Source organism: Methanobacterium sp. BRmetb2, from assembly GCA_003491285.1.
In the GTDB taxonomy this organism is placed as follows: Archaea; Methanobacteriota; Methanobacteria; order Methanobacteriales; family Methanobacteriaceae; genus UBA117.
Genome location: CP022705.1, coordinates 1,194,214 through 1,251,884 on the forward strand (window position 1 = coordinate 1,194,214; position 57,671 = coordinate 1,251,884).

45 protein-coding genes, 1 tRNA gene and 5 pseudogenes (2 of these 51 only partly in view) are annotated in these 57,671 nt (G+C 34.7%); 31 read left to right on the forward strand and 20 right to left on the reverse strand.

The window, feature by feature from the left end:
- Nucleotides 1-1,265, forward strand: partial view of an ATPase gene (locus CIT01_05985; GenBank protein ID AXV37779.1) — the 3' end only. It extends 1,474 nt beyond the left edge of the window; 1,265 of the gene's 2,739 nt are visible here — the last part of the coding sequence; the start codon falls outside the window, past its left edge; it ends in the stop codon at nt 1,263-1,265.
- Between the two features lie 4 nt (nt 1,266-1,269).
- Here CIT01_05985 and sfsA read toward each other — a convergent pair whose 3' ends face one another.
- Together sfsA and CIT01_05995 are read right to left on the reverse strand one after the other, a co-directional pair.
- Nucleotides 1,270-1,980, reverse strand: a complete 711-nt coding sequence (gene sfsA / locus CIT01_05990) for a DNA/RNA nuclease SfsA (protein AXV37780.1) — start codon at nt 1,978-1,980, stop codon at nt 1,270-1,272.
- Nucleotides 1,981-2,063: 83 nt separating this feature from the next.
- Nucleotides 2,064-2,789 (reverse strand): hypothetical protein, encoded by a 726-nt coding sequence (locus tag CIT01_05995; GenBank protein ID AXV37781.1) that lies wholly within the window; start codon nt 2,787-2,789, stop codon nt 2,064-2,066.
- Between the two features lie 131 nt (nt 2,790-2,920).
- Between CIT01_05995 and CIT01_06000 the strand changes: the two genes are divergently transcribed.
- From CIT01_06000 to CIT01_06045, 10 genes are all read left to right on the forward strand, one after another.
- Nucleotides 2,921-4,003 (forward strand): Ni-sirohydrochlorin a,c-diamide reductive cyclase catalytic subunit, encoded by a 1,083-nt coding sequence (locus tag CIT01_06000; GenBank protein AXV37782.1) that lies wholly within the window; start codon nt 2,921-2,923, stop codon nt 4,001-4,003.
- A gap of 96 nt (nt 4,004-4,099) precedes the next feature.
- Nucleotides 4,100-5,104: a glucose-1-phosphate adenylyltransferase gene (locus tag CIT01_06005; protein AXV37783.1), complete on the forward strand. Its 1,005-nt coding sequence runs from the start codon at nt 4,100-4,102 to the stop codon at nt 5,102-5,104.
- A gap of 114 nt (nt 5,105-5,218) precedes the next feature.
- Nucleotides 5,219-5,815, forward strand: a complete 597-nt coding sequence (gene hisH / locus CIT01_06010; GenBank protein AXV37784.1) for an imidazole glycerol phosphate synthase subunit HisH — start codon at nt 5,219-5,221, stop codon at nt 5,813-5,815.
- 137 nt (nt 5,816-5,952) lie between these two features.
- On the forward strand, nt 5,953-7,317 hold the full coding sequence (locus tag CIT01_06015) for a hypothetical protein (protein AXV37785.1): 1,365 nt from the start codon (nt 5,953-5,955) through the stop codon (nt 7,315-7,317).
- Between the two features lie 69 nt (nt 7,318-7,386).
- Nucleotides 7,387-7,830, forward strand: coding sequence for a hypothetical protein (locus CIT01_06020; GenBank protein AXV37786.1), 444 nt, complete (start codon nt 7,387-7,389; stop codon nt 7,828-7,830).
- Nucleotides 7,831-7,871: 41 nt separating this feature from the next.
- Nucleotides 7,872-8,474, forward strand: a complete 603-nt coding sequence (locus tag CIT01_06025) for a phosphoesterase PA-phosphatase (GenBank protein ID AXV37787.1) — start codon at nt 7,872-7,874, stop codon at nt 8,472-8,474.
- A 215-nt stretch (nt 8,475-8,689) separates the two neighbouring features.
- Nucleotides 8,690-8,761: transfer RNA gene (locus CIT01_06030), tRNA-Arg, on the forward strand.
- A 212-nt stretch (nt 8,762-8,973) separates the two neighbouring features.
- Nucleotides 8,974-10,323: a coenzyme F390 synthetase gene (gene ftsA, locus CIT01_06035; GenBank protein ID AXV37788.1), complete on the forward strand. Its 1,350-nt coding sequence runs from the start codon at nt 8,974-8,976 to the stop codon at nt 10,321-10,323.
- A gap of 43 nt (nt 10,324-10,366) precedes the next feature.
- Nucleotides 10,367-11,620, forward strand: a complete 1,254-nt coding sequence (locus CIT01_06040; GenBank protein AXV37789.1) for a tRNA pseudouridine(13) synthase TruD — start codon at nt 10,367-10,369, stop codon at nt 11,618-11,620.
- 55 nt (nt 11,621-11,675) lie between these two features.
- Entirely contained in the window at nt 11,676-12,092 is a 417-nt protein-coding gene (locus CIT01_06045) for a hypothetical protein (GenBank protein AXV37790.1), read from the forward strand.
- Here CIT01_06045 and CIT01_06050 read toward each other — a convergent pair.
- The 4 genes from CIT01_06050 to CIT01_06065 all read right to left on the reverse strand — a co-directional run bounded on the left by CIT01_06050 (nt 12,089) and on the right by CIT01_06065 (nt 13,891).
- Nucleotides 12,089-12,484, reverse strand: coding sequence for a hypothetical protein (locus CIT01_06050; protein AXV37791.1), 396 nt, complete (start codon nt 12,482-12,484; stop codon nt 12,089-12,091). The two genes, CIT01_06045 and CIT01_06050, sit on opposite strands and share 4 nt — an antisense overlap.
- 133 nt (nt 12,485-12,617) lie before the next feature.
- Entirely contained in the window at nt 12,618-12,974 is a 357-nt protein-coding gene (locus tag CIT01_06055; protein AXV37792.1) for a hypothetical protein, read from the reverse strand.
- Nucleotides 12,975-13,160: 186 nt separating this feature from the next.
- The gene (locus tag CIT01_06060; protein AXV38742.1) at nt 13,161-13,523 is read right to left on the reverse strand and encodes a hypothetical protein; all 363 of its coding nucleotides are present in this window, start codon (nt 13,521-13,523) and stop codon (nt 13,161-13,163) included.
- A gap of 59 nt (nt 13,524-13,582) precedes the next feature.
- Nucleotides 13,583-13,891: a hypothetical protein gene (locus tag CIT01_06065; GenBank protein ID AXV37793.1), complete on the reverse strand. Its 309-nt coding sequence runs from the start codon at nt 13,889-13,891 to the stop codon at nt 13,583-13,585.
- 227 nt (nt 13,892-14,118) lie between these two features.
- On the opposite strand from CIT01_06065, the gene CIT01_06070 reads away from it, so the two are divergent.
- Nucleotides 14,119-14,631 (forward strand): hypothetical protein, encoded by a 513-nt coding sequence (locus CIT01_06070; protein ID AXV37794.1) that lies wholly within the window; start codon nt 14,119-14,121, stop codon nt 14,629-14,631.
- 40 nt (nt 14,632-14,671) lie between these two features.
- Here CIT01_06070 and CIT01_06075 read toward each other — a convergent pair whose 3' ends face one another.
- Complete coding sequence (locus CIT01_06075; GenBank protein ID AXV37795.1) at nt 14,672-14,887, reverse strand: class III signal peptide-containing protein; 216 nt, start codon at nt 14,885-14,887, stop codon at nt 14,672-14,674.
- Between the two features lie 158 nt (nt 14,888-15,045).
- On the opposite strand from CIT01_06075, the gene CIT01_06080 reads away from it, so the two are divergent.
- From CIT01_06080 to CIT01_06100, 5 genes are all read left to right on the forward strand, one after another.
- Nucleotides 15,046-16,284 carry an aryldialkylphosphatase gene (locus CIT01_06080; GenBank protein ID AXV37796.1) on the forward strand — a complete coding sequence of 413 codons (1,239 nt, stop codon included), beginning with the start codon at nt 15,046-15,048 and terminating at the stop codon, nt 16,282-16,284.
- A 78-nt stretch (nt 16,285-16,362) separates the two neighbouring features.
- Nucleotides 16,363-18,816, forward strand: coding sequence for a copper-translocating P-type ATPase (locus CIT01_06085; GenBank protein ID AXV37797.1), 2,454 nt, complete (start codon nt 16,363-16,365; stop codon nt 18,814-18,816).
- Nucleotides 18,817-19,509: 693 nt separating this feature from the next.
- Nucleotides 19,510-23,490 carry a hypothetical protein gene (locus CIT01_06090; GenBank protein AXV37798.1) on the forward strand — a complete coding sequence of 1,327 codons (3,981 nt, stop codon included), beginning with the start codon at nt 19,510-19,512 and terminating at the stop codon, nt 23,488-23,490.
- A 50-nt stretch (nt 23,491-23,540) separates the two neighbouring features.
- On the forward strand, nt 23,541-24,497 hold the full coding sequence (locus tag CIT01_06095; GenBank protein ID AXV37799.1) for a hypothetical protein: 957 nt from the start codon (nt 23,541-23,543) through the stop codon (nt 24,495-24,497).
- Between the two features lie 148 nt (nt 24,498-24,645).
- The gene (locus CIT01_06100) at nt 24,646-24,792 is read left to right on the forward strand and encodes a YHS domain-containing protein (protein ID AXV37800.1); all 147 of its coding nucleotides are present in this window, start codon (nt 24,646-24,648) and stop codon (nt 24,790-24,792) included.
- Nucleotides 24,793-24,914: 122 nt separating this feature from the next.
- Here CIT01_06100 and CIT01_06105 read toward each other — a convergent pair whose 3' ends face one another.
- From CIT01_06105 to CIT01_06115, 3 genes are all read right to left on the reverse strand, one after another.
- Nucleotides 24,915-25,838: a hypothetical protein gene (locus tag CIT01_06105; protein ID AXV37801.1), complete on the reverse strand. Its 924-nt coding sequence runs from the start codon at nt 25,836-25,838 to the stop codon at nt 24,915-24,917.
- A gap of 334 nt (nt 25,839-26,172) precedes the next feature.
- The gene (locus tag CIT01_06110) at nt 26,173-27,522 is read right to left on the reverse strand and encodes an adenylosuccinate lyase (GenBank protein AXV37802.1); all 1,350 of its coding nucleotides are present in this window, start codon (nt 27,520-27,522) and stop codon (nt 26,173-26,175) included.
- 12 nt (nt 27,523-27,534) lie between these two features.
- Complete coding sequence (locus CIT01_06115; GenBank protein AXV37803.1) at nt 27,535-27,690, reverse strand: preprotein translocase subunit Sec61beta; 156 nt, start codon at nt 27,688-27,690, stop codon at nt 27,535-27,537.
- Between the two features lie 523 nt (nt 27,691-28,213).
- Here CIT01_06115 and polC point away from each other — a divergent pair.
- From polC to CIT01_06135, 4 genes are all read left to right on the forward strand, one after another.
- A complete protein-coding gene (gene polC, locus CIT01_06120) occupies nt 28,214-31,504 on the forward strand; it encodes a DNA polymerase II large subunit (GenBank protein ID AXV37804.1) in 3,291 nt (1,096 codons plus the stop codon).
- A gap of 40 nt (nt 31,505-31,544) precedes the next feature.
- A complete protein-coding gene (gene nrdD, locus CIT01_06125; protein ID AXV37805.1) occupies nt 31,545-33,851 on the forward strand; it encodes an anaerobic ribonucleoside-triphosphate reductase in 2,307 nt (768 codons plus the stop codon).
- A gap of 174 nt (nt 33,852-34,025) precedes the next feature.
- Complete coding sequence (locus CIT01_06130; protein AXV37806.1) at nt 34,026-35,513, forward strand: hypothetical protein; 1,488 nt, start codon at nt 34,026-34,028, stop codon at nt 35,511-35,513.
- 59 nt (nt 35,514-35,572) lie between these two features.
- The gene (locus CIT01_06135) at nt 35,573-36,025 is read left to right on the forward strand and encodes a tRNA-specific adenosine deaminase (GenBank protein ID AXV37807.1); all 453 of its coding nucleotides are present in this window, start codon (nt 35,573-35,575) and stop codon (nt 36,023-36,025) included.
- Nucleotides 36,026-36,079: 54 nt separating this feature from the next.
- On the opposite strand, the gene CIT01_06140 is transcribed toward CIT01_06135, so the two are convergent.
- The 6 genes from CIT01_06140 to CIT01_06165 form a co-directional block, all read right to left on the reverse strand.
- Nucleotides 36,080-37,258, reverse strand: coding sequence for a hypothetical protein (locus CIT01_06140; protein ID AXV37808.1), 1,179 nt, complete (start codon nt 37,256-37,258; stop codon nt 36,080-36,082).
- A 26-nt stretch (nt 37,259-37,284) separates the two neighbouring features.
- Nucleotides 37,285-37,803 (reverse strand): hypothetical protein, encoded by a 519-nt coding sequence (locus CIT01_06145; protein AXV37809.1) that lies wholly within the window; start codon nt 37,801-37,803, stop codon nt 37,285-37,287.
- 130 nt (nt 37,804-37,933) lie between these two features.
- The gene (locus CIT01_06150; GenBank protein AXV37810.1) at nt 37,934-39,511 is read right to left on the reverse strand and encodes a lysine--tRNA ligase; all 1,578 of its coding nucleotides are present in this window, start codon (nt 39,509-39,511) and stop codon (nt 37,934-37,936) included.
- Nucleotides 39,512-39,618: 107 nt separating this feature from the next.
- Nucleotides 39,619-40,917 (reverse strand): phosphomethylpyrimidine synthase, encoded by a 1,299-nt coding sequence (gene thiC, locus CIT01_06155; GenBank protein ID AXV37811.1) that lies wholly within the window; start codon nt 40,915-40,917, stop codon nt 39,619-39,621.
- 295 nt (nt 40,918-41,212) lie between these two features.
- Nucleotides 41,213-42,130: a sugar kinase gene (locus CIT01_06160; protein ID AXV38743.1), complete on the reverse strand. Its 918-nt coding sequence runs from the start codon at nt 42,128-42,130 to the stop codon at nt 41,213-41,215.
- 159 nt (nt 42,131-42,289) lie between these two features.
- Nucleotides 42,290-43,165 (reverse strand): LysR family transcriptional regulator, encoded by an 876-nt coding sequence (locus tag CIT01_06165; protein AXV37812.1) that lies wholly within the window; start codon nt 43,163-43,165, stop codon nt 42,290-42,292.
- Nucleotides 43,166-43,807: 642 nt separating this feature from the next.
- On the opposite strand from CIT01_06165, the pseudogene CIT01_06170 reads away from it, so the two are divergent.
- The 6 genes and pseudogenes from CIT01_06170 (at nt 43,808) to hxlB (ending at nt 50,328) form a co-directional block, all read left to right on the forward strand.
- A pseudogene (locus CIT01_06170) lies at nt 43,808-44,098 on the forward strand (hypothetical protein).
- 201 nt (nt 44,099-44,299) lie between these two features.
- Nucleotides 44,300-45,433: pseudogene (locus CIT01_06175) on the forward strand (hypothetical protein).
- A gap of 366 nt (nt 45,434-45,799) precedes the next feature.
- Nucleotides 45,800-46,147 (forward strand): annotated as a pseudogene (locus tag CIT01_06180) (hypothetical protein).
- Nucleotides 46,148-46,288: 141 nt separating this feature from the next.
- Nucleotides 46,289-47,173: pseudogene (locus CIT01_06185) on the forward strand (hypothetical protein).
- A 405-nt stretch (nt 47,174-47,578) separates the two neighbouring features.
- A pseudogene (locus CIT01_06190) lies at nt 47,579-48,670 on the forward strand (hypothetical protein).
- A 1,073-nt stretch (nt 48,671-49,743) separates the two neighbouring features.
- Nucleotides 49,744-50,328: a 6-phospho-3-hexuloisomerase gene (gene hxlB / locus CIT01_06195; protein ID AXV37813.1), complete on the forward strand. Its 585-nt coding sequence runs from the start codon at nt 49,744-49,746 to the stop codon at nt 50,326-50,328.
- A gap of 75 nt (nt 50,329-50,403) precedes the next feature.
- Here the strand turns inward: hxlB and CIT01_06200 are convergent, their stop codons facing one another.
- A complete protein-coding gene (locus tag CIT01_06200) occupies nt 50,404-51,156 on the reverse strand; it encodes a formate dehydrogenase family accessory protein FdhD (protein ID AXV37814.1) in 753 nt (250 codons plus the stop codon).
- 123 nt (nt 51,157-51,279) lie between these two features.
- The gene (locus CIT01_06205) at nt 51,280-51,603 is read right to left on the reverse strand and encodes an alkylhydroperoxidase (protein AXV37815.1); all 324 of its coding nucleotides are present in this window, start codon (nt 51,601-51,603) and stop codon (nt 51,280-51,282) included.
- Between the two features lie 352 nt (nt 51,604-51,955).
- On the opposite strand from CIT01_06205, the gene CIT01_06210 reads away from it, so the two are divergent.
- Nucleotides 51,956-52,426 carry an NADH-quinone oxidoreductase subunit E gene (locus CIT01_06210; protein ID AXV37816.1) on the forward strand — a complete coding sequence of 157 codons (471 nt, stop codon included), beginning with the start codon at nt 51,956-51,958 and terminating at the stop codon, nt 52,424-52,426.
- A 44-nt stretch (nt 52,427-52,470) separates the two neighbouring features.
- Nucleotides 52,471-54,327: an NADH-quinone oxidoreductase subunit F gene (locus tag CIT01_06215; GenBank protein ID AXV37817.1), complete on the forward strand. Its 1,857-nt coding sequence runs from the start codon at nt 52,471-52,473 to the stop codon at nt 54,325-54,327.
- A 9-nt stretch (nt 54,328-54,336) separates the two neighbouring features.
- On the opposite strand, the gene CIT01_06220 is transcribed toward CIT01_06215, so the two are convergent.
- Both CIT01_06220 and CIT01_06225 read right to left on the reverse strand, forming a co-directional pair.
- The gene (locus CIT01_06220; GenBank protein AXV37818.1) at nt 54,337-54,657 is read right to left on the reverse strand and encodes a hypothetical protein; all 321 of its coding nucleotides are present in this window, start codon (nt 54,655-54,657) and stop codon (nt 54,337-54,339) included.
- A 149-nt stretch (nt 54,658-54,806) separates the two neighbouring features.
- Nucleotides 54,807-55,238, reverse strand: coding sequence for a polyketide cyclase (locus tag CIT01_06225; protein AXV37819.1), 432 nt, complete (start codon nt 55,236-55,238; stop codon nt 54,807-54,809).
- A 371-nt stretch (nt 55,239-55,609) separates the two neighbouring features.
- Between CIT01_06225 and CIT01_06230 the strand changes: the two genes are divergently transcribed.
- Both CIT01_06230 and CIT01_06235 read left to right on the forward strand, forming a co-directional pair.
- Complete coding sequence (locus CIT01_06230; protein ID AXV37820.1) at nt 55,610-57,610, forward strand: hypothetical protein; 2,001 nt, start codon at nt 55,610-55,612, stop codon at nt 57,608-57,610.
- Nucleotides 57,611-57,671, forward strand: the start of a protein-coding gene (locus CIT01_06235; protein ID AXV37821.1) for a hypothetical protein. It continues 1,709 nt past the right edge of the window; only the first 61 of its 1,770 coding nucleotides appear in the window; it begins with the start codon at nt 57,611-57,613; its stop codon lies off the right edge, out of view.

Here is a 57,671-nt window from a genome sequence, read left to right on the forward strand (position 1 = left end):
TACATGATGAAATGGCTTCCGATGGTTTACGAATTCTTGCAATGGCATATAAAGAGTTATCAAATGATTTTAAAGATTATGATCCATATGTTGTAGAGAAAGATATGATATTCACGGGAATGATGGCTATGCATGATCCTCCAAGACCTGAAATCAGGCAAGCTGTTGAAAAATGCCATCAAGCAGGTATTAGAATAATTATGATAACTGGAGATTATGGGCTCACTGCCAGGGCTATTGCAAAGGAAGTGGGAATAATATCAGGGGATTGTACCATAATCAAAGGTAAAAAATTGGATGAAATGACAGATTCTGAAGTGGTTGGGATTATTAAATCTAAAGGTAATGTTATATTTGCTCGGGCAGTTCCAGAGCATAAGATGCGTATAGCATCTATCTTAGAAGAGGAAGAAGAGATTGTGGCCATGACGGGAGACGGTGTAAATGATGCGCCTGCCCTTAGAAAAGCAGATATCGGAGTTGCAATGGGCATCACAGGAACTGATGTTGCTAAAGAAGCATCAGACATGGTTTTAACTGATGATAATTTTGCGACCATTGTTTCTGCTATAAAAGAAGGACGTACCATCTATGAAAATATTAGGAAATTTATAACCTACATATTTGCTCACGAAACAGCAGAAATTCTGCCCTTTGTTTTGATGGTAGTGTTAAAAATTCCCCTGCCTATAACCGTGATGCAGATTTTAGCTATTGATCTTGGAACTGATACTCTTCCTGCTCTGGCTTTAGGTATGGGTCCTTCTGAATCAGATGTGATGAAAAGACCTCCCCGAAGTCATGAAGAACGCCTTTTAAATCTACCAGTTATATTTCGTGGTTACGTATATCTGGGATCAATCGAGGCTTTACTGGTGATTTCAGGATATTTTTGGGTTTTATTCAGTGGAGGATGGCAATGGGGTGATAATCTCTTGTTTACAGATCCTCTCTACCTTAAAGCTACGACTATGGTCTTTGTAGGTATAGTATGTGCTCAGATTGGTAATTTGTTAGCATGCCAGACAACCAGAATGTCCAGTTTTAAACTAGGATTATTTAAAAACAAGTGGATTTTAAGAGGAATATTATTTGAAATTGTGGTGATACTGGCAATTGTTTACATCCCATATTTGCAGGATATATTTGGAACAACATCTTTGGGTATTAATGATTGGCTTTACGTAATTACCTTTGTACCAATAATGCTTTTTGCAGATGAATTAAGAAAATACTGGATAAAAAGGAAAAATATACTTAGTTAGTTTTTCAATCTTTAAATAATTCAATTTTCACATTTTTAAATGGTTTAATCTCTAATTCACCATTTTTTAAAATATTTTTAAAGGAATAAGCCAGTATTTGAACCCCTTTTTCATCAGCAATTTTAAGGGCATTGGAGAATTCAGGGTCCATCTTGTAATTAGGTGAGAATTTTTCTGCATCTTCTCGCATTATTAAAAATAGAACAGCGCAGTTAAAAGATTTTTCCCTGGCATGGGTAAGTTCTTCAACATGTTTTCTCCCCCGTTGGGTAGGTGCATCTGGAAACAGGGCCAGGCCATCCTCTACCAGGGTACAGCCTTTGACTTCCAGCAACATCTTATCTTTTCCACTTGAAAGTAAAAAATCAATACGGCTTTTACCGTAGGTGTACTCTCTTTTCTCTACAGTATATCCTTTCAATTCCTTGAAAATATCAGATTCAATTATATTTGCAGCTATATTACTGTGGATGCCTGAGTTAATAATAACCCATCTATCCTGGTGAAGCACCCCAAGTACATCAAACTTGGTCTTTCTATGGGCGGTATTACTGGCGGCTTTAAGCAGTAATTTTACATTAGGGATTAAAAGTTCCTTGAGCCGACCTGGATCTTTTAAGTGCGCTTCAAACTTTTTATTATTTGATTCAAATAATATGAGAAACCTGTTGGGTCTCTCAATGAATTTTCCGGTAATTAAATTCTTTATTATCATAACAACACTGCAATTCTCTTATTTAAAGAATAAATATCAAATTATTTTTTTTAGTTGATTCATAAAATCAAGTTCGTCCTTTTTTAGATGTATAAATCCATTTTATCCACGGTTTTGACAAATTCATGGGCGTAATTTAAAATCTGGGAATAAGAATCATATGTATAAACTTCATATATTATGGCCGGAGTTCCGGATTTTATTAATGGAATACTTACATAAGGTCCGCTGGTAGGTTCTGGCAGTAGAGGAGGCACGTAATAAGCTAACCAGGGAAGTTTATCTTTAATTTGCCAGGCGATTCTTTCAGATTTAGTGGATTTTAAAGGTGAAAAAACAAATAGTTTCTCACTATAATTTCCTCGATTAGAATGCACATCCACCACCAGGTCAAAATTATTTCCTTTTATATCTGGAACTGCGAATGAATAGGCTAAAATCTGGCCGTTTATTCTTCCTTTAGTATAATCCTCTTGATCCTTGGTAACCATAACTCGATAAATATAATAACAATGTTTTAACGCTTTATCATTTGTTTTTATTGTGTCTAGTACAGCTGCATGTGATTTTGATTCAAGGGGGTGGACTCCTATAATATAAGCAATTTTAACTGGAGAACTGATATTGCCGTAGGGACCGTCTTTTAAAACTGCACCATAATTCATATGGTTCGGTACATATTTAAAAGTAAAAATTTCATTATTAGAATCATGATTAAAGCAATTAGAATAATATACAGTAGATAAAACCAGTATTAAGACTATGATAATCAGTGTTATGTAAAAGTTTTTTTTACCAGTTTTCTGCATCTTATCACACAATTTTTTATCTTATAATAATAAATCAAGTAAATTAATTAGTATGTTTCACTCATTAAATTGTAACTTGTAACATATATTTTAACATATATTTTATTTCATTAATGATTCGAGGTGAAAAATTGCATCCCAGACCAAGCCCAATTGCCGCGTCTTTATACACGTTAAGAGACTTAAATGCAGATGTCATTGTATTACACGGACCACATGGTTGTTGTTTCAGAACTGGCCGATTGTTAGAAAATGATGGTGTTAGGGTGGTAACTACTGCCATGTCTGAAAATGACTTTATATTTGGAGCATCATCCAAGTTAGAAGAAGTACTAGAAAAAGTTGATTCAATGTTTTCTCCAAAGTTGGTGGGAGTAGTGGGGACCTGTGCCAGCATGATAATCGGTGAAGATTTGAAAGAGGCAGTTCAGAAGGCCGGAATTAATGCCAAGGTAATTAGTGTCGAATCTCACGGAGGATTTGGTGAGGGGGATAATACTGAAGGCGCTATTGCAGTTCTTAAAGCAGCAGAAAGAGAAGGAATAATATCTCACGAAGAAACTGAAAGACAATCTAAAATGCTTAGATTAGCTACTAGAATTGAAAAAACAAGGGGAATGGCCAAAGGCGAGTATATTGCTCCATCTTTTGGTGATGATAAGGAAAAAATTGCCCAGATACTAATTGAAAAATTTGAAAATAATGAAAAGATTGTCTTGGTATTGAATTCCAAGAAAGAAACATCTTACCTGTTTGCAGATATACTAAAAATCCCATTTACTCAACTATATCCTGAAAATAAACCCACCATAATTGCTAATCTAGACGAAAAAATTGGACTTCCACGAATAAGACAGCACGCCGTCAACATTAAATCGGAATTATCAGAAAATGGTGTTGAAATTGATTTTATAACCGGAGGTCTGGATGAATATCCCGTTACTGGAGAAAAAGCTGCAGATATTATTAATGAGATAGGCGCGGATTTTGTAGTAGTGGCTGGTGTGCCACATGCCGTTCCCATCGAAAGGATTAATTCAAATTTACTGGCTATAACTGACGGCCCACGTTTGGTAGAACCATTAAAAGAGATAGGATATAATTATGTGGTAACTGAACTGGATGCACATTCTAAGACTTTAGGTACAAATAAAATAGTGAAATCTGATTTTGGAGAGGTTTTAAGAAAACAACTCCCTCAGAATAAAAAGTAAAAAAACTTATTTAGTATTACTAGAATATAGAAATGTAATAAATAGTATGATTTACCATCATCACAGAATAATATTTAAGGGTGCAAGGTGATTAAAATGAGTAAAACTGTGGGTATGATTCTCTGTGGAGGGTTTGGGAAGCGTTTACGGCCGCTTACTGAGTCTATTCCTAAACCATTAATTGAAATGAAGGAAGGTTACACTATTCTTGATAAACAGCTTTTTGATTTCAAAAATGCAGGGGTGGAACGTGTTATTCTTTTAACTGGTTTTTTAAGTGATAAAATAAGGGAAAGATATGGAAAAAATTACGGGGGTTTGCAGATTGAATATGTGGAAGAAGATGAACCTCTTGGTACTTTGAACGCTATAAGAATGGGAATGGATCACATTGATGATGAAAAACAGTGTGTAATAAGAAATGGAGATGTTGTAGCTGATTTAAACCTTAAAAAGATGATTTATTTAGGCGAACGTTCTAATTATCCTTTATCTATTTTTGTAACTAAAATGCAATCTCCTTATGGTATTGTCGAAATAAGTGGGGATAGATTAACATCTTTTAAAGAAAAACCTATTCTAGATTACTACATTAATGGGGGAGTCTATTTTTCTAAAGGAGAACTAAATTTCGGTGATTTTGACGTGGGAGATATTGAAAAAACGGTATTTCCAGTAATGGCTAAAGAAAATCAGTTAAGTTATTACAAAGAAGATGGACTATTTTGGATGGCCATAGATACATCTAAAGAACTTGAAGAGATAAGAAAAGAATATAAAAACAGGGAAGATAAACCCTGGGGCTATGAGAAAGTTTTAATCAACACTGAAAAATATATGACTAAGGAACTTTTCATAAGGGAAGGATATCAAACTTCTTTTCATTATCATGAAGAAAAGGATGAAACCATGTACATAGTAAGTGGTGCTGGTTACATTGAGTTTGAAGATAAGAAAGAATACTTCGGTAAAAATGAAACAATTAGAATAGAGCCTAAAAAACCACACTCTATTGTGGCCATGGAGAACACGGTTTTACATGAGGTTTCAACACCACACCTGGAAGATACAGTTCGAGTGAAAGATTTTTACGCACGATAACTTTTGGAAGTACTTTTAGGGTTTAATCTCAGAATAAACAAAGTAAACTTATAAAATTATGATTTAATCAGTAATAATGTGCTTAAATTATATAAACAGGATATTCGGGATAAAATGATAACTATAATAGATTATGGTACAGGAAATCTAAAAAGCATAAGAAATGGTTTTTTAAAGGTTGGAGAAGAGGTTAAAATAACCAATAATATAAGTGAAATTGAAAAAGCAGAAGCTTTAGTTTTACCTGGTGTAGGGGCCTTTGGTCTTGCAATGAAAAATTTAGAAGGATATGAGGCTGTTATTCATCAGCACATAAATGATGGAAAACCTTTTTTGGGTGTTTGTTTAGGTTTACAATTATTATTCACTGAAAGCCAGGAAAGTGAAGGAATAAAAGGATTAGATGTTTTTAGAGGGGAAGTGGCCCGATTACCAAAAGGATTGAAAATTCCCCACATGGGATGGAACGACTTGAATATACGTGGAACTTGTCCTATTTTTGAGGGAATAGATAATGATTACGTTTATTTTGTACATTCTTATTATGTCAAACCGGAAGATCCAGATATTATAGCTGCAACCGTGGATTACGGGATTGAAGTAACTGCAGCAGTTTGCCACGATAATGTATTTGCCACCCAATTTCATCCGGAAAAAAGTGGAGAGGTCGGATTAGAAATTTTAAGGAACTTTGTCAAGCATGCGGATTGATTTATCAAATTTAGTATATTTTAACTGTAGCAGGTCATAACTGGACCACACTTAAGAGTACCAAATAATTGAATTGTAATGGGATTCAAATTGTAAAAAACCATGGAATTTAATGAAAACATAATAATGGTGATTTTATGGATATAGAGGGCTTTGTAAGGCGAAATATTAAAAAATACAGCGAAAAATCAGTAAAACAGAATTTAACAGAAAAAATACTTGAATATAAGAGTATAAGCCCGGAAAATGCTCAAAAAATGGCCGAAGCTGTGATTGAAGAAGTTCAAAATACTCTTACTATTTCTGATCATGATGACGCATTTTTAAGAGAACTTATAGGTTATCCCCATTCTGAAATTGGGATGGGAGAAATAGGAGTAGGTTCTCGGGGTGAAGGAGATTTTTTTGTTCACAGAAAAATTGCAGATATAGTGTCCAGTACAAAAATAAATTCATTTATTAATCCCACAGCACAAGATGACGGAGGAGTAGTTCAAACACAGGTTGACTCTAAAGAAGTTTATGTAACCACAGCAGTTGATGGAATACATTCCCGTTTAAGTGAATATCCATTTTTAGGAGGTTTTCATGTTGCAAGGGCGGCTTTAAGGGATGTATGTGTAATGGGTTCCGATCCAGTGGCAGTTATTAGTGATCTGCACTTGGCAGATGATGGGGATGTGGGAAAACTTTTTGACTTTACTGCAGGAGTTTGTGCCGTATCAGAACTAGTGGATGTTCCACTGGTTGCGGGCAGCACCCTTCGGATAGGAGGAGATATGGTCCTGGGTGATCGATTGGTGAGTGCAGTGGGGGCAATTGGAGTTTCCGAGTATCCGCCAACTGCAAGAAAAAGAGCAGAAGTCGGTGATGTAATACTTTTAACTGAAGGTTCTGGTGGAGGTACCATTACCACCACAGCACTGTATCATGGAATGTTTGACGTGGTATGGGAAACCCTGGACATTAACTTTATAAAGGCTTCTGAAGCTATTTTTGGATCAGGATTACTTCCAGAGGTACATGCCATGACGGATGTTACCAACGGAGGACTCAGGGGAGATGCTCACGAAATTTCAAGAACTACGGGCCTGGGGTTAACATTTTATCATGACAAAATCCGTAAAATGATAAACCCTAGAGTACTTCAAATGCTGGAAAAACTGGACATAGATCCATTAGGCGTTTCTGTAGATTCTTTAATGATAATTGTACCTGGAGAAGTATCTGATGATGTTAAAAAGGTAATAAATGATGTGGGTGTACCTATATCTGAAATAGGGTTTGTGGATGAAACTGGAATATCTAAACTAGTTAAGGATGATGTTGAAGAAGAGTTAAAACCCTTGTTTAGAGAAGCAGCTTACACAAAGATAAAAAAGATAGTAGGGGATACGCAACCTGATGATTTCGAGTTAATGAAACAAAAAGTTGAAGAATCTGCCCTAGCTGCAATTAAAAAGAAGGATAAAATTGTTGAAGCCATAAAAAAGCAGTATTAATTGAATTACAGAGTTTTAAAATGTATTACAAGTAGTTATCTAATTTATTCTAACTAGAAGGTATATCATATGGATAATAAAGGATTAATAGTCTCTTCAGATGCTATACTTGCTTTGATTGTGGTTTTCATTCTTTTGGCTACAGTTACCAATATCAGTGGTGATAAATCTGGTTCCTTTATACAGCAAGTGGTAATGGCTAAAAATGCCCAGGACGCCATGGAGTTAATGGCCACTTATAAAAATATTTCCACTAATAAGACAGTACTGGAACTTATGGCTGACCAGCTTATAAAAAATGGTAATCAAAGGTCGGGAATGGATGATGCTGGCCAGATAGCCAGTGAATTTTTAGATAAAACATTATCTGGAAGCAATTACAATTTAATTGAAATAAATAAATTAAATGGTACCCCACTTGCTTCAAATGCAGATATGAATAATGCAGATAATATTTCTTCAGCCAGCAGAACTTGTGGTGAATATATATTTAAACTGTATATATGGGATTAGATCATAATATAAGATAAAACAGCTATTTTAAGGTTTTGAATATGGAATATTTAATTAGAAAGGAGTATAAAGATTATTTTGCCGAACTGGTTTCTTTGGTTGCCAGCGCACCATTGGTAGCCATTCCCATATTTATTTTGATTAATTATGTTCTATTGGATTGGAATGACTTCATTTTTTACTCTATTTTGAGCGTATTTTTTGCAGCAATACTGCCCAGTATAATCTCAATTATATGGATATATCATAAAAAAGTGGAAATGGATATGCCAAATAAATCTGACAGAATTTATCCCCTTTTAATGGTTATATTATCTTATATGGTGGGAACTGTTGTCTTGTATGCTTTTAAAGCACCATCTATCATAACGGTTCTAATGTTTTGCTACCTCTTTAACACAGTAGTTGTACTATTAATCAACTTTTACTGGAAGATCAGTATTCATGTCATGGGAATCTCAGGACCAGCACCTGCTTTGATATATGTATTTGGTTATTGGGGGATCATATTTAGTTTAATAATTCCTTTAATAATGTGGAGCAGATACCACCTGAAAAGACACACATTTTATCAAGTGCTGGCTGGTGCAGGTCTTGGATTTTCATTAACAACATTACAAATATATTTGCTATTGTTCAACTAGGTTTAATGGTTTGTAATATTAAGAAAATGATAAAGACTTTATGAAACCTTTATTTTTTTACTAATTAAATTTAAATAGAAAGAAATTTTTATTAGTTATACCATACGAAAAAGTATAGTACAATTGAACTTACATCCATATCCTTTTATAGAGTCCTTTTTCGATTGTTAATGTTCTTAATTATGGTTGTATATTCTATTTTCTCAGATGAGATAGCCCTGATAGTGTAGCGGATAACACGTAGGATTGCGGATCCTATTCCCCGGGTTCAAGTCCCGGTCAGGGCATTAATCATATAATAAACTTAATTTAAAGGCTGTAGGCATCTGCTAGTTTTTTTTATAATAACTTAAATCAATAAGATTGCTATTAAGAGTTTTTATAAATTTTTAAGGATAACTTAATATTTTAATAGATAAATTCTAAAGCCAACTTTTTATTGAATGTTTAATAAAAATAATAACATAGGAATTATTTAAAAATTAGAAGGGGGATAATTATGAATTCCTATTTTAAAGAGGAAATAGAAACCATGGGTCGTGACCAACTTGACGCATTGGTAGAAGAAAGGATAAAATACACGGTAAAGTATGCCTATGAAAATTCACCATTTTATCGGAAGTGGTTTGAAAAGAATAAAATTAAACTATCAGATATTAGAACCCACGATGATCTAAGAGAACTACCCATAATAACTGGTAACACTATAAGAGAAAGACAGCCCCCTGAAGCCCAAGAATTTGAATTTAAATGCACGGACTGGGAGAATATATTCACTATTCACGAGACCAGTGGAACCAGTGGAATGCCCAAATCATTTTTCTTAACCTGGGAAGACTGGAATCGGTATGCTGAAAAGTACGCTCGATCCTTTGTTTCCCAGAATTTCACAAGAGGGGATAGGGTGGTAGTATGTGCATCCTATGGAATGAATGTGGGGGCTAACACCATGACCTTAGCTGCCCAGAAAATTGGGATGGCCATAATCCCCGAAGGTCGATGCACATTTCCGGTGCGTATAATGGAAAACTATGAGCCCACGGGAATAGTAGCCAGCGTATTTAAACTAATAAGGTTGGCACGAAGAATGAAAAAAGAAGGATTAAATCCAGAGGAATCCAGTATAAAACGCCTCATAGCAGGGGGAGAAAGTTTTGCCCAAGAATCTCGGGCATACGTGGAAGAATTATGGGATGTGGATGTTTATAATACCTATGGGAGTACCGAAGGAACTATGTGTGGAGAATGCCACAAAAAGGTAGGTTTACATGTCCCTGAAGATCTGGTCCATCTTGATGTGTACGATCCACAGCTTAAAGATTTTGTGGGTGATGATGAATGTGGAAGACTGGTTTTAACCACTTTACTGCCGGTGGGGGGTAGATCTGGAACACTTCTATTGAATTATGATACTGAAGATACCACTGTGGTTGTATCTCGTGAGAAGTGTCCATGTGGCAGAACCCACATGAGGATTATGAATCCACAAAGAGAAGCAGAGACATACTGGATTGCAGGTTCACCTTTTAACCGAGTAGATGTGGAAGCTGCAGTATTTCAGCGTGAAAACATGGAATACGTGACTGGAGAATACGAAACATTTCTCTATGGGGATGAAGATGAGGGCGAAGTTACCATGAGAGTGAGTATGGAATGCCAGGATATAGACCACTGCGAAGAGGAACTGGTAAAAGAAAATTTCATTAAATCATTCTTTAAATATAAACCAATTCTGGCCGAGGCCTACTTTGAGGACATACTGAACCTCATATTTAATTTCACCAAGCCTGGAGAACTGGAGTTCTACAAGATTAAAGGAAGACCGAAACGCATAGTTGACCGCAGATAATAAATCAAAAACTGAACAATTTTTAAATTAACGGAGAAGATAAATGTTAAACGCTGAAACATATATTACTGATGATGAAGGAATTGGGGGAAAGATAAGAACTACTTACGAAGATTTTTACGTTGAAGAAATACCGGAAACACTTCCCAGTGGAAAAGGGCCAAATACATGGCTTTTCATAGAGAAAGTGGGAAGAAATACCCTTGATGTTGTACTGGACATCGCCCACATTTTACATATTAGTCGTAAACGGATGGGCTTTGCCGGAATGAAAGATAAAAAAGCAGTTACTCGCCAATGGATATGTGTTAGTAACATTGATCCAGAGGAAATATTGGAACTAGAAGAAAAGCTTCACAAGGTTAAAATAATCTCCATAATGCCTAACGAAAAAAAATTAAGGATTGGACAGCTTATAGGCAACAAATTCCGTATTTTAATACGTGATATAAATGATACTGGAACAGCAACTGAAACTGCTAATAATGTTTTTTCCCAGCTCCTGGAAACCGGCGTACCCAACTATTATGGATGGCAGAGATTTGGTTTTCCCCGGACCAACACCCATCTGGTGGGAAGGGCACTTATTGAAAATGATTTAAAAAAAACCGTGGATTCATACATTGGAAATCCATACAATAGTGAACCAGACTACATCCAAAATGCACGAATGTTATATGACCATGGAGATTTGGAGGGGTCTTACGAAGAGATGCCCTCAAATATGCGCTATGAACGTATGATGCTCCGCACCTTATTAAAAGAAATTAAAAAGAAAACAGAATTAGATGAAACCTCCTATAAAAGAGCTATAGAGAGTTTACCCAAGCCACTTAAGAGAATGTTTGTACATGCTTACCAATCTTACCTATTTAACCAGGCAGTAAGTGAAAGAGCCAAGCTGAACATCAATAAATATGTCGAAGGTGACATACTAATAGATAATGAGGAACACCTGGTTCATGAGTTTAAAAAAGAAGAAGTAAACGAAATGATCAAAAATTTCCAGGTACATCCAACTGCTCCCCTTTTTGGAAGCAAAGTTCCTTTCGCAGGTGGAAAGATTGGAAAGATCGAGGAAAGAATTTTAAATTCAGAAAATATATCAAAAAATGATTTTGAAGTTCCTAAAATGCCAAAATTGGGGAGTCATGGACTTAGAAGATCCATCCGATTTAAAATTTGGGATGCATCTGCTATTCCAACCGAGGAAGGTGTGTTAACAGAGTTTTCCATTCCTAAAGGGTGCTATGCCACAGCAGTGCTGCGTGAAATAATGAAAAATGAGGTAATATAATACCATCTTCAAAATTATGATTTAATACTATTTGAAAGTTATATGAGGTAATTTGATGAAAGAGTCTTTTAAAACTGTTAAATGTAAAAAAATTTCTAAAGGCCAGGCCAAGGGTGAAGTTGTTGTTACTAAAGATTCAATAAGTTTTTTAGGGGGAGTGAATCCTAAAACTGGGATTGTTATAGATTCTGGGCACGAACTCTATGGTGAAAGCATAACAGACAAGATACTGGTCATACCATCTGGTAAAGGTTCCACTGTGGGATCCTATGTGATATTCCAGATGGCTAAAAATAAAACAGCCCCATTAGCTATTATCTCCATTAAAGCCGAACCCATAATTGCAACCGGCGCTATAATGGCGGGAATACCTATGGTTCACCAGCCGGCTGCAGATATTTTAAATATGCTGAAAAATGGAGATACGATTGAGGTTAATGCTGATGAGTGCTTTATAAAATTATTGAATTAAAATTCCTCATTTTTTTTGGCTGATTCTCCTATTGCTCCACCAACAGCTCCCAGAACTCCACAGATCAGTACAGCTATTATAGTTATAACTACACCAATTATAAGTCCTATAGTTCCAACTACTATTCCTACTTGAGCTAAGAATAGGGATATTATGGCACTTATGGCTCCAAAACCTATAAATGATATGAAACCTATTATTAATCCGCCAATTACTCCTGCAAGGGCTCCATTTTTGATTCCTTCGAGTTCTCCTTCCTTTATAAAGTAGATGGTTATGAATCCCCCGGCCAGAGGTCCCAGGAAAAATAATGGGAAAAAGGCTAAAACAAGGATAATTGTAAATACAGCAGTTATTATTGCTCCAATTCCAATAGCTTTCCAGTCAGTCATTTAATCACCTTATTTAATATTGGTCAACCTTTTAAAATCATTATTTCAGTATTCTTTAATTAAGTTAAAATAATTTTCTGATTTTTTAAAAATAAAAAAAGTAAAAAAAATAAAAAAATTGTAATAGGGCTTATTAGGCTTCTCCTTTTATTAAGACTCCTATAGCTCCACCTATGGCTCCAATAATTGCAGAAATTATTATACTTATGATAATAGCCACTAAACCGAGAGCAGCACCCGCAGCTCCCATGAGAGCTCCAAGTCCAATAATTAGGATTATTCCACCAATTATTCCACCAATTATTCCCACAAGAGCTCCGTGGATAGCACCATTCATATAGTCTCCGCCAACACTGTAACCAACATAGATAGTCGCTAACAGGTATCCTATATATGATCCCCAACTTCCAGCGATTGCTCCTAAAATAATTCCTAATATAATTGCTAATATGAAGCCTATAATGACCGGTTTCCATTGTACTTCTACCATGCTTTTCACCTCCCTTCAAGTTTTAACATATTATATATTAGTGTATATCCCTAATATTTTTTTCTTTTTTTCTCTCGAAAAAGATAAACCTTAAATGGAAAGAAGCCTATTTTTAACTTCGTAATATTAAAAAATAAATTATTAAATTAAATAAATTAATTAATAAAATTTGATGTATTCTTTGAATCAGGCTTTTCCTTTCACCATAGCACCAATTGCTCCACCAACTGCCATAACAATGACAACACCAATGGTGCTTATCAGCAGTACTAAGGCGGTTAAGCTGGCTACAGCAAATCCAATAATACCTAGAAGCAGAGTTCCGAATATTAATAATAATATTCCTATTATTATGGCACCAATTGCTCCGGCTAGTGCTCCGTTAGTTGCGCCGTTCATAGCATCTTCATTTACCATGTAACCAACAATCATACCGGCAATGAAAATTCCCAGAAGTCCGCCGAATGGTCCGCCGAATGCTCCAAATATGGCACCTAGTATTATTGACAAAAAGAATCCAACAATCACTGCTCCCCAGTTAATAATAATAATCACCCCTTTATTGAAATTTTTACTAATAATATAAAAAATAAAAAATTAAGTTTTTTTTATTCCAGTTCCAGTTTGATTCCGCCGATTCGTGGAGCAAGTAAGTTGTATACAAGTGCAACGATTGCATACATTATAAATCCACCTATAAATGCCATTATAGGCCACACAATGATGAAGAAAACTGCTGAAAATGCTCCGCTGAAACCAGCAACATTGGCTGTATCTGCGGGGATCATGGCTAATATAGAAGCAGTGAATATGGTCATTATAACACCCATTATTAAGGTGATTACTGCTAATACAGCCCCTGTGATCAATGCAAAAGATACGACTGGGACAGATTTAATTTCTTTAATATCACCCATTTTTGTCACCTCCCTATATTTTTACAGTTTTTATTATGATTTTTGAATATTATATTTTTTCTTCTTAAATCTCTAAACATAACATAAATATTTTAGAATAGGAAATGAATTTTTAAAAGTAACATCATAAACTAAGAAGAGGGATTGCTATTAAATTAAATAATAAAAAAGTCATTTACTTACTACTTTTCCTACTTTTCTTTGTTCTAATGTTTTTATCTTTCTATTTGGACTTCCTCTCTTTAAAGCTTATTTTAGGATTTAGTGTAGTTTTATTAATTTTAAGTTATAATCTGGAAAAAAAACTTGATAATAGGCAATATAAAATCTTTATTTTTGTAATATTCTTTTTTCCAATTATTGAGACGAGTTTAAAAATTTTCAACAAATATTATATTCCTCAAGAATTCAATACATTAAATTATATTGCTTGTTGTAATGGATTTGAACATTTACTGGCAGGTATTGCAATAGGGGTTATATTACTGCCTTTTATAGTTGATATTCTGCGAAAATTAAATAAAAAAGAACAGATAATTTCATTTGTGCCTTTGGTAAGCTTTTTTTGTCTTTCTTACGAATTAATAGGATATTACTTTTTTTATACTAATAAACCATATCTAGCTTTATTATATCAAGATACTATGCAGGATCTTACCATGAATATAATAGGTGCATTAATTGCTTTTATTTTATTAATGGGATTTAAAAAAGGTAATAAAAATAAAATAGATAAATAAAATTTAAAAAAAGACTTTTTTAAGAAAAAAGTTAAAAAATTTAAGGTATTGATGGTGTAGTTCCATTATTTGGAGTGGAACCTCCGCCAGTGCTATTATTTCTAATAATTTTAATATCTTCTTTAGAACTAATATTTGTAGAAGTGAAATAAGAGCTGTATATTATAAGGGCCGCTATAGCAATCACAATTAATGCCCCAAAAAGAAGTATATATTCTGCTGATCCCTGTCCTTTAGCATCTTCTAATAATTTCATACTCATCCCCCATTTAATTCTTTTAATATATATCTCCAAGGTAATTATTTAAATTTTATTTTTTTGTCTATGACATTCATAACAGTAATCTTAATGATGTTGAATATTGAAATTATAAATGAAGTTTATATTATATTATAGAAAGGATGGGGAACAAAATGGCATATTCACTCATTTATAACGGAACAATTCTGGATGGTAACAGCAGCAAACCTTTAAAAGAAGCCGCTATTTTATTAAAAGATAATAGAATAATTCAAATTGATAAAGAAGATTCAATTAAACTGCCAGATGATGATATTAATAAAATAGATGCTAAAAAAGGTTTTATACTCCCTGGGTTTATTGATGTCCATGTCCATTTAATGTTAGACGGCTTCGATATCAACAAGATAATGAAAACTCCCCTTTCACTCTATTTTTACAAAGCAGTTCAGAACATGCAATTAACACTAAATGCTGGTGTTACCACGGTTAGAGATGCAGGACTGGCAGATATTGGTTTGAAAATGGCCGTAGAACAGAATTTAATTAAAGGCCCTAGAATGCAGATAAGTGTCAACTCCCTATCCATAACTGGCGGGCACTTCGATCTCCTGCTTAATTCCGGAATTGATGCTACTATTAAATACCCTGGATTTCCAGATTGCCGATGTGACGGTGTTGAAGAGGTTCGAAAGAAGGTAAGGGAAGTTTTAAGGGCTGGAGCAGATGTTATAAAAGTTATGACCACTGGAGGGGTTATAAGCCCCAATGATAAAGCAGAGTACACCCAGTTTACTGAGGAAGAGCTGAAAGTGATGGTTGAAGAAGGAAAATATAGGGAAGGTATTAAAGTAATGGCCCATGCCCATGGCACCCAAGGAATAAAAAATGCCATAAAAGCAGGTGTACATTCTATAGAACATGGAACGTACCTTAATGATGAATGTATTCAACTAATGCTTTCTAATGAAACCTATCTTATACCTACACTTTATGTTATACATTATAACGGTGATTTAGCTAGTTCAACTTCAAAAAATTTACCTGAGTGGATTAATGAGGCAGTGGAGATTGTAGATATTCATCGAGATAATATTAAAAAGGCATATCAAGCCGGTGTTAAGATAGTTATGGGCACAGATTGTGGAATTGCTCCTCATGGAAATAATTTAACGGAACTGGAACTCCTATGTGAAATAGGAATGACTCCTACAGAGGCAATAATGGCCGGAACCAAGAACGCTGCAAAGTGCATGGGATGGGAAAAGGATCTTGGAACTCTAGAGGTAGGTAAATTAGCAGATATTGTTATAAGTAGGAAAGATCCTTTAACTGATATTAAATCATTAGGAAATCCAGATAACATTGTTATGGTAATGAAAAATGGAGAAATAGTAAAAAATCAGATATAACATGTTATTTTAAATTATTAATCTATTAAAATAATATGAATTGTGTAATTCTTAATTTTAAATTGGTGGAGGTTCTGAATGTCAGAAAAACCTAAAAAAGAGGCTGAAATTAAAATTGCAGGTATGGGTTGTGCTTCTTGTGCAATTAATATTGAAAAATCATTAAATGATTTGGATGGTGTTGATGAGGCCCAAGTAAATTTTGGTACAGAAAAAGCCAATGTTAAATATGATCCAGAAAAATTAGAACTCAATCAATTAGAAAAAGCAGTAGAAAAAGCAGGTTACATGGTTATAAATGAAAAAGCGACCCTAAAAATTGGGGGTATGACCTGCGCCATGTGTGTTAAAGCAATAGAAGACGTTTTAAATAATTTAGATGGTATTAGCAGCGTAAATGTGAATTTGGCCGCTGAAAAAGCATATGTTAATTACAATCCTAATTTAGTTACTATTGAGGATATGAAGAATGCAGTAGAAAATTTAGGTTACCAATTTTTAGGTTTAGAAGGAGAAGTATCTGAAGACATTGAAGAAGAATTGCGCCAAAAAGATTTAAAATCAAAAAGAAATCGAATCATAGTAGGTTTCGGATTTTCACTGCCATTAATGGCCATGATGCTTCTGGGCATACCAGCTCCTTTCTATATGCCCTATTTTATGTTGGCAGTTTCCATTATTCCTTTCATCTATGTGAGTTACCCCATTTTCACTGCGGCTGCCCGGGCCCTTTTGAACCGGACCCTGGATATGGATGTGATGTATTCTATGGGTATTGGGGTGGCTTTTGTGGCCAGTCTTCTGGGAACTTTTAACATTATTTTAACCCCTCAGTTCATGTTTTATGAGACCGCGCTCATGTTAGCGGCATTTTTAACCCTGGGACGATACTTAGAAACTCGAGCTAAGGGAAGAACTTCCACGGCAATTAAAAAACTCATTGGTCTGCAACCCCAGACAGCAGTGGTAGTCCAAGATGACAGTGAAACTGAAATCCCCATCCAGGATGTGCAGGTTGGTGATCTAATACGGGTACGGCCTGGTGAAAAGATCCCTGCAGATGGTGTAGTTGTCTCTGGAGAAAGTTACGTGGATGAATCCATGATAACCGGCGAACCCATACCTGCATTTAAAGAAAATGGAAACGAAGTTGTGGGCGGCACTTTAAATAAAAATGGAGTCTTAATATTTAAAACCAGTAGAGTAGGTAAAGACACGGTTTTATCCCAGATTATAAAACTGGTGGATGAGGCCCAGGGATCCAAACCCCCAGTACAAAGAATTGCGGATAAGGCAGTTACTTACTTCATACCAACAGTACTGACCATCGCTATAGTTGCCTTTGCTGTATGGTATCTCCTTTTAGGTTCTACACTTCTTTTTGGACTTACAGTACTAATTTCTATTTTAGTAGTGGCCTGCCCGTGTGCTTTGGGTTTAGCTACACCCACTGCAGTTACAGTTGGAATTGGTAGGGGTGCAGAGCTTGGAATTTTAATCAAAAATGGGGAAGCACTTGAGATATCAGAAAAGATTTCAGAGATTCTTTTTGACAAAACTGGGACCCTAACCCAGGGCCAGCCCCAGGTAACAGATATTGTGAGTTTCCACAGTTATACTGAGGAAGTTCTAAAATGGGCTGCCAGTGTGGAGAAAAATTCACAGCACCCTATTGCTGAGGCTGTTTCAATTAAAGCTCAAGAATATGATATAGAACTGGTGAATGTTTCAAAATTTGACACTATTGGAGGTAAAGGAGTTACCGCACAGGCAGATGGCAGGAATATTATCATTGGTAACCGGGCCATTTTCAAAGACCAGGGCCTGGAATTGAATGAAGAAGCGGAGGAAAATCTATCACGCCTGGAAGGTGAAGGCAAAACCACTATTTTGATTGGCTTAAAGGATGAAATCATAGGCATTATTGCAGTGGCGGATACAGTCAAAGAAACCACAGCTCTGGCAGTGCAGGAAATAGAGAAGATGGGTCTTAAAACAGTTATGATAACCGGGGATAACCAGAAGACTGCAGAGGCAGTGGCCCAACAGATTGGTATTAGCGAGGTCCGGGCTCAGGTTTTACCTGAAGTAAAGGCACAGGAAGTATCTAAACTACAGAGTGAAGGGAAAATGGTGGCTTTTATAGGGGATGGTATAAATGATGCTCCTGCACTGGCCCAGGCCGATGTAGGGATTGCTATTGGTAGTGGAACTGACGTAGCAATTGAAAGTGGAGATGTGGTACTAATTAATGATGAACCAATTGACGCTGCTGCATCTGTTCAGCTTTCAAGAAAGGTTATGGGTCGAATAAAACTTAATATATTCTGGGCATTTGCTTACAACGCTATTTTGATCCCGGTTGCTGCTGGAGTTTTATATCCTACCTTTGGAATCACGTTCCGACCAGAATACGCTGGTCTGGCCATGGCTCTAAGTTCAGTTACTGTGGTTTCCCTATCTTTGATGTTGAAAGGATATGTTCCTGAAGCTCGAAAGAGATTAAAAGTCGTGGAAAATAAAAAGCATTAATGTTTTGGATTGTGGGTTTGTTAAAAATAATGGTTATAGAAATAATTGTAGGGGAGCTACATTTCAATTGGTTAGTTATATAGGAAACTAATTTCTTAATATAATTTTCACATAATACTCTAAGACGAGTGTTAAAAAGTAGCTAAAAGATCTCCAGAATTTTTTAAGATATAAAAAAATTTCATTTTTTAGTTTTTTTTAAATCTTTCAGATTCTTTTTAAGTTTTAATTAAATTTAATCTTATTGTAGATTTAAAACATTTTTATTACTTAATTTTAATAAAAAAATAATCATGCATATCACTCATTTGTTTATAACATTCAAGTTAGTTATTAGATATAATTTTTGTAAAAAACTTATTTTTAGAAATTACAGAATTTAAAATCCTAAATTCAATAAAAAATTCAGTATATTCAAGTATATTCAATTTAAATGCTTTATTTTATTTAATTTTTGTATGGTATTCTAAGAATAAAATAGTAATTTTTATACATACAAATATCAGATTTCTTATTATAATTTTGTATTATAATTAATATGTAAGGTGGGCTATAATTAATGAAAGTGGAGAATTTATCAATACCTTATTTTTCAATTATATAATATAAACTCAAATAAGATTTGTATTTTCATTGGGGGGATGAGAATTTAAAAAACAGATTTTAATATTTATTTTAATATTTATTTTTGCATTGGTAGTTTGTGGAACAGTTACAGCGACCAATAATTCTATTGAGAGGGTAAGTATTTCCACTGATGGTAATGAGTCCAATTATAATTGTGAAGAACCTTCTATTAGTGTAGATGGTCGTTATATAGTCTTTTCTTCTTATGCAGATAATCTTGTGAGTGATGATAATAATGGTTATAATGATATATTTGTCCATGATAACACTTTGAACATCACAGAACGGGTTAGCATATCCAGTACCGGCATAGAAAGCGATGGAAATAGTTATAAACCTGCAATAAGTGATGATGGGCGGTTTGTAGTGTTTGTATCACATGCAACTAATCTTGTAGAAATCGATACGAATGACGTATCGGATATATTTGTCTATGATAGATTACTTAAACAAATAGAGAGAGTTAACCTAGCTGTAAATGGTGAACAAGCCAACTCATACAGTAGTGAACCATCTATAAGTGGTGATGGAAACTATGTTGTATTTACTTCTTGGGCAAGTAATCTTGTAGAAAATGATACTAATGAGTGGGGTGATGTATTTGTTTGCAACCGCATTACAGGTACTTTAGAACGTGTAAGTATTTCAAGTAGTGGGGATGAACAAGTAATGCCTCCTAATTCCATAATACATGTAGATTATGAACCTTCTATAAGTGGTGATGGACGTTTTATTGCTTTTACCTCCTATGCAGAAAACCTTGTAGATGGAGACAATAATAATTGTCAGGATATATTCCTCTACGATCGAATTCTAAAAATCACAAAAAGAATAAGTGTATCTAGTGATGGCCAAGAAGCTACTGGTACTAGTGAAAACCCTGCAATTAGTAGTAATGGGCTTTATATTGTTTTCACTTCCAATGCAGGGAACCTGGTTGAAAACGATGATAATCCATGGAATGATATTTTTGTCCATGATATAGAAACAGGGTTCACTGAGAAGGTTAGCATCTTTACCTCAGAAGAAACCATATCTCGCAATCCTTCAATAAGTGGTGATGGTCGTTTTATAACATTTGAAACTACAAAAGGAGGGCAAACTCGAGTATCTAATTCTAATGAGAAAATATTTTCCAGTTTCGCTGATGTAACCAATTATTATAACATATTCATTTATGATCAAACATTTAAAACTATAAATTGTATAACCAAATCTTATATGTTGGATGAAGCTAATTCAGCTAGTTATACATCTTATATAAGTGCAGATGGAAGTTCAGTAGTATTCACTTCCTATGCAACCAATTTAATCCCGGAAGACAGTAACTACTGTGCGGATATTTTTGTTTATTCTCAAGATATTAGCTCTTCAATTACAGGAACAATTATTCCCCGAATAGTAAAATCCGGCGATGAAATAACAGTAATGGTAAACACTCTCGATTCGAGCAATATCAGTGCCACAATCCTTAATGAAGTATATTACTTGAACAAAGGGTCCGACGGGATTTGGTATCTTTCATACATCGTACCCAACATTCCTGATGGGACTTATGATGTTATATTAACTTCGACAAATGGTGGAGGACACGAAGAACAAATTACCCTTAATTTTATTGTAGACAATACATTACCTACAATTTCAGGCTATGTTACACCCGATACTGCAAAAAAATGGGATCTTATTTCTATTAATGCAATGACCAGTATTGATACAGTAACTGTAACTGCTTCAATACTTGGGGAAATATTTAACTTATCTCAACTATCAGAAAATAGTTGGAACTTAGATTATGCTATTCCCGATATAGAAGATGGAGTTTATCTGATTTTATTAACAGCAATTGATAATGCTGGAAATCAAAACACATTTTCACTTAGTTTCGCTGTGGATAATGGACCTCCAACTGTATCAGGATATATAAATCCTGAAAAAGTGAAAACATTTGATAAAATAAACATAACTGCCATTTCTGACAAAGATACATCAAGTATAACTGCTTTAATCTTTAATCAGACTTATGATCTAACAAAACAAGATGATGAAACATGGAATTTTCAATATACTGTTCCATATGTTTCGAATGGTAATTATATTATTTTATTGACAGCCCTAGATAGTGCAGGTAATCAAAGCACATTTCCAATTAATTTTACTGTTTTAAATCCGATAGACACCATATCTCCAATCATTTCAGGGATTATTACGCATACAAACCTTTTAAATGGAGTATTTGTAGAAAGGCCCAGTATTAATATCCATGCATTTGTTGATTCTGATGTTGTTAATGCTACTGCAACGATAATGGATAACAATTACTCCTTAACAAGGCAAGAAGATGGATCATGGTCCACTTCGAGTTATAGCTGGCTAGGTAAAGGAATATACACGGCTTTATTGACAGCCCAAGACTGGTCTGGAAATATCGGTACAACAACTATCATTTTCAATGTGGAAAACACAATACCCACAATAACCAGTACACTTAGCCCTGAAAAGTTAAAATCAGGAGATTCTTTAATTTTAAATGTAAATATTAGTCCCGATGCTAGAACAGTATATGCATCTACTCCAACCGGATTTATTGATCTAGAAAAACAAACCAATGGATCATGGGCGCTTCATTATATGGTTCCACAACTAGAAGATGGAGATCATACTATCTGGATAAAAATCTTGTATGGAACAGGATGGCTAAACCCTGATAGTAGAACCATTATTTCAGCGGATGGTTCCACTAACTTTACTGTAGATAACACACCACCATACATTTCAGGTTCTGCTACTCCAAATCCCTTAAGATCTGGTGATACACTCAAAATAGAGGCTTCAGGTAGTACTGGATCCTATTTCAAACCGGATGATACAGCAAATATTACTGCTACAATTTTAGGGCGAACATATAATATGACGAAGATAAGCAGTTGGTCGGACTGGTGGAAAGGAACTTCAGGTAGTGATTGGAGTAGTGATTATGTTGTTCCTGCATTGTCTGATGGTATTTACACAATATATTTCACAGCTACAGACTTATTAAGTAATCAGAGAACATCATCAATTAATTTTACAGTGGATAACACACCACCTGTGATAACTGGAACTATCAATCCAAATACTTTAAAATTCATTGATTTTGGATCGGAAAGGATATTAAAAATTACAGCCCAGTCTTCATCTGATACGAAAAATATTTATGCGTACTTTGATGGATCGTTCTCGTATCACCCACTTGATCTCTATACTTGGCGAGGTTCTCCAATTTTTGTCAATAATCCTTCTTCTCAAAATTTGAATTGTTTGAATGGCTATTGGATCTATGGATTTGGTGCTCCTAGCATAATCACGATTGGAACTCATTATATAAAGTTGGTAGCAACTGATTATGCTGGAAATGAGGGAATATTTTACCTTTCACTTATTGTCACTGATTTTTCAGGTCTTACCAAGCCACCAAATGAATGGTCTGGAATTGGGATAGGAAATGGTTCTAATGGGGGTTCATCAAGTGATACAGGATCATCTGGAAATAATGGGGGGGAATCTCATGGAAGCTCATCTGAAAGTTCAGGAAGATCCAATGGTTCAACAAGTCAAAATGAATCTCCGACATCTCCAGATTATACTTGGTTATTAATTGTTATTATTGTAGTTGCCATAATTTTATTACTGGCATTATTATATTATCTTGGTGTATTATCCATTATTGGCTTATTATTTTCCCTCGCATTTGGAATATTTTTGGATGTAGTTGCAGTATTATTTGAATGTTTAATTTATCTTGGTTGGTTTGTTATTTTGAATCCTTTTGCTATCGTTTTAGACATTTTAGGGGTGTCTTTTGCAGTGAGTAGGGGTGATCTACTAGAAGTAACTATAGGGATGATTGTTAGGTGGTCCGGTATGTCTTTTAGTTCATTTGCTCCAATAGCAGGTGCTTTTGCTGATACAATGGCTCCAATAGCATATTCTAATATAATAAACAAAGGATCTCAATTTATTAATGATAAAATCATTAAACCACTTAAATCATTAATATGGAAATAATTTTTATAGATAAATAAAATTAGATAATTAACTAATTAAAGAGGAATTCAATGTTTTCTTTACGTAATGAATATGTTAAGAGATTAAGTAAATTATTAAAAGAGTTAGAAAGTTACGAAATTGAGGGGTTAAATTCAGTTATTATAGAAATAAAATGTATTGATGAAGAAGGATTTTATGAAAATATTTATAATGCATTTTATCAAAGCAGTGGAAAATTTGCTCCGGAAACTAAAACAAAAAAGGAAAAATATCTGCTTAGAGAAGGGTATCTATATTCAAAATTTCAGAAAATGGGATTCAAAAATTTAGATAGGCCACCACTACCCGTACCTCTAATCACAGATTTAATATGTTTTCCTACTTTTTTCACTATGTATCTGTTTTTAGAAAGTGTTTATTATGTTAAACTTGGCAAACCTCTGGATTATGATGATCTTAAAACTTTGTATAATAGTCGAATAGATGAACAGCTTGCTTATAATGTAGATGAATTTGATAAAATGTTAGAGTTACCTTCAACGACAGACAACTTTTTTATTAAATTAAAAAGTGTAAAATGGGAAAATCGAGCTAGTAAACAATTATTTAATAAACTAAAAGAAGTCATGAAATTTGTAAGGATAGGAATGTTCGGATATTTCCATATTATGTTTTCAATCGCGGAAAAAGATTTTATACTTTTTATTGCGGCCTGTAGTGCCATTAAAGATAAAAATGATAGAATTAATCAAGAAAATGTTGTAACCGCTTATAAAACATATTTTAAATTAATTAAAACAGATATCACAGAATATAAAGTTGTTGGAGATTATAAATCTCAAATTAAATCAATTAGCAGTCGGGATGGTGGTTATTTGGTTTGTGAAAGATGTAATGGTTACTATAAATTAGAGGATGGGGAATTTCCTGAGGATTTTGATAAGTGTCAGTGTGGTGGGAAACTGAAATATTATGAAAATATCAGTGAATTTGATAGCACGCGACAAATAGATGTGAATGGTTGATTATATGGCTTATCTGGTCTGTGACAAATGTGGCGGATACTACGAACTCCAAAAAGGAGAATCACCAGAAATTTTTCCAATAAATGTGAATGCAGATGAAAATTAAAATAGTTTTAAAAACATAATTTTTCAATTAGAAGGTGATATCATGGCTGTAGATCCTATATGTAAAATGGAAGTAGATGAAAAAACTGCTAAATTCGTTAGTGAATATAAAGGTAAAAAATACTATTTCTGCGCTCCGGGTTGTAAAAAGACATTTGATGAGAATCCAGAACAATATGCAGAAGATTAAAAAGCAGAATTAAATTTTCAATTTTTTAGTTAATTAACAAAATTAGTTAGTTCAATAATCTGTTTTAAAAAATTTTAATAAGAAAATAAAAAAATAAATTTGGATTTATATCCAAATTCTTTTTATTCTAGTTCTAGTTGTATTCCGCCAAGTTTCGGTGCCAAGAAGTTGTAGATAAATGCGGTTATAGCATAAACTATGAATGCACCTATAAACGAACCTACAATGTTACTGATTAGGCTTACTACTCCTCCAACAGGATCTCCTACGGAAGCATATGTAACTAAGTTTAACAATCCTTGTATAAGTCCCCAGATAGCCATTACAACTGCTAATGCTAATGCTAATGGAACAGCTGGTATGTTGGTTATTTCACTGAATTTCTCTTGTACTGCTGCTAGTTCTAGTTGTATTCCACCAACTCTTGGAATAAGCACGTTGTAGAATACTGCTGTAAGTGCGTAACCTATGAATGAGAGTATGAATACTAGTATAGGAACTGCTATTATTAGTATAACTGCCATTATGGCTCCTGATGCTCCAAGTGCTCCTTGCATGCCTTGAATAGCTGTAGTGTTATTGGCTAGTGCTGGTGCAAATGCGTTTATAATTTGTGGTAATGAACTTAAAAGTCCTAAGAACGGAGCGAATGCTGCTGTTAATAATAGGCCTATTATGAAAGCCCATATTGTGTTTATAACTGAAGTTATTAGTGCTAATGATACTACTGGTAAATTTTTTATCTCTTTTCCTTCCATTCCTAGTTTTATTCCTCCAACTTTTGGAACCAGGAGGTTGTAGAACCATGCAGTAAGGAAGGCCCAAAGTACATTCAGTAAAAAGCTACCTAATGGCAATAAGATTATCAATGCTACTCCTAGACCTGCTACTAAACCTCCTATTTCTGCTGGTAAAAACGCTGCGATTATACCAGATAATAGTAAGAGTATTATAGCGTAGATCAGTGCTAGAATTGCTGAAACTGCAGAAGTCATCAATGTGAACGGTACTATTTTAACAGATTTTATTTCTTTTACATCAACCATTTTTTCACCTCCTTTGATATTATTTAAAAAATTTACAGTTTAATTTATTTATTCTATTCAATATATAATTTGCTATTTTAATCGATAAATAACAGGATAAAACCGTTATTATAAAGTTAGGGAAATATAATCTGCAATAATTGAGGAATTTCATAAATAATATAATTAAAGAAAAAAGTAAGAGTTTATATAATCACTCTTGAAAATAGCACTATTTTTTATTATTTTTCATGTGAAAATAAATTAAAATGAATGATTAATAATGATTCTAAACTTTTTTAATCATTTAAAAATAAATAACATAAAAAAAGAGGGAATTTTACTATTTGGTCCCCTAAAACCATTCTTTTGATTTTTTCAGCACATTTTCTATGATTTTATCCGATGAACCAATGTATGTATGGGGATCCATCATCTTATTAATATCTTCTTCAGAAAGATATTGTTTGATTTTCTTTTCTTTTAGTAAAATATCCAACAAAGGAGTTCCCGTTTTATTAGCTTCCAGTGCACATTTCCTAACCAGGGCATAAGCAGTTTGTCTTCCCATTCCACCACGGGTAAGTTCAGCCATGGCTCTTTCTGCCATTATTAGTCCATTGGTCATATTCAAATTTCTTTCAATATTTTCTGGATAAAATACCAGATTATTAACCAGTTTTATTGTAAGATTTAGGATATAATCTAAAAGAATGCAGGCTTCCGGGAACATTATCCGTTCACATGAAGAGTTAGTAAGGTCTCTTTCATGCCATAATGGATTATTTTCAAGTGCAGGAATCGTATAGGAACGCACAATCCGGGCCACACCACATATTCTCTCTGCAGTTATAGGATTCATTTTATGGGGCATGGTACTACTACCCACCTGTTTTTCAGGGTCAAATTGCTCACCAAGCTCCATGATTTCAGTTCTCTGCAAATTTCTAATTTCTAAGGCAATTTTATCAAGGGTACTGGCAATATTGGCCATGTTCATCACGAATTCGGCGTGATTATCCCGTTGAACAACTTGATTTGATATCAAAACTGGTTTAAGGTTTAATATTTCAGATACCTTTTCATGAACAGCCAAACCATCACTGCCCAATGCAGCCGTAGTTCCCACTGCACCGGTCATCATACCTACACATAAACGGTTTTCACAGGCATCCATCCTCTCAATTTGGCGGTGAATCTCATCAACCCACAATGCAAACTTCATTCCATAAGGCATTGGTAAAGCATGCTGACCATGGGTTCTGCCAATACAAATATCATTTTTATGTTCTTCTGCAAGTTTTACCAGACTTTTTCCAAGATCAACCAGTTTAGATCTTAGTATAGATATTGATTCTTTAAAAAGGAGTGATTGGGAAGTGTCAATTATATCATTACTGGTTGCACCAAAATGGACATATTCTCCGGCATCACCTTCACAAACTTCAGCCAGGGCCTTTACAATAGATGCAATGTCGTGGTTGGTTTCTTTTTCAATCTCATTAACCCTTTTCAATTTAACATAATGAGTATTTGCTTTTCTATTAATTTCATCGGCAGCAGCTTCGGGGATAAGTTCAAGTTCGGCTTCTGCTCGGGCAAGGGCGGCTTCAACTTCAAGCATTTTCTGGAGTTTATTTTCTGATTCCCAGACATTTTTCATTTCAGGGGTTCCGTATCGAAACTCTATAGGGTGTATTGCCATATTTGATCTTCCCTACGTAAAGCGTAGTGCTATGCAAAATATTGCTAGTAGAATGGTCATGATTACTACTTGTTCTGGACTTAATTTTGGTCCTCTTGTTTCTTCATCGAAGTATCTAACCAATCCAGCACCACTGGGAGGTAGGGATTTTTTATCTTTTTTTGCCATCTTATTTCACCTAAAATAATGAGATTTAATTAAAAATTTGATAATATAAATTCAATTTTCAACTATAAATACACATCTTATTATATTAATGAGAAGTATTTAAGTTTTGTTTAGAATTGAAATTTTAAGATAAGGTTCTTATTTTATACATTTGAAGTAAATTTAATAAATATTCATTATAATATTAATGTAAATTAAGATTATTAAATGGTGTTTTATTTCTTATCAATTGATTATTATGTATATTTTTTGGTTAAACCATTTTATATTTTTGTATTTAGGGAAAAAGATGACTAAAAACTGTTTTTATTTTCTTGTTAAACATAGTTCAATTTTTCAGGTTTTTGGTTATTGATTGTATAAAAATTGTGTAAATTATTGTAATACTTTAAAAAGGTATAAAAATTATTAAAAAGCCCGGTATTTATTAAATGATGACAACTTTTTTATAAAAAGATGCTAATAAAAAAATAATATAAATTTAATTTGAAATGCCTTTATAAACAAAAATCAAGGGAATTTTATGGAGTATTTTGAGAGTCTAGAAGCAGATGCTGATAAATTATATGATATAGCAAGAAAAGCCAAACTTAAAGGTTATGATATTGACACAGAACCTGAAATACCTCGTGCAAAGGATTTAGCCGAAAGAGTGGATGGATTAGTTGGTCCTAAAGGTATTGCTGAGAGAATAAAAGATTTAGAAGAAGAAATTTCCAGGGAAGAGGTGGCATTTCGAATTGCCAGTGAAATTGCTACCAAGACCGAGGTGGAAGGTGAGCCTGATAGTATTGAGACCCAGGAACAAAAGGCAGATCAGGCTCTTAGAACTGCTCTTGCTATTTTAACTGAAGGGGTTGTTGCTGCTCCATTGGAAGGAATAGCAAAAGTTAAGATAAAACAAAATTTTGATAAAACCAATTATCTGGCAGTTTACTTCGCAGGCCCCATCAGAAGTGCGGGAGGAACTGCAGCAGCTCTTGCAGTCCTTATTGCGGATTATATACGCCGTTCACTTAATCTTGATCCTTATAAACCCACGGATCGAGAAATCGAAAGATATGTGGAAGAAGTGGAGCTCTATGAGTCAGAGGTAACCAACCTTCAGTATTCTCCGGATCCAGATGAAGTTAGAGCCACAGCCAAAAATATTCCAGTTGAGGTCACAGGAGAACCTACTGATCATGTAGAGGTTTCCCACCGTGATTTAGAGCGAGTAGAAACCAATAATCTCCGGGGAGGGGCTTTACTGGCAATGGTAGAGGGAGTAATCCAGAAAGCTCCTAAAACACTTAAATATGCAAAAAAAGTTAAACTTGATGGCTGGGAATGGTTGGATGCGTTTTCAAAGTCCAAAAAATCAGATAATGATGAAGGAGAAAGTATTAAGGTTGATGATAAATATTTAAAGGATATAATTGGTGGAAGACCAGTACTATCTTACCCTTCTGAAAAAGGAGGCTTCCGGCTAAGATATGGGAGGTCAAGAAATTCAGGACTGGCGGCTATGGGGATCAACCCTATTACCATGGAATTATTAGAGTTTTTAGCTATAGGTACTCAGATAAAAATTGAAAGACCAGGTAAAGGTGCTTGCGTAGTCCCCTGTGATACTATTGAAGGTCCTATAGTGAAAATGAAAAATGGAGATGTGGTTAAGGTATCTTCCATAAAAGAAGCTAAGTCTTTAAAGAAAGATGTTGATGAAGTCATATTTTTAGGAGACATACTAATTGCATTTGGTGAATTCCTACGAAACAACCATATGCTGCTCCCTTCAGCTTGGTGCGAGGAATGGTGGATTAAAACTTTAGAAAAATCTCCTAATTATTCGGAAAATGACTTTAATTTTAACCCTACCGATAAAATAAGTATCCAACAAGCTTTTGAATTATCAAAAGAGTATAATGTTCCCTTACACCCAGAATACACCTATTTTTATCATGATGTTTCAGGTGAAGACATAAACAATCTTAGAGAATGGTTGTTCAAAAATATTGATAAGTTAAAAGAAGATGAAGAATTTATTATTGATTCTTCACCAGAAAAGCGGATTTTAGAAGTTTTAGGAGTTCCTCACAAGTTTAAAAAAGTTGAAAACATTGTTAAAGTTGTCCTGGAGTATGATCATGCTTACGCACTCATTACGACCCTGGATAAACCATTGGAAATGGATGAAAAGATTACCACACTTGAAGCTATAAATGAGGTTTCCCCTGTAGAAATAATGGCTAAAGCTCCCATATATATAGGTAACCGGGTTGGAAGGCCTGAAAAATCTAAAGAACGGAAAATGAAACCTGCTCCTCATGTATTATTCCCTATAAGTAATTTCGGTGGGAGTAGGAGAAATATTGTCGATGCTGCAAAAAAAGGAAGTATAACCGTTGATTTTGCAAGATGTAAATGTACCAATTGTGAAATAGCTTCTATGCAGTCAATATGTCCAATATGTGGATCTAAGACTGTTTTAACCAGTTCAAGTAAAAAGAGAATTAATTTAGGCACATTACTAAAAAAAGCCTTTGATAATGTTGGAGTTAGAAAACTGGATGAAATTAAAGGTGTTGTGGGGATGATATCCGAGCAGAAACTCCCCGAACCACTTGAAAAGGGAGTATTAAGGGCTAAAAATAAGGTTTTCACCTTTAAAGATGCTACAATTAGGCATGATTCCACGGATCTACCCATAACTCATTTTAAACCTAAAGAAATTGGTTTAAGCCTTCTCAAACTCCACGATCTGGGATATACACATGATATATATGGAAATAAAGTTGAAGATCCAGAGCAGATAGTGGAGATTAAAATACAGGATGTGGTTATCTCTGAAAATTGTGCCCAATACTTGATTGGTGTTGCCAATTTTATAGATGATCTCCTAGACAAATTTTATAAAATAGATAGGTTCTATAATGTCAAGGAGAAAGAAGACTTGATTGGACATTTGATAGTAGGTTTAGCTCCCCACACATCAGCTGGTGTTTTAGGACGAATAATAGGTTTTACCAAGGCAGCTGCATGTTATGCTCACCCTTTTTTCCATTCTGCTAAGCGAAGAAATTGTGACAGTGACGAAGATTCAGTGATGCTACTATTAGATGCACTATTAAATTTTTCAAAAACATATCTCCCCAGTTCCAGGGGTGGTAGAATGGACGCGCCACTGGTTCTATCTACACGGATCGATCCAGAAGAAATTGACGATGAATCACATAATATTGATGCCATGCCTACTATTCCTCTTGAATTTTACGAGAAAACACTGGAATTTGCCAAACCATCAGAGGTTTTACCCTTTATTGATAATGTAAATAAAAGACTCGGAACAGAAAGGCAGTATCATGACATAATGTTCTCCCATGATACTTCCAGTATACACAATGGCCCCAAGTTGTGCTTATACAAGATGCTACCCACCATGAAAGAGAAGGTAAATGCACAAATAGAACTTGCCGAGAAAATTAGAGCAGTAGATCAAAAGGGTGTGGTGGAAGGAGTGTTAATGTCTCATTTCTTACCAGATATGGCGGGTAATGTAAGAGCATTTTCCAGACAGAAAGTTAGATGTACTAAGTGTAACAAAAAGTATAGACGAATTCCATTATCTGGAGAATGTAAATGTGGGGGAAATTTGATATTAAGCGTTTCCAAGGGTTCTGTTGTTAAATACCTCGATATTTCCAAGGAACTCAGCAAAAAATATCCAATTGATAATTATTTAATTCAAAGAATTGAAATTCTGGAATTTGGAATAGATTCCCTTTTTGAAAGTGATAAATCTAAACAAAGTTCATTGGATGTATTTTTATAAGAGAAATAATAAATAATATTGTAAGATCGGAGGATTAATTATGAAAGATGCACGCATTATTGCTGCACTTCCCACGAAAGCCGAAACCTGTGTATTAAAAAACAATGGTATATACGAAAAGTTCAGCCACGAAAAAATAGTTAAATCATGCCTGATGGTGGATGCTCCACTTTGGGCTGCAGAAAAAATAGCATCTCAAGTTGCAACTTCAGCTTATGATGGTATTAGTACTGCTGAAATAAAAATGCTGGTATTTGATACCCTTAAAAAAGTTGATATAACTGTAGCGGATAAATATTTAGCAACTAACAAGCTGAGAGTTAGGACTTCCAGAGATACCATAGAATCATTTGATAAAAGCAAAATAGCCAATACACTGGTAGTTGAGACAGGGGCCTCTCCGGAAGTAGCAGACAGAATAGCTTCAGAAGTATGGAAAGAGCTTAAAAAACTGGACGTTGAATTTTTAAGCGGGCCAATGATAAGGGAAATTGTAAACACAAAACTGGTTGAGCACGGCTTGGTAACCTTGCGTAAAAGATACACAAGGCTGGGTATCCCTGTATTTAACATCACCTCACTCATAGAAAACGGATCCCGAGATAATGCTAACATGATTCATAACCCCGAAACAGTACATAAATACGTTGCTGATGAAGCACTAAAACAATATGCTTTACTTCACATCCTCCCTACTGAACTGGCAGATGCCCACATGGCCGGGGACATACATGTACATGATCTAGAATTCTTTGCTGGACGTCCATTAAACTGTTTACAACACGATTTACGATTATTTATCAAACACGGTTTGAAAGTTGATGGTACAGGGGATCATACCTCGGTGGCAGGACCACCAAATCACATAGAAACGCTCATGAACCATGCCGGTGAAATAATGCTGGCAGCTCAGCAGAACATGTCTGGCGGGCAAGCTATGAGTCTATGGAATGTTTTTGTAGCACCTTTTGCTCGAGGATTGCCATATGAAAAGGTAAAACAAGCAGTGCAGATGTTCATATACAACTTGAACATGGCTTATGCTGCTAGAGGTTCACAGGTTCCATTCACCTCAATTAACATGGAGTTTACTGTACCAAAATTTTTACAAGATGAAGCTGCATATGGACCTAAAGGTAAGTTAGCAGGTGTTTACGGTGACTTTGAAGATGAAACCCGAATGTTACAACGAGCCTTTACAGAAACCCTTTTAGATGGGGATGCTGATGGAAAACCGCATTTGTTCCCTAACACTATTTACACGTTACGTAAAGAAGTTTTAAAAAATGAATTTGAAGAGGATTTAGGATTGGTCCATGAACTCTCTGCAAAATATGGTTCGGCTTACTTTGTAAATATGTTAGCCAGTTATCGAAATAATATGGCCAATTATATGGGATGTAGAACTGCACTGGGAGATAATTGGACTGGAGACTGGGAAAAAGACTGCTTCAGGACGGGAAACTTGGCATATGTAACTTTGAATCTTCCAAGAATTGCTTATAATGCCCGTGATGACACTGAGATCTTCGAATACTTAGATTCCTATATTGACATGGCAGTACAAGTTCTTAAACTTAGAAGAGAACAGGCTATGAACTGTCTTAATAATTATAATTTACTCCCATTCCTTAAACAAGAAGTTGAAGGGGATCTTTATTACAAAATCGAAAATTCAACCATGTCCTTTGGATTTGTAGGGCTTAATGAAGCATTACAATCCTACTTGGGTGTGGGTTTGGAAAATGAAGAAGCTAATAAATTTGGAATAAAGATGATTGAACACATAAATGAACGAGCTGATAAACTTAAAGATGAGACAGGATGGAGGTGGAGTGTCCTGCAAACTCCTGCTGAGTCTACTGCCTATCGTTTTGCTACACTGGATCGTAAGAAATACAAAGATAAGGCCATTGTTCAGGGAGATCAAGGAGCTTACTACTACACCAATTCATCTCATGTTCCAGTTAACACTGATATGATGCTACCTGAGAAAATAAAAATTGAATCAGCCTATCATCCACTGACCCAGGGAGGACACATATTCCACGCCTTCATGGGAGAATCCTATTCAGATCCTTCTTCATTAATGAGTTTAACTGACAAGATTGCCAGAAAATCAGATATCGGATTCTGGGCCTACAGCTCAGCACTGAGTTTCTGTATTAAATGCAAAACATTAATGAAAGGTTTAAATGATCAGTGCCCTACCTGTGGCGAGAAAGAAGATGTAGAATGGTATGACCGTATTACTGGCTATGTTCAACAAGTAGGTCGTGCAAAATCTTCATCCGGCGGATGGAATGCAGGTAAAAGACAAGAATTGATGGATAGACGTAGATTTTAGATCCATTAATTTTCCCTTTTTTTAAAACTGATCATAATATATATTCTAATAACAACTATTTCTAAAGTTTTATTTTTAACTTAAAGCTTAAGTAGAATCCAACCCTTTCTAAAATTTTAAAAGAATTATTAAATTAACATAAAATTTATTAAATTGCTACTAATAAGTAATCTTATGAGTAAAAAGATAATTATTATTGGTGCAGGAATTTCAGGATTAGCTACTGGTTGTTATGCTGCTATGAATGATTATGATCCAGTTATTTTTGAAGCACATAATAGACCTGGGGGACTATGCACTTCCTGGCACCGCAAAGGATTTACCTTTGACTTTTGTATACACAACCTGGCAGGATCAGGTGATGTGAAATTAAGGAAGATTTGGGATGAATTAGGTGCCTTAAAAGATTTAAAAATAATAAATCGCGAGGTCTTTGTTCGAGTGGAAGATAGTAAGGGAAATGCATTAAATATCTATACCGACGTCAAAAAACTTAAAGAACACCTTAAAATGATTTCACCCGAGGATCAAGATGTTATTGAAAACTATTTAAATGCAGCACATTCCCTACTCAGTGCCGATTTTTTTGCAATGGACATGGATGGTATCTCCAGTAAATTAAAAATTATACCTAAAGCTTTTTCAATAATAAAATGGGGTAAGATTAATTTAGAGGATTATTCTCACAGATTTAAGAACGATTTTCTAAGGAAAGCATTTTCTCATGTACAATACAACATGAATGGCTCACAGATACCCATGTTTGCCCATCTAATTTTTATGGCTGGTTTTGAAGTAGGAGATATGGGCTGGCCTAAATATGGGTCGTTGGAATTCAGTAAAAAAATAGAGAACAGGTTCCTTGAGTTAGGTGGGGAGTTAAATTATAAGTCAGAAGTTGAAAGAATTATTCTAGAAAATAACCTGGCAATAGGGGTAGTTCTTAGAGACGGCAGCACCCATTACGGAGATATTGTAGTATCTGCTGCAGATGGCCATAGGACCATCTATGAAATGCTTGAAGGAAAGTATACAAACAATTTCATTGATTCTTATTATCAATCCTTTGATGAAAGCCAAGAATTCGGGATAAATGTGTTTATTGGAGTAGATATGAATCTTTCACACGAACCTCATGCTATCGCACTCTTACTGGATGAAAAAATAGAATTAGAAGGTGTAAGTAGGGATTCTCTATATTTGGAACTTTTTGATTCTGCTACGGGACTGGTTCCAGAGGGCCACTCCATTATTAAGGTAGTAACCCAAGGAAATTACGATTATTGGAAAAATTTAGATTCAGACAAGGAAAAATATAATGAAGAGAAAAAAATAGTATACGAAAAAATATTGAATACTCTAAAACAGAGATTCCCGACAATAGAGGATAAAATAAAAATTTTTGATGTAACTACACCAGTCACAGTGGAGAGGTACACCCACAATTTCCATGGAGGGCAGCCCTGGCCAGCTAAAGAGGGGGAAATGAAAATAATGTTCAGAGGCTTAAGTAAGACCCTTCCAGGACTTGATAACTTTTACATGGTAGGACAATGGGCCGGGGCCATGGTAGGACTTCCCAATGCAGCCTTAACTGGGAGAAATCTGATTAAAGATTTATGTAAAAAGGATGGGAAAAAATTCCAGACCACAGAAAAATGAAATAATTAGAACTATTAAAGTGACAAGGGAAGTAGCACTTTGATTTGAAGGAATTATAAATGAATAAACACTACAAATTCATGAATGAAGCCATTAAAGAGGCTAAAAAAAGTTTAAGAGAGGATGGCATTCCTATCGGGGCAGTTTTGGTTAAAGATGGAAAAATTATAAGTCGGGGCCATAATAAGCTTCTCCAAAAAGAATCAACCATTTTACACGGTGAAATGGATTGTATAGAAAATTCAGGAAGATTGAGGGGTGTAGATTACAAAAAATGCACTTTATATACAACTTTATCTCCCTGTGACATGTGTTCTGGAACTGTAATTCTCTATAAAATTCCAAAAGTTGTAATGGGTGAAAATGAAACTCTAACAGGCCCAGAGGAATATCTTAAGGAGAATGGAGTTGAATTAATCAATCTGGACATGGATCAATGTAAAGAAATGATGATGGAATACATTCAGAAAAATCAGAAAACATGGGATAGTGAGCTTGAAAGAGTAATTTAGAATTTTAAATTTTAATATCCTTAATAATACCTATTTTATCTATTTCAAAAAAATTTATTTTTTCAGGTTTTCAAAGTCATTTATTGATAAAACTGGTTTTCCATTAGAAAAGGTTATAGGTTGGGTTACTGATTGGGAAGATGTTCCAAAGCCATGACAGATCATACTATGTCTGCCAGGACCTCCAGCCACAACCAGAACTACATCATCCGGGGTCTGGGTTAATTTCACATCATCATCAATTATCCATTTTTCATCAAGTTTCCTACCGCCCCTATCCCCCAGATGAGCAGGTACGTATAAATTGTCATGGATGTACTCTTTAACTTCTTTTTTATTCCATCCCTTACTTGCAACTAGTTGTGCATGTTCTGGACCCATTATTATCAGTAATTCTCCGGGAACATGGCTATTATTACATCCAGCCACGGCAGCAGTGTGAACTATTGTATCTAAAAGGTCTTCTGCAGTTTTACTTCGATGATCATTTACATTGTGTGGAGAATCAACAGCCATAACTGTGGTTGTACTGTTTTGCTTAGAAAATCCACGTTCCACATGTAATGGTTTCCATGGTGATTCATTTTCTGCTTCAGCAAAACAAAAACTGTACTTAGATGGTGAACCAAGCGTGGCATGATCTCCAATACCCGGTATAGCACCACCAATGTTCATTAAAATAAGTCTTAAAGCCCGTCCTATGGTTGCATTGGCTATGTTACCCGGACCTAAACACCCTACATTACTGTTAATTCCAATTTCACTAGCCAGGGGGCCGTTGGTTATTATGCAAATTGCCACTGGGTGCGTTGTAGCATTAACACCCGGCAAGTTAAATTTTTCATGAGCAATTGCACGCACTGAATTTTGGATCAGTGGCATAAAAACAGGTAGAGATCCAGCCATTACTGCGTTAATGGCAATTTTCTCAATAGTGGCCTTACCCTGCCTGGGAGGGATGATTGCCGCAATTTTTTCTGCTTCGAGATCTGTAAAATCATAGAATTTGTTCACTCTCTCGGGAGTGGGGGGTATGATGGGAAGTCCATCAGTGAAGTTCTTCATATAAAACTGATAACTTAATTTTTCCACATCAGGATCAATATGAATATCTCCTTTCGGTGAAGATGCTTGAGAGGATCTTTTATTATCTTGATGTGATTTATTTAGTAGATCTTCTATCCCACATCCACAATCAATTTCATTAATATTTTCAGTTTTCTTTTGATCCATGAAAAGCCTCTTGTGTTGCAGCTAAATTATTTCATTTTAGTTATCTTTTTAATTTCAGGGATGATATTTTGAACTTTAAGTATTATTCCGTCTTCATCTACTCCAACGATAGGATGATCTAATTCTAGTATTCGTAAACCATAAGCACCATGTGATTCTGCCAGCATACGTGCAAAATCCGAAAATTTGTGGGAGCAAATTGATATGGTGGGTATGCCTACTTTTTCAAGCCTTATAGCATCAAGTATGACCCAAGTAGAACATGATCCACAATCGCCAACAGCCAAAAATACTAAATCAGATTCACATGCCTTTTGAATAGCTTCATCAGATGCAGGTGCACCGGCAGGTTTGGTTATCCTAATGTTGTTTAATTTTTTTAATTCTTCTTGGATTGTATCCAGTATTAAATCAGCATTAGGTTTGGTATTGTCCAAATAACTAATATTTCGAATATTTGACTTAATGGGGGTTAAGTATATTTTATCTCCTGCAGTTTCACCTAAAGGATTTAAAACATCCTTTTCAATTATATTAAGCTTCATTTTATCCTCAATTCAAGTGAATATAAAAATGATCAGAAAATTCTACTGATTGCTTTAGGTATTATGATTATTATATTATCCTCAATATTATTCAAAAAGTCAAATTTCAATTAATATGACTGGTTACTAGTTATTTCTGCAATCTAAATCTTTTTATGACGAAATCCTTATCCATTGATAAAATAAATGAAGCAGCTCTGGGGCCTTGTTTTTTACCGATCAATATTTTATATGCAGCTTGAAATGCTTTTTGAGGTTTCATATCCAGTTGTCTCATCAGAACATACATTTCATCGTGAAGTTCTTCAGGAGTAGGATCACTTGTTTCTAAGATCCTTGCAACTTTAAGTAGAAACTCTTTTTGACTTTCGTTTAATTCAACTTTAGGTATTTTTTGCTGTACTTTAAACTTAACAAAATCCGGAGCATAGAGTTCTAACCAATTTTTCACTTGATTAAGGCGCATTGTTAGTCGAATCCTATCATCTTCATTTATTTCAAAGAAATCTTTATTGGACATCTCCTCTGGAAGCTGGGAATTTTTCTTCAAAATCTGGAAAACTTTCTCAGTATTATCTTCTGCAATCTGATAAGCCACAGTCAGAAATCGGTAAGACGGTTGGAAAGGCATTTTTTCAGATTCTTTTATTTTAGAAATGTCATAAATCTTTTTAAGCTTTTCTTCTTCTTTTTGCGAAGCTGCATCTTCCTTATTGAAATATATGCGTTCAACACGATCATACTGTTCCATAAAATCCAAAAATGGCATGGAAGGATTGAAATCCTTGTGCTTCATAGGTTTGCTTCTGAAAATAAAATAATTAAGGGTTTCAGGATGAGCTATTTCCAACCATTGGCCTGGAGTGAAAAACACACCCTTCGATTTGGACATGGCGTCTCCTTTGAGGGTGATCCATTCGTAAGGTACTGGGTATGGTGCTTGGTAATTGAATATCTCTTTGGATATCAACTTACTTACATCATAAGATCCTCCATGGGCAGCGTGATCCTTTCCAAAGGGTTCGCAGGTAACTCCCAATATCTTCCACCGGGCAGCCCACTCCACCCTCCAGGTAAGCTTTCCAGCACCACTTTTTATATCCATTTCACCTTTATGGCCACATTCACATCGATAATGTATATTATCTCCATTAAAATCAAAGGCATAGGTAGTGTTAACTCTTCCACAACTTTCACATACGGGGTTGTAGGGCAGCCAATCCTCTTTAAGGGGATGTTCCCGATATTTATTGAATATATCTCTTATTCTATCTGCATTTTCAAGTGCAGTACGAATGTAATCAGTATAAATACCATCCTGATACATTTTAGCACCAGAATAAGTTTTTAATTCTATTCCAAAGTCATCTAATGTGTCGAGGAATGGTTTTTCAAAATGTTCCACAAAATTCTCACAGCACGCTTCTGGGCAGGGAATTTGAGAGTAAGGCATTCCTAAATATTTTTCATATTCTGCTGGAAGAGGATAAGGGACCTTTCTAAGCGGGTCATGATCATCAGCTATCCATAAAGTTTTAGATGATTTTCCTATCTTTTTTAGTGCCTTGGTCACTGCGTTGGCAATAAAAACATCGCACGAATTTCCAATATGTATAGAACCGGATATTGATGTACCACTTGCAACAACGTGGTTATCCACATCCCATTTTGATAAATCTTCCGCTATCCTTTCAATCCAGTGTTTCAATCAAATCACCTGTAATATGTTAATAAATAAAAATTAAAATTTAAAATAATTAATAATTCGTAAATTTAAGTAAAGATAATAAAAAGATGAAAAATGGATTAATAAACTTACTCAAACACGTCAGTGCTTGCATCGTCCAACCATTCATTCACAATTTTTACTGCACAGTAACTTCCGCACATGGTACATGTATCTGGATCTGCAGGAGGTCTTTCATTTCTTATTCGCCTTGCTTCTGCAGGACACATTGCAGAGTCAAATTGTGCTTCCCAATTAAGTTTTTTACGAGCATTAGCCATAACTAAATCCTTTTCTCCATGATGTATGCCTTTGGCCATGTCTCCCACATAGGCTCCAATTTTAGTGGAGATAATTCCTTCTTTGACATCTTTAGCATCAGGAAGTGCCAGGTGTTCGGCAGGTGTTACATAACATATAAAGTCTGCTCCGGCTGATGCAGAAGCAGCTGCACCAATGGAAGATACTATGTGGTCGTAACCCGGGGCAATATCAGTCACAATAGGGCCTAACATGTAAAATGGCGCATCACGACACAATTTTTTCTGAACCATCACATTTGCAGAGATCTCTTTTAAAGGGATGTGTCCAGGACCTTCAACAATAGTTTGAACTCCGGCTTCTCGTGCTCGGTCAACAAGTTCTCCTAAAATGATGAGTTCTTGAACCTGTGCTCGGTCAGTGGAATCAGCTATTGCACCAGCTCTCATACCATTTGCCAGGCTGATTACAAAGTCATGTTCTTTAGCAATTTCTAAAACATAATCATAATTCTTGTAGAGAGGATTTTCTACTTCATTGTGGACTATCCATGCAGATATGAATGCTCCACCACGGCTGACCAGTCCTCCTTCACGGCCCTGAGTTTTAAGTCTTTTAAGTGTTTCTTTGTTAACACTACAATGTATGGCCATGAAGTCAATACCGTCTTTGGCCTGTTTTTCAATGGATTTGAACATGATGTCCTCATCCATATAAATTGCTGCTCCATCTTTTCGGATAGTTTCAATTGCTGCTTGATAAACAGGTACGCTTCCAACAGGAAGATTGGAAATACCTAATATTTTTTTCCTTATGGCATCCAGATCTCCACCTACACTAAGTTCCATTAGTGTGTCTGCATTGTTTTCCATAGCTACTTTAGCTTTTTCTACTTCCATATCTAAATCTACAATATCAGTAGAAGTTCCAATTGTTGCGTTTACCTTAGTTCTAAGGCCGGCACCAATACCTACAGCTTTTACATCTCTTCCAATGTTATTTGGAATTGCAATTGTTCCTTTTGCAACAGATTTTCTGATAAATTCTTCTGAAACATTTTCTTGAGCGGCAACCGCTTTCATTTCCTCTGTTATCATGCCTTTCTTTGCTTCATCCATTTGTGTCATAGAATCACCATGTCTAATAATTTCTTTGTTTTATAAGTTTAAACCCTTAAATAGACTTTTGAACAATATTTACAATTTTTCAGGATCTATTTCCATATATGAATAGTGTTTATATTATTAAATGTCTCGTATTAAATTGTTAATATTTTCAAACTTATTAATGCACCATTATCTATGTTTAACTTAAAAATAGATATTGCTTACAGAATCTATAATATAAATATGGTTAAATAATTAATGCTATTCCATTAAATTTGAAATTATTAAAGTATTTCTTAACTAATTTATTGATTAATTACTTACTCCATTTTTGTTTCATACGTTCTGTTACCATATTAAAATCAGGGACGTTAGTTTGACATCCTTCTGCTTCTACTATAAAGGATGAAACCGATGATGCAAATTTCCCACAGTTTTCGAGATCTTTTCCTCTCATATAAGCATTCAAAAAGCCGGCCCGGTATGAATCTCCTGCGCCGGTGGGGTCAAAACTATTTTTAACAATAGCTTCTATTTTTATTTTTTCGTCAGTGTAAATAGTGCTCCCCTCTTTACCATAGGTTTTTACAACTATATTTGGCCCTATATTTCGTAATTCTTCCATATCCATCTTTAAAGTTTGTAAAATTCTATCAATTTCAAAATGATTACCAAATAGTATATCACAAATTTTCAATACCCTTTTAAGCTCTTTTTCAGAGTACATATGTAAATCCTGGCCAGGGTCAAATGATATTAATTTGTCATAGTCGCGCGCAATTTCTCCTGATCTTCTATTAAATATTGGATCTCCGGTGGCAAGATGCACTGCCTTTGACTTTTTTATAATATTTTCCGGTGGATCATATTTTTTGAAATATGCTGCTGATCCCCAGTAAAAATAGCTTATCTGATCATTATTGGCGTCAGTTAATACAAATGCAGTGGGCGTTTTCTCATCTTCAATTAAAATCATATTTTCAATATCTATATTGAGATCATGAAGTTTTGCACGGTAATTTGATTCCATAAAATCATTTCCCACTGCAGAAACTAGGGCAGGTTTAAATCCTAGATTAGCTGAAACTACCGCTACATTTGCTGCAGCACCACCATAATATGTACGCATTTTGGTTATGGCTGTTGATGAATTTGGACTAGGAAATTCTTTTACCTGTATTATATAATCGAATGCTGTATGTCCAACCGCCAACAAATCCCTTGATTCTTTCAGAAATACCACCCGGCTTAAATTGATTTTAACAATATTTAAAATTTTTTAAAAGATTTTTCGTCAATTGTATTAATTATGATATTAATGTTATTATCTTATCATAATATTATCTCTTCAATTATTTAATTAAATATATCTTAAAATTTTTATTTCACTAGTTTATCTTACCCTATCAAAACCCTTTTTTTCTACTATTTGTTGACCTTCACCTAAAATATACTCTAAAAAATCCTTTAAATTTTCGGCATGTTCATTAACTATAACTAAACTAATGATGTGCTTGGTTTCTTCTTTAATAACATCTGAACCTGGGAAAAAACTTGAATTCAGGAAAGTGTAGAGATTTTCATTATATTTAACAGTTTTAAATGCTTCAAAAGGATTTTTAACCTTTTCCACTATTCGATAATCGATATTTGAATTATCTAGTGTGTTCCAGGCCAGTCTCTGTGATGAGTTAGGAACTGATACAAATTTTTTCCGCTTCAAATGATTTATGTCATCTATTTCTTGCAAAGATTCCTTTGAACTTGCTATTAAATCTAGATAGTCATAAGCAATAGGATTGAATTTTAGATCATTTTTAAATGCATAGATAGGGTCGTCAAGGGTTAAAATATCCAACATATCCATATCAAAAAGATGAAGGGCATTTTCATCATCAGTACTGTAGGTCACACTTTCCAGGCCGTAGCTGGAAGCTAATGAACCTACTAAGTTTGAAGAGATAAATCCTCCACCTATAACAATTTTGTCACGTTTTTTCAGCCTGTTTTCGTAACTTTCATATCTTTCCAGTAATTCCATACCTTCTGGTGTTAGTCCAGAACCTCGGGGTGTTGTTTCAACAATTTGGAAATTTAATTTATCTTCAACTTCTTTTACGCGCCGATTTAACACGGCATGCGAAATATTCAATCCAGCTGCAGCTTTACGCTGAGACCATGTACGCGAAATACATTTTAAAGCCTCAAAAAACTTGTAATTAATCAAATGGCTGTCAATTTCAAGGCTAATCTTCGGTTTATAATCCATTGTACCACTATTCAATCTAAATAACTATTAAAACTTTAATTTTTAGAAATTGTATCTCCTTTTAATTAATCAATTATCTATTCTATTTTTTCACACCTAATATAATATTATTTAGAATCAAAATTCTTTTAAATTAATAATGATTTTTCATTTAAGAGTAGATCCTGCGGTATAAGTGTATCTAAAACTTTAATCGTACAATTGGATTTTCTGATATGAGTTGTGCTTGTCATTATTTGAATTAAAAGTTTATAGGGCTGTTTTATAATTTAATGAGGTTATAATTTTAGACATAAATATATTTACTATATATTAAATAACAATTTTAAGATTTTTTACTAGCTTTATAAACTTAATTAGACATAAATTTGTCTTAATAATTATATAAAGTGATTAAACAAGGAATTATAGAATTAACTAATATTAAAGACAAAAAAAGGTCGTAGGAAATTTTCGACATGTTAAAATTATCTTGTCGTTTATTTCTATTATAACTATTTTTAATTAGATATCATTAGGTTTATAATATATCTTTTTTTATCGACATGTTTATATATACCTATCGTTGTTATTATTGTTATTAGAGAGGGGATCTTTTTTTATTCATTTTGGATCCTATAAACGAGTTAAAAGGAGGTTAACATGAAATATAGTAAATTATCGGTTTTGTTTATTTTTTTTGCCGTATTTTTTTGTTTTTCGATGATGGGGTGTGTATGTGCGGCGGATTCGACTTCTGCGAATTTTACAAGTAACACTACTCAGGGTGATATGCCTTTGAGTGTGCAGTTTAATGACACATCCACGGGTGATGCTACCAGTTGGTTATGGGATTTTGGTGATAGTGAAACATCAACTGAGCAGAATCCTGTTCATAATTATGTTAATGAAGGTCAATACACCGTCAGCCTCACAGCTATAAACGATGCAGGCTATGATACTATAACTAAAAATGACTACATTACTGTGACTAAACCAGTTACTGTGACTTCTAGTCTTGCAAGCGGAACATATGCAACCACACAGACAGTTACATTATCTTGTGACGATCCAGCAGCAACCATATACTATGCTCATGATACTACAGACCCTAGAGATAGCAGTACAAAGATAGAATATACTGGACCCATCATTATTAGCAATACCACCACACTAAGATATGCTGCAATAGATATCAACGGTAACTGGAGCCAATTGTATCTGCAAAACTATGTCATTGGAACCGGAGGAGTTACAGATCCTGCATGGTCAGAATTTGGAGAAAACAATAACAACACAGGTCAATCAACATATAATGGGCCAATAAATGGTTTTACCATATGGACGTTTACTACGGAAGGTAGAATACAATATGCTGGTCCTGCAATAGGTGCGGATGGTATTATTTATATCGGAAGTTATGATGGTAATTTGTATGCTTTGAATCCAGATGGAACACTCAAGTGGAAATTTGCTACTGGAAGATTGTATAGCACACCAACAATAGGTGCTGATGGTACTATTTATGTGGGAAGTTATGATGGTAATTTGTATGCTTTGAATCCAGATGGAACACTTAAATGGAGTTATACTGCCGGTACTCGAATATATGGTTCACCCGCAATCGCTGAAGATGGTACTATTTATGTGGGAAGTTATGACAAAAAGATTTACGCATTAAATCCTGATGGATCACTTAAATGGACTTATACTGCTGGAAGTTATGTGTATTATGCACAACCCGCAATCGCTGAAGATGGTACTATTTATGTGGGAACTTATGATGGTAATGTGTATGCTCTGAATCCTGATGGAACGGTTAAATGGAGTTATACTGCTGGTACTCGAATATATGGTTCAGTATCAATAGGTGCTGATGGTACTATTTATGTGGGAAGTTATGATGGTAATTTATATGCTTTGAATCCAGATGGGACGCTTAAATGGAATTACACAACTGAATTTTATATTTGTAGTTCACCTGCGATAGGTGCAGATGGAACCATATATATAGGAAGTCGTGATTCTAAGTTGTATGCTTTGAATCCAGATGGAACACTTAAATGGAGTTATACGGCGGGGGGACAGTTTTATGGTGCGCCTGTAATTGGTGCAGATGGCATAATCTATATTGGATGTCGGGATAATAATGTGTATGCTTTGAATCCGGATGGAACATTAAATTGGACATATACCACTGGAGACACTATATACAATTCAGGTGCAATAGGTGCAGATGGAACATTTTATATTGGGAGTTATGATGGTAAATTGTACGCTTTCAAGGATCTTCCGCCTGTTTCTAACTTCACAGCTGATGTGAATAGTGGTGGAGTGCCTATTACAATAAATTTCACAGATCAGTCTTTATATGCTACAGGATGGGCATGGGATTTTGATAATAACGGGACTATAGACAGTACTGAACAAAATCCAACATATACCTACACTACAGAAGGTAATTACACTGTTTCTTTAACCGTGTTCAATTATTTGGGAAATAGCACAACAACATCATCTATAGCGCTTTCTACTCTTCCGCCTGTTGTTGATTTTATGTCAGATGTTACATCTGGAACATCGCCATTTACTGTGCATTTTACAGATCAGTCTTTGTATGTTACAGGATGGGCATGGGATTTTGATAATGACGGGATTATAGACAGTACAGAGCAAAATCCAACCTACACTTATAATAAGGCGCCTGGTTATTATACTGTGAGTTTAACTGCAACTGGACCTGGAGGCAGCAATAATACAACAAAAACAGATCACATTACGATCTTTCCTGCTGTGAATGCTAGCGTAAATGGTGGAAATTATAATACACCACCGACTGTTACTTTAACCAGTGATGATCCTACAGCAATCATTTACTACACTAATGATACTACAGATCCTAGAACAAGCAGTACAAGGATACAATACAGCGAACCAATCAGCATCAACAATACCACAACACTCAGATATGCAGCAGTTAACAGTAGTGGAATGTGGAGTCCACTGTACATACAAAATTATGTCATTGGAACAGGAGGTTTAATTGATTCACCAAGTGCAACTTATCAGGGTGATAATAATCACAGCGGTCAATCAGAATACGTTGGCCCCCAGACAAACACTATCAAGTGGATTATCGTCGACATGACATTTGCCCAAGATACTGGTGTGTCCATAGGATCAGATGGAACAATTTATTCCGGAAGTTATGATAGTATACTTTATGCAATTTACCCTAATGGAATCGTGAAATGGATTTATTGGGGAGGAGTTGATACTCCATCTATAAGTAATGACGGGACTATCTATATTGCATCTGATTTGCGTGCACTGAGGACTGACGGAACATTGATCTGGGAATATACTATCAATGGAATTCACTTTGCTTCACCAGTTATTGGGGCAGATGGAACAATCTACATCGGAAATGATGAGGGTATACTCTATGCAATTAATCCAGATGGAACACTCAAATGGAATACACTCCTTGATGATGGTGGTTGGATAGGTGGTTCTGCAGCCATATCATCAGATGGAACAATCTACGTTGCAACCCATAGTGCATTGTATGCACTAAATCAGGATGGAACCACAAAATGGTCATATGATATTGGAAATCATCAAATCTCATCTCCATCTATTGGAGCTGATGGAACAATCTACATAGGGACTCATGATAATATACTTTATGCTATTAATCCTGATGGAACGCTTAAATGGACCTACACTACAATTGGAAGGGTATATGGTGCGGTTGCAATAGCATCAGATGGCACTCTATATTTTGTAACTAATGATGGCGCATTACATGCCCTAAATCCAGATGGAACAAAAAAATGGAGTTACTTAACTGGAAAAAGTTCTTATTCTTCTCCAATAATTGATGCAGATGGAACTGTATATTTCTCAACCAAGGGTGGTCTTTTTGCAATAAATCCGGATGGGATGCTTAAATGGAGTTGCACCACTATTTCATCAACCAGTAATCCTGTTATTGATTCTGATGGTACTTTGTATATTGGAACCAGCACGGGATTGTATGCTTTTCAGGATGTTGTGGCTAATTTCAACTTTTCGGTCGGTTCTAATCCGTTGGATGTGCAGTTTAGTGATGTTTCAACTGGTCCTACTAGTTGGAGTTGGAATTTTGGTGATGGAGTTACTTCTTCTGAGCAGAATCCTAGACATGTTTACAATAAATCTGGTAGTTATGTGGTTAATTTGACTGTGACCTTAACTAATGGTGAAACTCTTACTGCTACTAAAATTATTACTGTTAGTGATATTACACCCCCTACAGTTATTGTTAGTCCGGTGGGAGGAGTTTTCAATGTAATACAGGTTGTGACATTGACGGTTTCAGATGATAGTGGTGATGCGGTTGTTTATTTCACTACGGATGGTAGTGATCCACGAAGTAGTAGTACGAGGAGTGTGTATACTGGATCTATTGTTTTGAACGGTACAACAACGCTTAATTATGCTGCAGTTGATTCTTCAGGTAACTGGAGTCCAGTTTATGAAGAGACCTATACTAAGTCTGAACCTGTATCTGGTATTACAGTGTATGTGCAGAATGCTTCTTACTACACCACAGGGTCTTTGAGTGATCAGATTCAGGCTATTTTGGATGGTGCTGCTCCAGGAAGTACTATTGAATTTTTGGGGCCGGTCTATGAGAATTTACAGTTGACTATCAGTAAGCAGTTGAATATTATAAGTAATGTGGGAACGGTTGTGTCTAATGCCTCAGGATCTGCAGTTTTCCTAGTCACTGGACTTCAGGCTTCAGGTACCAAAATAAGTGGATTTACCATTACAAACACCGGCACAGGCCAGGGAATAGTTGTAGATAACACTGGTAATGTGACGGTTTCCAATGTTCAGGTGAGTTCAAGTAATGGAATCGGGATCATGGTAAATGAAAGCATTAATACGACCATTAAAAATAGCTCTATAAATGGTTCCTCTATTGGAATTCATGTTTCCCATAGTCAAGACACCCAAATAAACAAAAATAACATCAATGGCAATATAAAAGGAGTAGTTGTGGAAAATTGTGAAAATACTAGTGTAAATCAGAATCAGATTATTGGCAATGAGGAAAGAGGAGTATCAGTTACTAACTCAGATAACACCACCATCAATGGTAACACCATTAAAGAAAATGGAAGTGTATCTAATGGTGCTGGGGTGTATCTGGAAGATTTAGCGAATGTTACTATCAAAAACAATCAAATCAATGAGAACTGCTATGGAATAGTGGCCAACAATATAAGTAATGTTATTATCTCCAACAATTTCATACTTGATAATGATTGGGATGGGATACTGCTGAATGGTATCGTTACAGAAATTACCATATTGGGCAATACACTACAAAAAAATGATAATGGAATTCAAATCAACTGTGAAAGTGAAAATCTAATTATAAAGGCAAATTTAATCACAGGAAGCATAAGTAAATCAACATCTCAAAAGGCATATCATGGAAACGGAGTTTTATATGGAAATAATTATATTCATTCTCCAACAATTTTTTTAGAACATAATGTACTCCACGATAATGCAAATATGGACTTTAGATCATGTGCAGCTGCAGGAAACTATATACCTGGTTCGAATTGGTATGGAAGTTCCTGTAAGCAGGTGACTTATGATCCTCAGATGAGGATGGTACTAACAAGAACTGGAAACAAATCATTTACACTACAGTTTTTTGATGGTGTGACTGGTGAATTGGTAACGGATTTACCGTCTATTCCTATAACTTTTGTCACTGGGCCTTATTCACAGATGGTTATGACAAATGGTGGAATGGCTACTGCAGTTTTTGATAATCTAAGCTTGATGGGCCATATAATTGCATCCAGTTACGGATATCAGCTAGCTATCGAATATAACTCTGCAATAATTCCTTTAGATGATGGATCAAATACAGGTGGTCCTGACTCTGGAGGAGATGATAATGGATCAGGCAGTGGTTCTGGTAGTGGTGATGGTTCTGGATCAGGCAGTGGTTCTGGCTGTGATTGTGGCAGTGGTTCGGGAAGTTTAAGTGGTAGTGGTTCTTCTGCACCAGTGGGAACTGTTGCGGCCGCAACAACTGCTGGAAGTTCTGAATCATCTGGCCAGTCCGGATCTGATAGTGCTGGAGCTTCACAGTCTGAAGATTCTAAAACTGCTCAAGAAGTGTTTGTTGATGATGCAATTAAAAATCCACAACTCCTGAGTATAATAGGAATCATCCTACTCGTAATACTAGTATTCGCCCTATACTACAGAAGAGATTTAGTGAACATGATCAAAAAACCAAAATAACCAAAAAAATTCATTTTTTATTTTTTTTATTTTTTTAAATTGTTCATGTTAATAAATTAGCATAATTCTTATGTTTCTTTTTTCACGAATTTTTCTATTCTTACAGCCAATAAAACTAGAATACAAAAACCAGCAGATGAATATTCATTCATTTAAGCCTAAATGGCCTAAAATAAAGATAAAAAAACTACCAACACCAAACACCTAACCAATTTAAATGGAAAATATTATAAGTAAAAATTCTACAATATCAATTTGATATTATGCTGGTGTAAATAATGATTGTAAACGATGCTATAGACGAAATTTTAGACAATGTACAAATGGTCTCCTCAGAACTGGACGAAGCTAATATAAATGAAATGCTTGATATGCTCACATCAGCTGAAAACGTATTTATACTGGGACTGGGACGGTCTGGACTAGTGGCCAAGGCCTTTGCAATGAGATTAATGCACCTGGGAATAAGTGTTTATGTGGTTGGAGAAACCATAACTCCAGCAATATATGAAGACGATTGTTTACTGGCTATTTCTGGATCAGGAGAAACACGTTTTGTATTGAGTACAGCAGAAATAACTAAAAAAAGAGGGGCAAAGATAATTGCAGTGACCTCTTATGCAAATTCAACCCTGGGAAAAATGGCCGATCTAGTTGTTCGAGTTAAGGGACGTACCAAAGATGAAATTGAAAGAGATTACATTAAAAGGCAGATGAATGGTAAACATCAGTCTCTAGCACCTTTAGGAACTGTATTTGAAGTTACCTCTCTGATATTCCTTGATGGAGTTATAGCTCAGCTTATGCATAAAATGGAAAAAACAGAAGCAGATTTAAAGGAAAAACATAATGTATTAGAATAATCCTATTACTCATTTTTTATCTTATATTCAGTTTCTAATATTCTTTTTATACATACTTTTTTTAAATTTTCGGTATTAAAGCCGTATTCTGTGGGAATGGGTGTAGATATTAAATCTTTTATCTCTTACAAAGCCCACCAGAGTAATTCCTGCTTCTTCAGCCACAGAAAAACCAGAAGAAGTGGGCGCAGCATTGGAAGTTATAATGGGAATTCCCATTCTGGCCACTTTTATTAACATGTCTGCAGGCATTCTTCCACTATAAACAATAAAACTTTCTGAAAAATTAGTTTTTTCCAGAGCACCTGCACCTATAACCTTATCCACAGCTACATGACGACTAATGTCTTCTTTAGAAATAAAGTTGTTATTATACACCAGACCAGCTATATGGGTGCCTCCCGTTTGTTTCCATACAGTTGCATTATCTTTTAATTTCTTAAACGATTCAAATATATCTTCTTTATCAATGATATAGGTAGAATTTACTTTATCTATTAATTCTATTTTATGACGCCACCCTCCAAAGCAGTCTGAACCTACAATCATCTCTTTTCTTATGTCAAAATCCACCAGATCAATTTCCACATTAATGGTATTTTCTTCAATGTTTATTTTAGATATATGTTCTAAAGAGCCGATTAAACCTTCTCCAAGTAGATATCCTATGGCAAACTCCTTTAAATCATTAGGGCTTATGGAAAAGCTTCTTGAGAAGTTTTCATTTATTATAATCTCAATTTCTGCGTCGTTTACAATTTTTTCATCAACGTGGGAGATTTTTTCATTTACACGGGTGGCAGGTACAAGTTTGAACATTTCACTCATTAGAACGCCTCAAATCATATTATGGATTTCATTAACTAATGGATATAGCCTTCTCTCTTAAAATAAAGATTGTTAAAATTCTTTTTACGTCTCTAAATTAAATTGGTTGATAAATCTGATATTTTATTCTTCCACTACATCATCAACCCATGAAATTGCTGCCGCCACATTAGGAAAACCAATAGTGCTGGTTAATAGTATTAAGGTGTGGTAAAGCTCATCTGGCGTTGCTCCTGTTTTAAGTGCTCTTTTGGTATGACTGTGCACTGCACCTTCAGATCTTATGGCAGCAGAAGCAGCAAGCTGAATTAGTTGTGAATTTTTTTCATCTATGGGACCAGCATCTTTTGCTGCTTTACCTAATTCAGTTAATACTGTACTATATTCTTCAAATCTTTCTCTAATACTTTTATAATGTTTTGGTAATTTTTCGGCCAATTCAAACACCTGATAAATTTTTTATAAAAAAACCTCTTTATCTATATATTGTACTTAAATGCATATATTTTTTATTATTTAACCCATTGTTACGGTAGAAATTTGAATAAGGATTTAATTAGATTTATGACTTAATTTAGACACATAAAAGGTTAATGTTCTTTTAAATTTTGAATAAAACGATATGTTGAATTTAAAGAAGATATTCTTAAACATTTAAATCACTCTATTGAGAAATTGATGGTATCAAAATTACTTAAGGGATCTTCAATAATTCTAAATAAAACTATTTTAAATTAGAAAATTTTTATGGAATCAATATAAATTATAATATATATCGAATTTGCTCCGGAGGATTTTAATGGAAAAGGATTTGCAAGAGATATTATCAAATTACAAGGGTAAGAAATCCGAAATAATACCTATTTTACAGGATATTCAGTCTAATTTTGGTTATTTGTCCGAAACTACAATGAAAGAAGTGGCAAAGTTCACAAACGTGTCTGAAAGTGAAATTTACGGAGTTGCAACATTTTACACCCAATTCAGGTTCACTCCCAAGGGGAAAAAACATGTGGCAGTATGTACAGGAACTGCCTGTCATGTAACCGGTGCCCAGCAGATAATTGAAGGTATGGAAAGACATCTGAATATTAAAGAAGGTGAAACTACCGCAGATGGGGAATATTCCTTAGAATCAGTGGGATGTTTAGGCTGCTGTGCATTAGCCCCGGCAGCCAGGGTAAATAATGAAATAAAATCTAAATTGTCTCTAAGAAGTATAAAAAGGATTTTTAGAGGTTATAGACCTGGAGATTCCTCAGAACAATAAATGAATTATATGGACAGCTTTTTAAGATGTACAGGGGAAACTTAATGAAATTCGAAGAAATGGTCCAGAAAGAAAAAAAGGACTACGAAACACTATTTTCTAAAGAAACCGCGGTTTTAATAGGTTCAGCGACCTGTGGAAACTCTGCCGGAGCACAAACAGCCAAAGATGTCATGAACAAAGAATTGGAGGGCCATAATGTTAGAATTATAGATGTGGGTTGTATTGGTCTGTGTTATGCTGAACCCATTGTAATGGTTTTAAAACCAGATATGCCTGCCGTATTCTATGGAAATGTTACCAAGAAAGTGGCAAAAAAGATTGCAAATTATCATGTGATCCATAGTGAACCTTTAAGGAAATATGCACTGGGGAGTTACGGTGGCAAGATAGAAGGAATTGATCCCCTTTTTGAAGAAAAAAACATGAAAATGCAGAAGCGCAGAATACTTAGAAACTGTGGATTTATTGATCCAACTAATATAGGTCACTATTTAGCTAGAGGTGGCTACACTGGTTTTATGAGAGCTTTAGAAATGGATTCCTCAGAGATTATTGGGGAGATGAAAAAAGCAGGTGTCCGGGGAAGAGGGGGAGCAGGATTTCCCACCTGGATGAAATGGCAGTTCTGCCTGGATTCTAACCAGGAAACCAATTACCTGGTATGCAACGCTGATGAAGGTGATCCTGGAGCATTCATGAACCGATCCCTATTGGAAAGTGATCCCCACTCAATTTTAGAGGGAATACTCATAGCAGCCAAGACTATTGGGGCAAAAACCGCTTATATATACTGTCGGGCCGAGTATCCGCTGGCTCTGGAGCGATTAAAAATAGCAATTCAGGAAATGAAAGAACGGGGCTTTTTAGGGGAAAATATTCAAGGGTCTGGTTTTAACCTGGAAATAATCATCAAAGAAGGAGCAGGAGCCTTTGTTTGTGGAGAAGAAACAGCCCTTTTAGCATCAATTGAAGGAGAAAGAGGAACTCCACGTACCAGACCACCATTTCCCACTACCGAAGGACTTTTTGGCAAGCCCACCGTCATCAATAATGTGGAGACCATGGCCAACGCCGCCCTCATAATGCAGATGGGATCAGAAGAATATTCAAAAGTTGGAACTGATGAGAGTAAAGGAACCAAAACATTCTCATTGGTGGGTCAGGTAAAAAATACTGGTTTGATTGAAGTACCACTGGGAACCACCTTAAAAGAAGTAATATTTGATATTGGTGGTGGAATTGCAAATGATGGGGAATTTAAGGCAGTGCAAATTGGAGGACCCTCTGGTGGATGCGTACCTGCCCAGCACCTGGATACACCAATAGATTATGGGTCTTTACTGGGAGCAGGGGCCATGATGGGTTCAGGAGGACTGGTAGTAATGGACCAGGGCACCTGCATGGTGGAAGTGGCCCGATACTTTTTAGAATTTATTCAAAAAGAATCATGTGGAAAATGCGTACCCTGCCGACTGGGAACCAAGCAGATGCTTGATATTTTAACTGACATTACAACTGCTAAAGGGAAAAAAGAGGATATGAATATACTGACTGAACTGGCACAGGCAATTAAACAGGGATCCCTGTGTGGATTGGGACAATCATCACCTAACCCAGTTTTGACCACTACCCGCTTTTTCATGAATGAATATGAGGCCCACATCAATGAGGGGATATGCCCTGCCCGGGATTGTAAGGATTTTATACAGTATACCATTGACGCTGATTTGTGTGATGGATGCATGGTATGTTTTAAATCATGTCCAGTTGGAGCAATTTCCGGGTCTAAAGAAGAAGTTCACGTAATTGATCCGGCAGTGTGCATTAAATGCGGGACCTGTCTGGATCTGTGTAAAAGTAAGAAAAAAGCAGTTAAACTGGTTGACGTGAAACTATAATTCTGGTTACTACAACTTCCAGTCTTTAGGGAATTTATAGATAACGTAAATTCCCACTATTACAATTAATACAAAGAATATTCCATTAAAGAGCACATCTCCACGGTAGGCAGGATTGGAAAGCTGCAGGTAAGTTAGTATAGACATAGCTATTAAGAGCAGGGCTGTCGAACCAACATAAAGATTTTTATTTTTATAGTTTGCATACATGAAAAGACCGCTAATCAGGAATATTATGCCTGCAGTAAGAAGCACAGTGTTAATGTAGTTTAATAAGCCTATAGCTGTAAATAAGATACCTATAATAATATATAAAAGCCCTTTTTGCATTTTTTCCACCTCAATTCAATACTATTTATGAATTCTAATAATATAAAATCATAGGTACAGGTGCCTGTAATATGGGGATTATGATGATAACACGAAATAAGCGAATTAAATTTGTTAAATATTTTGAATAGAATCTCCTTTTGATATACTTATTCAGCTGCAGTTTTAAGGTATTGAAGTCCGGCATCAATAGATTTTTGCAGTTGTTTTTGCAGGGTTCCACGGAGGATACGTGCTAGAAGTCCTTCCCAAGATTCTTCTGTCTTGACTAGGGTTTCGCTGTTTTCGCTTTCCAGTTGGTAGATGTGGATGGCTTTAATACTCATTATTTTCCCAGTCCAGGCCAAAATCTCAGGTGGATCTACCAGTTGCAATGTGGATGTAATGGTTCCAGAACTGGTTTTCCAACGGAATCCTGTTCCTTTTTCAAGGTTTCCCTTCAAAGAAGTAGTTTCTATATCAGGGTTCCACTTCGACCAGTTATTAATGTCTGATAATAGGTTCCATACCCTTTCAGGTTCAGCATTAATTTCTATCTTACTACGGGCAATAACTGGAGCATCTTCATTAATTTTAATCATATTTATCCTTATAAGATATTTGATTGGTAAGTGGGATATTTTTTTCTAATTGAATTATATAAACTTAAAAAAGAATAATTAATGGCTGTTAAATTTTGGGTTTTTCCTATTGAAGAACTTTATTTTCCACAATCAAATTTTAATTCAATGTTTTCTTTTTAGTTGTAAAATATTCATTTCTTCTCAACTTATTTCGTAATAATAAAAATGCTAGATTATTTTAGGGTATTATTGTTTCCATTCATTTCATTTACTATCCATAAAAATCAATTTTACCATAATAATACATCTTGATATTATTTAATTTTACATTAAATAATAATTGACAAAAATCACTACTTTTTATATGTTAATACAAACTAATATGATGTATTAAGTTGTTATTAAGGGGGTTTTTATTGAAACTTGATTCTGTAATCATAAAAAATTTTAGGAATATTAATGACTTAATTTTAAATTTTTCGGATTTTAATGTATTGGTAGGAGAAAATAATATTGGGAAAACGAATATTTTAATGGCTATTTATAAAATTCTGAAAATGAATGAAAGTCCGTATAGAGTTAGATTTTCTGAAGAAGATTTTTATTTTGATAAAAATACCAATACAAGATCAGAAAAAATAATTATACAACTAAACTTCATGGATTTAACTGAAAATGATGAAGCTGCTTTTGTATCTAAAGGTATTGATATAAAAAATAATTGTTTAAGTTTAAAACTTGAAGCGGTATGGGATGAAGATAATAATGATGCTAAAGTGGAAATTTTCTTTTTTAGACAAGATGATCCGGATAATAACAGAGGAGAATTATTGAAGTTGGTTGATAAAAAATATATTCCGTTCTATTATATTGATGCTTATAGAGATATTTGGAAGGAAACTCAACACTCTAAAGGAGACTTAAAACAGATTTTTAAGGATTATAATAAAAATTTTCTTAAACCACTCGAAATTCAAAAAAAAATTTCTATTAAAAGAATAGAAATTTACTTGTCAAATGAAGATTCAATTGATCCAAAAATATCAGATAGTTTAAATAGAATTTTAAAACGATTAAAAAATGATGAAATAGATCAAAATCAAGCAGATTTAGATAATATACCTATTAATTTGGATAAACTGAAAAAAAGTTTATCTAACATGACTAAAAAAAGAGAAATTAATGAAAATCTTATTAAAATAGAATCAATTATTAATACGTTAGAGGGAATTGAGGACATAAAAAATGCTTTAAAAGACAATTTATCTCTGTTTGTACCTGGAATTGATGATTTAACACTTGAAGTAGGTAAAATTGAGGAATCAGACCTTTTAAAAGATAATAATATTTATTTTGACAATTCTCCTATTTTGAAACAGGGCAGTGGATTTCAAAATTCTTTTGTAATTGCTTTGAAATTAAGTCGTTTATTAGCAAATATCAAATTTTCTGAGGAAAACATAACTAACTTAATCGTGGCTATTGAAGAACCAGAAGCACATATGCACCCTCATTTGCAAAGGAGTTTTATTAAGAAGCTTAAAAAGAAACATAAACAATGGTTAGTTGATTATAGAATTAATGTACAATTTGTGATCACTACACACTCTCCTTTCATTCTTTCACAAGTAGATAAAGCCAAAATTAGTCTCATAAAAAAAGCAAATAATGCCTTTCAAGTAACAAGATTAAATAATGATTTTATAAAGACAATTTGCGCTGATTTATCAGAGGACAAACTGAAACATTTTGATACTATTTTTAGAACCTATCCTGAAATATTTTTATCAAGGGGGGTAATCATAGTTGAAGGACAATCAGAATTTGGTGCTATTCCAGAAATGGCACAAAAAATCCCTGACATAGATTTAGATGAATTAGGATTGACTTTGATACATGTAGAAGGGAAAAGAACTTTAAAACCGGTTTATTTAATTTTGAAGAAGTTTACACAATGTGTTGCAATAAGAGATAATGATGAGGATGATAATAATAATGATGAGGATCTAATCGATGATGAGAATGAACCATATTATAAAACTGATTTGAAAGACTTTGAAGAAGAAATTATCAGTTCTGTACCTATTTTATCAATTGTAAAAAATATTCTAATGGGATTTTATAGTTCTGATAATCCATATTTAAATCTCGTTTATCAACATGTTCCTGAAAGTAGGGATATGGTTCTAGAAGAAATTTTAGAAAAATGGGAAACTGAGTTAAACCTTGAAAATCTTGAACTTAATCTTATTCAAGAAAACCTAGTTAAAACGTTAAAAAATAACAAAAATGCATTGTTTTGGTCGATTTTTTGTTCAAACATAAATGAAAGTGAAGTTCCATCATGCTATAAAAAACTCATTATCAAAGCAAAAGATTTGGTGGTTTAAATGGGATTGGATGATTCTCAAAAGGTTGCTGTTGAATTGCCCGTAATTGAATCTGCTTTTG

Bases quoted from the DNA above. Each gene is read 5' to 3' on its own strand.
- sfsA (AXV37780.1), bottom strand. From the start codon at position 1,980: ATGATAATAAAGAATTTAATTACCGGAAAATTCATTGAGAGACCCAAC.
- CIT01_05995 (AXV37781.1), bottom strand. From the start codon at position 2,789: ATGCAGAAAACTGGTAAAAAAAACTTTTACATAACACTGATTATCATA.
- CIT01_06005 (AXV37783.1), top strand. From the start codon at position 4,100: ATGAGTAAAACTGTGGGTATGATTCTCTGTGGAGGGTTTGGGAAGCGT.
- hisH (AXV37784.1), top strand. From the start codon at position 5,219: ATGATAACTATAATAGATTATGGTACAGGAAATCTAAAAAGCATAAGA.
- CIT01_06015 (AXV37785.1), top strand. From the start codon at position 5,953: ATGGATATAGAGGGCTTTGTAAGGCGAAATATTAAAAAATACAGCGAA.
- CIT01_06020 (AXV37786.1), top strand. From the start codon at position 7,387: ATGGATAATAAAGGATTAATAGTCTCTTCAGATGCTATACTTGCTTTG.
- CIT01_06025 (AXV37787.1), top strand. From the start codon at position 7,872: ATGGAATATTTAATTAGAAAGGAGTATAAAGATTATTTTGCCGAACTG.
- ftsA (AXV37788.1), top strand. From the start codon at position 8,974: ATGAATTCCTATTTTAAAGAGGAAATAGAAACCATGGGTCGTGACCAA.
- CIT01_06040 (AXV37789.1), top strand. From the start codon at position 10,367: ATGTTAAACGCTGAAACATATATTACTGATGATGAAGGAATTGGGGGA.
- CIT01_06045 (AXV37790.1), top strand. From the start codon at position 11,676: ATGAAAGAGTCTTTTAAAACTGTTAAATGTAAAAAAATTTCTAAAGGC.
- CIT01_06050 (AXV37791.1), bottom strand. From the start codon at position 12,484: ATGACTGACTGGAAAGCTATTGGAATTGGAGCAATAATAACTGCTGTA.
- CIT01_06055 (AXV37792.1), bottom strand. From the start codon at position 12,974: ATGGTAGAAGTACAATGGAAACCGGTCATTATAGGCTTCATATTAGCA.
- CIT01_06065 (AXV37793.1), bottom strand. From the start codon at position 13,891: ATGGGTGATATTAAAGAAATTAAATCTGTCCCAGTCGTATCTTTTGCA.
- CIT01_06075 (AXV37795.1), bottom strand. From the start codon at position 14,887: ATGAAATTATTAGAAGATGCTAAAGGACAGGGATCAGCAGAATATATA.
- CIT01_06080 (AXV37796.1), top strand. From the start codon at position 15,046: ATGGCATATTCACTCATTTATAACGGAACAATTCTGGATGGTAACAGC.
- CIT01_06085 (AXV37797.1), top strand. From the start codon at position 16,363: ATGTCAGAAAAACCTAAAAAAGAGGCTGAAATTAAAATTGCAGGTATG.
- CIT01_06095 (AXV37799.1), top strand. From the start codon at position 23,541: ATGTTTTCTTTACGTAATGAATATGTTAAGAGATTAAGTAAATTATTA.
- CIT01_06100 (AXV37800.1), top strand. From the start codon at position 24,646: ATGGCTGTAGATCCTATATGTAAAATGGAAGTAGATGAAAAAACTGCT.
- CIT01_06105 (AXV37801.1), bottom strand. From the start codon at position 25,838: ATGGTTGATGTAAAAGAAATAAAATCTGTTAAAATAGTACCGTTCACA.
- CIT01_06110 (AXV37802.1), bottom strand. From the start codon at position 27,522: ATGGCAATACACCCTATAGAGTTTCGATACGGAACCCCTGAAATGAAA.
- CIT01_06115 (AXV37803.1), bottom strand. From the start codon at position 27,690: ATGGCAAAAAAAGATAAAAAATCCCTACCTCCCAGTGGTGCTGGATTG.
- polC (AXV37804.1), top strand. From the start codon at position 28,214: ATGGAGTATTTTGAGAGTCTAGAAGCAGATGCTGATAAATTATATGAT.
- nrdD (AXV37805.1), top strand. From the start codon at position 31,545: ATGAAAGATGCACGCATTATTGCTGCACTTCCCACGAAAGCCGAAACC.
- CIT01_06130 (AXV37806.1), top strand. From the start codon at position 34,026: ATGAGTAAAAAGATAATTATTATTGGTGCAGGAATTTCAGGATTAGCT.
- CIT01_06135 (AXV37807.1), top strand. From the start codon at position 35,573: ATGAATAAACACTACAAATTCATGAATGAAGCCATTAAAGAGGCTAAA.
- CIT01_06140 (AXV37808.1), bottom strand. From the start codon at position 37,258: ATGGATCAAAAGAAAACTGAAAATATTAATGAAATTGATTGTGGATGT.
- CIT01_06145 (AXV37809.1), bottom strand. From the start codon at position 37,803: ATGAAGCTTAATATAATTGAAAAGGATGTTTTAAATCCTTTAGGTGAA.
- thiC (AXV37811.1), bottom strand. From the start codon at position 40,917: ATGACACAAATGGATGAAGCAAAGAAAGGCATGATAACAGAGGAAATG.
- CIT01_06165 (AXV37812.1), bottom strand. From the start codon at position 43,165: ATGGATTATAAACCGAAGATTAGCCTTGAAATTGACAGCCATTTGATT.
- hxlB (AXV37813.1), top strand. From the start codon at position 49,744: ATGATTGTAAACGATGCTATAGACGAAATTTTAGACAATGTACAAATG.
- CIT01_06200 (AXV37814.1), bottom strand. From the start codon at position 51,156: ATGAGTGAAATGTTCAAACTTGTACCTGCCACCCGTGTAAATGAAAAA.
- CIT01_06210 (AXV37816.1), top strand. From the start codon at position 51,956: ATGGAAAAGGATTTGCAAGAGATATTATCAAATTACAAGGGTAAGAAA.
- CIT01_06215 (AXV37817.1), top strand. From the start codon at position 52,471: ATGAAATTCGAAGAAATGGTCCAGAAAGAAAAAAAGGACTACGAAACA.
- CIT01_06220 (AXV37818.1), bottom strand. From the start codon at position 54,657: ATGCAAAAAGGGCTTTTATATATTATTATAGGTATCTTATTTACAGCT.
- CIT01_06225 (AXV37819.1), bottom strand. From the start codon at position 55,238: ATGATTAAAATTAATGAAGATGCTCCAGTTATTGCCCGTAGTAAGATA.